At 73.9% G+C, this 55,223-nt stretch carries 55 protein-coding genes (1 of these 55 running past the window's edge); 22 read left to right on the plus strand and 33 right to left on the minus strand.

The genetic code is table 11. The features are described from left to right. Positions 1 to 961, plus strand: the 3' portion of a protein-coding gene (aspS, locus tag AB0F18_RS02775; protein ID WP_362054130.1) for an aspartate--tRNA ligase. 857 nt of this gene lie to the left of the window's left edge; 961 of the gene's 1,818 nt are visible here — the last part of the coding sequence; the start codon falls outside the window, past its left edge; its stop codon occupies positions 959 to 961. A 71-nt stretch (positions 962 to 1,032) separates the two neighbouring features. On the opposite strand, the gene AB0F18_RS02780 is transcribed toward aspS, so the two are convergent. Further along, on the minus strand, positions 1,033 to 2,640 hold the full coding sequence (locus AB0F18_RS02780; RefSeq protein ID WP_362054133.1) for a VWA domain-containing protein: 1,608 nt from the start codon (positions 2,638 to 2,640) through the stop codon (positions 1,033 to 1,035). A 277-nt stretch (positions 2,641 to 2,917) separates the two neighbouring features. On the opposite strand from AB0F18_RS02780, the gene AB0F18_RS02785 reads away from it, so the two are divergent. Beyond that, positions 2,918 to 5,005, plus strand: coding sequence for a PhoX family phosphatase (locus AB0F18_RS02785; RefSeq protein WP_362054136.1), 2,088 nt, complete (start codon positions 2,918 to 2,920; stop codon positions 5,003 to 5,005). A 4-nt stretch (positions 5,006 to 5,009) separates the two neighbouring features. Here AB0F18_RS02785 and AB0F18_RS02790 read toward each other — a convergent pair whose 3' ends face one another. The 4 genes from AB0F18_RS02790 to AB0F18_RS02805 form a co-directional block, all read right to left on the minus strand. Beyond that, positions 5,010 to 6,269, minus strand: coding sequence for a HAMP domain-containing sensor histidine kinase (locus AB0F18_RS02790; RefSeq protein WP_362054139.1), 1,260 nt, complete (start codon positions 6,267 to 6,269; stop codon positions 5,010 to 5,012). After that, positions 6,257 to 6,985: a hypothetical protein gene (locus AB0F18_RS02795; protein ID WP_362054142.1), complete on the minus strand. Its 729-nt coding sequence runs from the start codon at positions 6,983 to 6,985 to the stop codon at positions 6,257 to 6,259. Before AB0F18_RS02795 ends, AB0F18_RS02790 begins: the two co-directional genes overlap by 13 nt. A 37-nt stretch (positions 6,986 to 7,022) precedes the next feature. Continuing rightward, positions 7,023 to 9,020, minus strand: coding sequence for an FUSC family protein (locus AB0F18_RS02800; RefSeq protein ID WP_362054145.1), 1,998 nt, complete (start codon positions 9,018 to 9,020; stop codon positions 7,023 to 7,025). 71 nt (positions 9,021 to 9,091) lie between these two features. Continuing rightward, positions 9,092 to 9,919: a hypothetical protein gene (locus AB0F18_RS02805; RefSeq protein WP_362054148.1), complete on the minus strand. Its 828-nt coding sequence runs from the start codon at positions 9,917 to 9,919 to the stop codon at positions 9,092 to 9,094. Between the two features lie 151 nt (positions 9,920 to 10,070). On the opposite strand from AB0F18_RS02805, the gene AB0F18_RS02810 reads away from it, so the two are divergent. After that, the gene (locus AB0F18_RS02810; RefSeq protein WP_362054151.1) at positions 10,071 to 10,481 is read left to right on the plus strand and encodes a hypothetical protein; all 411 of its coding nucleotides are present in this window, start codon (positions 10,071 to 10,073) and stop codon (positions 10,479 to 10,481) included. Positions 10,482 to 10,579: 98 nt separating this feature from the next. On the opposite strand, the gene AB0F18_RS02815 is transcribed toward AB0F18_RS02810, so the two are convergent. The 7 genes from AB0F18_RS02815 to AB0F18_RS02845 form a co-directional block, all read right to left on the minus strand. Next, complete coding sequence (locus AB0F18_RS02815; RefSeq protein WP_362054154.1) at positions 10,580 to 10,762, minus strand: hypothetical protein; 183 nt, start codon at positions 10,760 to 10,762, stop codon at positions 10,580 to 10,582. A 56-nt stretch (positions 10,763 to 10,818) separates the two neighbouring features. Further along, positions 10,819 to 11,175, minus strand: coding sequence for a hypothetical protein (locus AB0F18_RS02820; RefSeq protein ID WP_362054157.1), 357 nt, complete (start codon positions 11,173 to 11,175; stop codon positions 10,819 to 10,821). Positions 11,176 to 11,296: 121 nt separating this feature from the next. Beyond that, the gene (locus AB0F18_RS02825; RefSeq protein WP_362054160.1) at positions 11,297 to 11,884 is read right to left on the minus strand and encodes a class F sortase; all 588 of its coding nucleotides are present in this window, start codon (positions 11,882 to 11,884) and stop codon (positions 11,297 to 11,299) included. A 222-nt stretch (positions 11,885 to 12,106) separates the two neighbouring features. Next, positions 12,107 to 13,111, minus strand: coding sequence for a helix-turn-helix domain-containing protein (locus tag AB0F18_RS02830; RefSeq protein ID WP_362054388.1), 1,005 nt, complete (start codon positions 13,109 to 13,111; stop codon positions 12,107 to 12,109). A 104-nt stretch (positions 13,112 to 13,215) separates the two neighbouring features. Continuing rightward, positions 13,216 to 13,461, minus strand: a complete 246-nt coding sequence (locus AB0F18_RS02835) for a hypothetical protein (protein WP_362054163.1) — start codon at positions 13,459 to 13,461, stop codon at positions 13,216 to 13,218. Positions 13,462 to 13,514: 53 nt separating this feature from the next. Beyond that, positions 13,515 to 14,267 (minus strand): CbtA family protein, encoded by a 753-nt coding sequence (locus AB0F18_RS02840; protein ID WP_362054166.1) that lies wholly within the window; start codon positions 14,265 to 14,267, stop codon positions 13,515 to 13,517. A 41-nt stretch (positions 14,268 to 14,308) separates the two neighbouring features. Further along, positions 14,309 to 14,524: a CbtB-domain containing protein gene (locus AB0F18_RS02845; protein WP_045945631.1), complete on the minus strand. Its 216-nt coding sequence runs from the start codon at positions 14,522 to 14,524 to the stop codon at positions 14,309 to 14,311. 241 nt (positions 14,525 to 14,765) lie between these two features. Here AB0F18_RS02845 and AB0F18_RS02850 point away from each other — a divergent pair, with 241 nt between their 5' ends. Continuing rightward, positions 14,766 to 15,221: a histidine phosphatase family protein gene (locus AB0F18_RS02850; protein ID WP_362054170.1), complete on the plus strand. Its 456-nt coding sequence runs from the start codon at positions 14,766 to 14,768 to the stop codon at positions 15,219 to 15,221. 58 nt (positions 15,222 to 15,279) lie between these two features. Here AB0F18_RS02850 and pucL read toward each other — a convergent pair whose 3' ends face one another. Together pucL and AB0F18_RS02860 are read right to left on the minus strand one after the other, a co-directional pair. Next, positions 15,280 to 16,197: a factor-independent urate hydroxylase gene (gene pucL / locus AB0F18_RS02855; RefSeq protein WP_362054173.1), complete on the minus strand. Its 918-nt coding sequence runs from the start codon at positions 16,195 to 16,197 to the stop codon at positions 15,280 to 15,282. Positions 16,198 to 16,467: 270 nt separating this feature from the next. Then, positions 16,468 to 17,817: an aspartate aminotransferase family protein gene (locus tag AB0F18_RS02860; RefSeq protein WP_362054175.1), complete on the minus strand. Its 1,350-nt coding sequence runs from the start codon at positions 17,815 to 17,817 to the stop codon at positions 16,468 to 16,470. Positions 17,818 to 18,214: 397 nt separating this feature from the next. Between AB0F18_RS02860 and AB0F18_RS02865 the strand changes: the two genes are divergently transcribed. Continuing rightward, positions 18,215 to 18,631: an ATP-binding protein gene (locus AB0F18_RS02865; RefSeq protein ID WP_362054178.1), complete on the plus strand. Its 417-nt coding sequence runs from the start codon at positions 18,215 to 18,217 to the stop codon at positions 18,629 to 18,631. Here AB0F18_RS02865 and AB0F18_RS02870 read toward each other — a convergent pair. The 7 genes from AB0F18_RS02870 to sbnA all read right to left on the minus strand — a co-directional run bounded on the left by AB0F18_RS02870 (position 18,628) and on the right by sbnA (position 26,196). Beyond that, positions 18,628 to 19,545: a sigma-70 family RNA polymerase sigma factor gene (locus AB0F18_RS02870; RefSeq protein WP_362054181.1), complete on the minus strand. Its 918-nt coding sequence runs from the start codon at positions 19,543 to 19,545 to the stop codon at positions 18,628 to 18,630. The genes AB0F18_RS02865 and AB0F18_RS02870 overlap by 4 nt on opposite strands. A gap of 105 nt (positions 19,546 to 19,650) precedes the next feature. Next, on the minus strand, positions 19,651 to 19,836 hold the full coding sequence (locus AB0F18_RS02875) for a hypothetical protein (protein ID WP_362054184.1): 186 nt from the start codon (positions 19,834 to 19,836) through the stop codon (positions 19,651 to 19,653). A 19-nt stretch (positions 19,837 to 19,855) separates the two neighbouring features. After that, positions 19,856 to 21,181 carry a benzoate/H(+) symporter BenE family transporter gene (locus tag AB0F18_RS02880; protein WP_362054187.1) on the minus strand — a complete coding sequence of 442 codons (1,326 nt, stop codon included), beginning with the start codon at positions 21,179 to 21,181 and terminating at the stop codon, positions 19,856 to 19,858. A 4-nt stretch (positions 21,182 to 21,185) separates the two neighbouring features. Then, positions 21,186 to 22,406: a PLP-dependent aspartate aminotransferase family protein gene (locus AB0F18_RS02885; RefSeq protein WP_362054190.1), complete on the minus strand. Its 1,221-nt coding sequence runs from the start codon at positions 22,404 to 22,406 to the stop codon at positions 21,186 to 21,188. After that, positions 22,403 to 24,193 (minus strand): FAD/NAD(P)-binding protein, encoded by a 1,791-nt coding sequence (locus AB0F18_RS02890; protein WP_362054193.1) that lies wholly within the window; start codon positions 24,191 to 24,193, stop codon positions 22,403 to 22,405. The genes AB0F18_RS02885 and AB0F18_RS02890 overlap by 4 nt, the downstream gene beginning before the upstream one ends. Continuing rightward, positions 24,187 to 25,194: a 2,3-diaminopropionate biosynthesis protein SbnB gene (sbnB, locus tag AB0F18_RS02895; protein ID WP_362054196.1), complete on the minus strand. Its 1,008-nt coding sequence runs from the start codon at positions 25,192 to 25,194 to the stop codon at positions 24,187 to 24,189. Before sbnB ends, AB0F18_RS02890 begins: the two co-directional genes overlap by 7 nt. Before the next feature lie 24 nt (positions 25,195 to 25,218). After that, the gene (gene sbnA, locus AB0F18_RS02900) at positions 25,219 to 26,196 is read right to left on the minus strand and encodes a 2,3-diaminopropionate biosynthesis protein SbnA (protein WP_362054199.1); all 978 of its coding nucleotides are present in this window, start codon (positions 26,194 to 26,196) and stop codon (positions 25,219 to 25,221) included. 514 nt (positions 26,197 to 26,710) lie between these two features. Here sbnA and AB0F18_RS02905 point away from each other — a divergent pair. Continuing rightward, complete coding sequence (locus AB0F18_RS02905; RefSeq protein WP_362054202.1) at positions 26,711 to 27,700, plus strand: LuxR C-terminal-related transcriptional regulator; 990 nt, start codon at positions 26,711 to 26,713, stop codon at positions 27,698 to 27,700. A gap of 83 nt (positions 27,701 to 27,783) precedes the next feature. On the opposite strand, the gene AB0F18_RS02910 is transcribed toward AB0F18_RS02905, so the two are convergent. Then, on the minus strand, positions 27,784 to 28,764 hold the full coding sequence (locus AB0F18_RS02910; protein WP_362054205.1) for a LuxR C-terminal-related transcriptional regulator: 981 nt from the start codon (positions 28,762 to 28,764) through the stop codon (positions 27,784 to 27,786). A gap of 266 nt (positions 28,765 to 29,030) precedes the next feature. On the opposite strand from AB0F18_RS02910, the gene AB0F18_RS02915 reads away from it, so the two are divergent. Next, on the plus strand, positions 29,031 to 29,237 hold the full coding sequence (locus AB0F18_RS02915) for a hypothetical protein (protein ID WP_362054208.1): 207 nt from the start codon (positions 29,031 to 29,033) through the stop codon (positions 29,235 to 29,237). A gap of 493 nt (positions 29,238 to 29,730) precedes the next feature. Next, positions 29,731 to 30,183, plus strand: a complete 453-nt coding sequence (locus AB0F18_RS02920; RefSeq protein WP_362054211.1) for a response regulator transcription factor — start codon at positions 29,731 to 29,733, stop codon at positions 30,181 to 30,183. A gap of 73 nt (positions 30,184 to 30,256) precedes the next feature. Here the strand turns inward: AB0F18_RS02920 and AB0F18_RS02925 are convergent, their stop codons facing one another. From AB0F18_RS02925 to AB0F18_RS02940, 4 genes are all read right to left on the minus strand, one after another. Further along, positions 30,257 to 30,859: a hypothetical protein gene (locus AB0F18_RS02925; RefSeq protein WP_362054214.1), complete on the minus strand. Its 603-nt coding sequence runs from the start codon at positions 30,857 to 30,859 to the stop codon at positions 30,257 to 30,259. Between the two features lie 83 nt (positions 30,860 to 30,942). After that, complete coding sequence (locus tag AB0F18_RS02930; protein WP_362054217.1) at positions 30,943 to 32,520, minus strand: AMP-binding protein; 1,578 nt, start codon at positions 32,518 to 32,520, stop codon at positions 30,943 to 30,945. Next, positions 32,517 to 33,725: a 5-aminolevulinate synthase gene (gene hemA / locus AB0F18_RS02935; protein ID WP_362054390.1), complete on the minus strand. Its 1,209-nt coding sequence runs from the start codon at positions 33,723 to 33,725 to the stop codon at positions 32,517 to 32,519. The genes AB0F18_RS02930 and hemA overlap by 4 nt, the downstream gene beginning before the upstream one ends. A 69-nt stretch (positions 33,726 to 33,794) precedes the next feature. Further along, entirely contained in the window at positions 33,795 to 35,351 is a 1,557-nt protein-coding gene (locus AB0F18_RS02940) for a fatty acid--CoA ligase family protein (protein WP_362054220.1), read from the minus strand. Between the two features lie 313 nt (positions 35,352 to 35,664). Here AB0F18_RS02940 and AB0F18_RS02945 point away from each other — a divergent pair, with 313 nt between their 5' ends. The 12 genes from AB0F18_RS02945 to AB0F18_RS03000 all read left to right on the plus strand — a co-directional run bounded on the left by AB0F18_RS02945 (position 35,665) and on the right by AB0F18_RS03000 (position 49,420). Further along, positions 35,665 to 35,820, plus strand: coding sequence for a thiazolylpeptide-type bacteriocin (locus AB0F18_RS02945; RefSeq protein ID WP_362054223.1), 156 nt, complete (start codon positions 35,665 to 35,667; stop codon positions 35,818 to 35,820). Between the two features lie 117 nt (positions 35,821 to 35,937). Beyond that, positions 35,938 to 36,090: a thiazolylpeptide-type bacteriocin gene (locus AB0F18_RS02950; RefSeq protein ID WP_362054226.1), complete on the plus strand. Its 153-nt coding sequence runs from the start codon at positions 35,938 to 35,940 to the stop codon at positions 36,088 to 36,090. A gap of 153 nt (positions 36,091 to 36,243) precedes the next feature. Further along, positions 36,244 to 37,251: a hypothetical protein gene (locus AB0F18_RS02955; RefSeq protein ID WP_362054229.1), complete on the plus strand. Its 1,008-nt coding sequence runs from the start codon at positions 36,244 to 36,246 to the stop codon at positions 37,249 to 37,251. After that, positions 37,248 to 38,207 (plus strand): ABC transporter ATP-binding protein, encoded by a 960-nt coding sequence (locus AB0F18_RS02960; RefSeq protein ID WP_362054231.1) that lies wholly within the window; start codon positions 37,248 to 37,250, stop codon positions 38,205 to 38,207. Before AB0F18_RS02955 ends, AB0F18_RS02960 begins: the two co-directional genes overlap by 4 nt. Further along, positions 38,204 to 39,124: an ABC transporter permease gene (locus tag AB0F18_RS02965; RefSeq protein WP_362054234.1), complete on the plus strand. Its 921-nt coding sequence runs from the start codon at positions 38,204 to 38,206 to the stop codon at positions 39,122 to 39,124. Before AB0F18_RS02960 ends, AB0F18_RS02965 begins: the two co-directional genes overlap by 4 nt. Beyond that, complete coding sequence (locus AB0F18_RS02970; RefSeq protein WP_362054237.1) at positions 39,121 to 41,850, plus strand: hypothetical protein; 2,730 nt, start codon at positions 39,121 to 39,123, stop codon at positions 41,848 to 41,850. The genes AB0F18_RS02965 and AB0F18_RS02970 overlap by 4 nt, the downstream gene beginning before the upstream one ends. Beyond that, complete coding sequence (locus AB0F18_RS02975) at positions 41,841 to 43,601, plus strand: hypothetical protein (RefSeq protein ID WP_362054240.1); 1,761 nt, start codon at positions 41,841 to 41,843, stop codon at positions 43,599 to 43,601. The genes AB0F18_RS02970 and AB0F18_RS02975 overlap by 10 nt, the downstream gene beginning before the upstream one ends. After that, a complete protein-coding gene (locus tag AB0F18_RS02980; RefSeq protein ID WP_362054243.1) occupies positions 43,598 to 45,553 on the plus strand; it encodes a TOMM precursor leader peptide-binding protein in 1,956 nt (651 codons plus the stop codon). Before AB0F18_RS02975 ends, AB0F18_RS02980 begins: the two co-directional genes overlap by 4 nt. A 13-nt stretch (positions 45,554 to 45,566) precedes the next feature. Continuing rightward, positions 45,567 to 47,012 (plus strand): hypothetical protein, encoded by a 1,446-nt coding sequence (locus tag AB0F18_RS02985; protein ID WP_362054246.1) that lies wholly within the window; start codon positions 45,567 to 45,569, stop codon positions 47,010 to 47,012. Between the two features lies 1 nt (position 47,013). Then, positions 47,014 to 47,949: a thiopeptide-type bacteriocin biosynthesis protein gene (locus AB0F18_RS02990; RefSeq protein WP_362054249.1), complete on the plus strand. Its 936-nt coding sequence runs from the start codon at positions 47,014 to 47,016 to the stop codon at positions 47,947 to 47,949. Next, on the plus strand, positions 47,946 to 49,160 hold the full coding sequence (locus tag AB0F18_RS02995) for a cupin domain-containing protein (protein WP_362054252.1): 1,215 nt from the start codon (positions 47,946 to 47,948) through the stop codon (positions 49,158 to 49,160). Before AB0F18_RS02990 ends, AB0F18_RS02995 begins: the two co-directional genes overlap by 4 nt. Positions 49,161 to 49,240: 80 nt before the next feature. Further along, the gene (locus AB0F18_RS03000) at positions 49,241 to 49,420 is read left to right on the plus strand and encodes a hypothetical protein (RefSeq protein ID WP_362054255.1); all 180 of its coding nucleotides are present in this window, start codon (positions 49,241 to 49,243) and stop codon (positions 49,418 to 49,420) included. On the opposite strand, the gene AB0F18_RS03005 is transcribed toward AB0F18_RS03000, so the two are convergent. Continuing rightward, positions 49,417 to 50,034, minus strand: a complete 618-nt coding sequence (locus AB0F18_RS03005) for a TetR family transcriptional regulator (RefSeq protein WP_362054258.1) — start codon at positions 50,032 to 50,034, stop codon at positions 49,417 to 49,419. The genes AB0F18_RS03000 and AB0F18_RS03005 overlap by 4 nt on opposite strands. A gap of 134 nt (positions 50,035 to 50,168) precedes the next feature. Here AB0F18_RS03005 and AB0F18_RS03010 point away from each other — a divergent pair, with 134 nt between their 5' ends. After that, complete coding sequence (locus AB0F18_RS03010) at positions 50,169 to 51,110, plus strand: alpha/beta hydrolase (protein WP_362054261.1); 942 nt, start codon at positions 50,169 to 50,171, stop codon at positions 51,108 to 51,110. Between the two features lie 26 nt (positions 51,111 to 51,136). Beyond that, a complete protein-coding gene (locus AB0F18_RS03015) occupies positions 51,137 to 51,385 on the plus strand; it encodes a hypothetical protein (RefSeq protein ID WP_362054264.1) in 249 nt (82 codons plus the stop codon). A 42-nt stretch (positions 51,386 to 51,427) separates the two neighbouring features. On the opposite strand, the gene AB0F18_RS03020 is transcribed toward AB0F18_RS03015, so the two are convergent. The 6 genes from AB0F18_RS03020 to AB0F18_RS03045 all read right to left on the minus strand — a co-directional run bounded on the left by AB0F18_RS03020 (position 51,428) and on the right by AB0F18_RS03045 (position 55,181). After that, positions 51,428 to 51,766: a MerR family transcriptional regulator gene (locus tag AB0F18_RS03020; protein ID WP_362054267.1), complete on the minus strand. Its 339-nt coding sequence runs from the start codon at positions 51,764 to 51,766 to the stop codon at positions 51,428 to 51,430. Between the two features lie 586 nt (positions 51,767 to 52,352). Then, on the minus strand, positions 52,353 to 52,658 hold the full coding sequence (locus AB0F18_RS03025; RefSeq protein ID WP_362054270.1) for an SCO5918 family protein: 306 nt from the start codon (positions 52,656 to 52,658) through the stop codon (positions 52,353 to 52,355). A 59-nt stretch (positions 52,659 to 52,717) separates the two neighbouring features. Continuing rightward, positions 52,718 to 53,122 (minus strand): CBS domain-containing protein, encoded by a 405-nt coding sequence (locus AB0F18_RS03030; protein ID WP_362054273.1) that lies wholly within the window; start codon positions 53,120 to 53,122, stop codon positions 52,718 to 52,720. A 46-nt stretch (positions 53,123 to 53,168) separates the two neighbouring features. Continuing rightward, complete coding sequence (locus AB0F18_RS03035) at positions 53,169 to 54,674, minus strand: DEAD/DEAH box helicase (protein WP_362054276.1); 1,506 nt, start codon at positions 54,672 to 54,674, stop codon at positions 53,169 to 53,171. Beyond that, complete coding sequence (locus AB0F18_RS03040) at positions 54,671 to 54,826, minus strand: hypothetical protein (protein WP_362054279.1); 156 nt, start codon at positions 54,824 to 54,826, stop codon at positions 54,671 to 54,673. Before AB0F18_RS03040 ends, AB0F18_RS03035 begins: the two co-directional genes overlap by 4 nt. Positions 54,827 to 54,977: 151 nt before the next feature. Next, positions 54,978 to 55,181 carry a cold-shock protein gene (locus AB0F18_RS03045; RefSeq protein ID WP_362054282.1) on the minus strand — a complete coding sequence of 68 codons (204 nt, stop codon included), beginning with the start codon at positions 55,179 to 55,181 and terminating at the stop codon, positions 54,978 to 54,980. Between the last annotated feature and the right edge of the window lie 42 nt (positions 55,182 to 55,223).

The raw sequence follows: 55,223 nt of genomic DNA on the forward strand, positions 1-55,223 counted from the left end.
CGGCAACGACAAGCCCGACCTGCGCGCCAAGCTGGAGCTCGTCGACATCACCGACGTCTTCGAGGGCTCGGAGTTCAAGGCGTTCGCCGGCAAGCACGTGCGTGCGCTGGCCGTGCCGGACACCGCCGACCAGCCGCGCAAGTTCTTCGACGGCCTCGGCGACTACGCGGTCTCGCTGGGCGCGAAGGGCCTGGCCTGGGTGCGCGTGGGCGAGGACGGCTCGCTGACCGGCCCGATCGCCAAGTTCCTCACCGAGGAGAACGTCAAGGTCCTCGGCGAGCGCCTGGGCCTGGCCGCCGGGCACGCCGTGTTCTTCGGCGCGGGCGAGTTCGACGAGGTCTCGAAGATCATGGGCCCGGTCCGGGTCGAGGCCGCCAAGCGCGCCGGCCACTTCGAGGAGAACGTCTTCCGCTTCTGCTGGATCGTCGACTTCCCGATGTACGAGAAGGACGAGGAGACCGGCAAGATCGACTTCTCCCACAACCCGTTCTCCATGCCGCAGGGCGGCATGAAGGACCTGGAGGAGAAGGACCCGCTCGACATCCTGGCCTGGCAGTACGACATCGTCTGCAACGGCATCGAGCTGTCCTCCGGCGCCATCCGCAACCACGAGCCCGAGGTCATGCTGAAGGCCTTCGAGATCGCCGGTTACGAGGCCGAGACCGTCGAGCGCGAGTTCGCGGGCATGCTGCGCGCGTTCCGCCTGGGCGCCCCGCCGCACGGTGGCATCGCCCCGGGCGTGGACCGCATCGTGATGCTGCTGGCCGACGAGCCGAACATCCGCGAGACCATCGCCTTCCCGCTGAACGGCAACGCCCAGGACCTGATGATGGGCGCGCCGACGGTGCTGGAGGAGAGCCGCCTGCGCGAGCTGAACATCGCCCTGCGCAAGCCGGTCGAGACGAAGGCGGCGGACGCGAAGCCGGTCGCGGAGGCCGTCCACCCGGACGCCGCGCGCTGAGCGGCGTAGTTCTGGCCGTGTGAAAGGGCCCGGGATCTTCGGATCCCGGGCCCTTTGCCGTGCTGCGGGGGTCAGAACCGGTCGAGGATCCCCTTCAGGAGGGCGGCCGAGGTCAGCTCCGTGGGGGCGGGGCCGGCGTGGAAGAAGCCGGCGTTCTCGGCGTCCAGCTTGCGCAGGAAGTCGAAGGCCTTGGCGTCGTGGTCGCCGAAGGCGACGAACTGCCAGTGGATGCCGGGGGCGGTGGCGGCGGCGTCCGTGATCGCCTGGCGGGCGGGGCGGACGTTGTCGGGCGCGCCGTCCGTCTGGAACACGACCAGGGCCGGGCCCTCGCCGCCGTCCTTCTGGTACCGCTCGACGACGGCCTCGACGGCCACGTGGTAGCTGGTGCGGCCCATCCGGCCGAGCTCGCCGTGCCGGTCCTCGACCCAGGTGGCGTCGTGGGCGTCGAGGGTCAGCTCGGCGGTGCCGTCGAGCTCGGTGGAGAAGAACACCGTGTGGACGGTGGCGTCCTCGTCGAGGTGGGCGGCGAGGGCGAGGGCGTGGTCGGCGAGGTACTGGGCGCTGCCGTCCTTGTAGAACCCGCGCATGGACCCGGACCGGTCCAGCACGAGGTACACCTTGGCCCGCGCCCCGGCCTTCCCGTTGGCCCGCAGCACCTGCCCGGCGGCCTTGTAGGCCGCCCCGACGGCCCCGTCCTTCCGCCGCACCGCTGCCGCGGGGAGCGCGGGGCCGGCCTCTGCCTCTGCCTCCGGCTGGGGGGCGGCGGCCACGTCCTCGGCCTCCGGCGCGGGGGCCTCGGCGGCGGCGGCCAGGGGCTGAGCCTCTGCCTCCGGCTGGGGGGCGGCGGCAATGTGCTCGGCCTCGGGCGCGGGGGTCCCGGCGGCGGCCAGGGGCTGAGCCTCCGGCTCGGGGGTGTCCCGCGCCTCCGGCGCGGTCTCCTCGGCGGGGGCCGGCTCGGCCGCGGCCTGCGGTTCGGCGTCCGCCGTGCCGGCGACGGGCTCCGCCTCGGCGACGGGCTCGGCCTGGTCGGCGGCCAGGGGCTGGGCCTCCGGCCGGGGGGTGTCCGTGGCGTCGGCCGGTTCGGCCTGCGCCTGCGGCTCGGCGTCTACGGCGGCCTCGGCGGGGGCCGGCTCGGCCTCTGCCACCGGCTGGGTGGCGACGCTGTCACCGGCCGGCGCGGCCTCGGCCTGCGGCTCGGCCGCCGGGGCCGGCTCAGCCTCGGGCGCGGCAGCCGTGACGGCCTCCGGCTCGGGGTCGGCCTGCGGTGCGGGCTCCTCGGCGGGGGCCGGCTCGGCCTCGGCGGAGGGCTCGGCCTGGGGCTCGGCGTCTACGACGGCCTCGGCGGAGGGCTCGGCCGCGGGAGCAAGGGACGGTTCCGGGGAAACCGGGCCCGTCGGGGGGTCCTGGGGGGCCGGAGGTGAGGGACGGCGGGCCTCCGGGACGGTGGGGTCCGTCGTGGGGGCGGGGGCGGTGAGGAGGGTGCCCGGTTCGCGGTCGCGCGGCGCGGACTGCGGCGGGACCGTCGGGTTGTCGAAGGAGGCCGCCACCAGGTCGGCCGCCACATCCAGGGGTGTGCGTTCGGCCTGGCTGGGGAGGGCCGCCGTCGGGGCGTCCGAGGTCTCGGGGACCGCCTCCGAAGTCCTTCCGAACACCTTGCGCAACAAGCTCCGAATACCCATGGGCCAGGCCTTTCGCATGAGTGCGTGCGTCATTTGTCCGTGCTGCGCGGTTGATCCCTGCCCAGAGTGGACACGTAAGGTTATCGGCCCCTTGGCTGGAACGACGGCAGGGGCGCCCTTCGTGGTGCCCGTCCTACCACCCAACCCGGCCGCCCGCACGAACTGGCCCTCCGCCGTGCCGGGTTCATCCACCGTTCATCCCCGTGCCCCCGCACCGGCGCACCCTCCGCCTACCGTCGCGGCTGAATTCATTCGTACGTATCCACCGGAGGACCTCGTGCGCAAGCTGCTGCCACTCATCGGAAACCCGCACGGGAGCGGCCGTTCCGCTCTCACCTGCCGCTACCGCTGCGGTGACGCCTGTTTCCACGAGGTGCCCAACACCAGCGACAACGAGTACGTCGGTGACGTCATCGCCCGCGCCTACTCCCGCCGCTCGATGCTGCGCTCCGCCGCGATCGTCACCGTCGCGACCGCTGCCGGCACCGCCGTGACCCTGGGGGCGGGCGGCGGCCGGAGCGCCGCCGCCGCCGGCACCGCCGACGCGCAGCGCACCGGTGAGGCCGCCCGCGGCCTGCGCTTCAAGGCCGTCGCGCCGAACACCGACGACCGGGTCACCGTCGCCGAGGGCCACGACCAGAACGTGGTCGTCCGCTGGGGCGACCCGATCGTCAAGGGCGCCCCCGCGTTCAACCCCGACCGGCAGACCGCCGCCGCCCAGGCGGGCCAGTTCGGGTACAACAACGACTTCCTGGCCCTCCTCCCGCTCGGCGACGGATACGAGCGCCGGCAGCTGCTCGTGGCCAACCACGAGTACACGAACGAAAACCTGATGTTCCGCGGCTACGACCCGGCGAACCCCACCCGCGAGCAGGTCGAGATCGCCTGGGCCGCGCACGGCCTCGGCGTGGTGGCCGTCCAGGAGGACCACCGCTCCGGCAAGCTCACCGCCGTCAGCCGCCACGAGCTCAACCGCCGCCTCACCGCCACCAGCGAGTTCCGCCTGACCGGCCCGGCCGCCGGCGGCGACCTGCTGAAGACCTCCGCCGACACCACGGGCACCAAGGTCCTCGGCACGCTCAACAACTGCTCCGGCGGCACCACCCCGTGGGGCACCACCCTCCACGGCGAGGAGAACTTCAACCAGTACTTCGCCCACGCCGGCAAGGTCACCGACGCCGCCCAGGCCGCCCGCCTGAAGCGCTACGGCGTCACCGCCGGCGAGACCGAGCGCAAGTGGGAGCGGTTCGACAAGCGCTTCGACGTCACGCAGGAGCCCAACGAGCCCCACCGCTTCGGCTGGGTCGTCGAGCTCGACCCGTACGACCCGCACTCCGTCCCGCGCAAGCGCACCGCGCTCGGCCGCTTCAAGCACGAGGGCGCCCAGCCCCGCCTGACCGAGGACGGCCGCCCCGTCGTCTACATGGGAGACGACGAGCGCTTCGACTACTTCTACAAGTTCGTCTCCTCGAAGCGGATGATGAAGGGCGACTCGCGCGCCGCGAAGGAGCACAACCTCACGCTGCTCGACGAGGGCACCCTCTACGTCGCCAAGCTCACCGGCGACTCCCCGGCCGCCGAGATCGACGGCTCCGGCAAGCCGCCCGCCGACGGTCAGTTCGACGGCTCCGGCATCTGGATCAAGCTCGCCACGGCCTCGCCCTCCGGCAACGTCTCGCACGTCGAGGGCATGACCGCCGAGGAGGTGTTCGTCTTCACCCGCCAGGCCGGTGACAAGGCCGGCGCCACCAAGATGGACCGCCCCGAGGACATCGAGCCCTCCCCGCGCACCGGCCGCGTCTACGTCGTGCTGACCAACAACAAGGACCGCGGCGCCGCCGGCAAGGCCGCCGCGGACGAGGCCAACCCGCGCAACGGCAACAAGCACGGCCAGATACTGGAGCTCGCCGAGAACTTCGACGACCCGGCCGGCGACGGCTTCGCCTGGCGCCTGTTCCTGGTCGCCGGTGACCCGAACGACCCGGCCACCTACTTCGCGGGCTTCCCGAAGGACAAGGTCAGCCCGGTCTCCTGCCCGGACAACGTGACCTTCGACCCGCACGGCAACCTGTGGATCTCCACCGACGGCAACCAGCTCGGCTCGCACGACGGCCTGTTCGGCGTCGCGACCGCCGGTGAGCGCCGCGGCGAGCTCAAGCAGTTCCTGACGGTGCCGCGCGGCGCCGAGACCTGCGGTCCGCTGGTCCAGGACAAGCGGGTGCTGGTCGCGGTCCAGCACCCGGGCGAGATCGACGGCGCGTCCGTGGAGAAGCCGCAGTCGGTGTGGCCCGACGGGCCGGGCCGGATCACCCGCCCCGCCGTCGTCTGCGTGTGGCGCAAGGACGGCGGGAACATCGGCGTCTGATCCCTCAACTCCCCTCCGGCAGCCGCCCCACCGGGAGCCGGAGGGTGGTCAGGGCGCCGCCGCCGGGGGCGTTGGCGAAGCCGATGACGATGTCCAGGACGGCCGCCTGGCCCGCCGCGATCGTCAGGCCCAGACCGTGGCCCCGGCCGCGGCCGGGGTCTCCCGTGCGGAAGCGCTGCGGGCCCTGTTCGATCAGCTCGGCCGGGTAGCCGGAACCGTGGTCGTGGATCGTCACCACCGGGCCGTCCACCGTCACCTCCACCGGTGGCCTGCCGTGCTTGTGCGCGTTGACCAGCAGGTTGGCCAGGATCCGGTCCAGGCGCCGGCGGTCGGTGAGCACCACCGCGTCCCGCACCACCCGGACCTCGGCGGCCAGCCGGGACCCGGCGACGGCCCGCTGTACGGCCCGGCCCAGTTCCACCCGGGCCAGGTCGGCCCGCTCCACCCCGGAGTCCAGCCGGGAGATCTCCAGCAGGTCCTCGGTGAGCCGGTGCAGGGCCCCCAGCCGGTCCTGGATCATCTCCTTGGGCCGCCCCTCCGGCAGCAGCGCGGCGGCCGCCAGCGAGCCCGTGAGCGGGGTGCGCAGCTCGTGCGCGACGTCCGCCGTGAACCGCTTCTCCGCCTCCAGCCGTTCCTGGAGGGAGGCGGCCATCGAGTCCAGCGCCCGGGCGACGTCCCGTACCTCGTCGCGGGAGCGGCGGTGGTCCCCGGCGTTCCCGCCGGCCGGGAAGCCGACGCGGGCGTCCAGGTCCCCGGCGCTGATCCGGCGGGCGACGGCGGCCGTGGTCGTGAGGCGGCGGCTGATCCGGTTGGCGAGGAACAGGCCGGCCAGGGCCACCACCCCGGCCGCGAGCGCCGCCGAGGCGAGGATCGCGGTGTCCAGGTCCCGGAGCCGGGCGCGGGTGTTCTCGTACGGGATCCAGACCGCGAGGGCCTGCCGGTCGGCGGGCCCGGCGGCCCACATGACGGGCTTGCCCTGGTAGGTGCCGACCATGCTGCCGGTCCGGCCGCGCGCGACCAGGTCGCGCAGGGGGCCGGGGAGGCCGGGCGGGTCGAGGGCGGCCTGCACGTCGCCGTGCGCGGTGCCGTACTCGTAGTGGCTGAGGGCGTGGTCCAGCTCCCGGTCCACCTCCTTGCGGACCTCCCCGACGACCTGCCGGGCGACGACGTTGTGCACGGCGATCCCCAGCGCGGCGGCCACCGTGCAGCACACCAGGGTGGTGGTGAGGGCGATCTTCCAGCGCAGGCTGCTCAGCGCGCGCATCGCCGGCGGTCCGCGCTCAGGGGGACGTCGGTCAGGGTGGGGCAGTCGTCGAGGGTCAGCTGGGACAGGCTCATGCTCTTGGTGTTCGGGTCCCACACGTAGTCGGAGACGGAGATGTAGACCGAGTTGGAGGTCGGTTCGCGGACCGCCAGGTGCTCGGCGGCCACTTCCACTCCCTCCAGGACCCCGCGCCTGGACAGGATGCGGGCGATCCTGCCGTCGTCCTGGACGGTGTAGACGCGCAGTTCGCTGAGGCGGCCGTCCACGTCCACGGCGGTGATCAGCTCCTCGCGGCCGTTGCCGGTCAGGTCGTGCAGGACGCCGGGGCGCACCGGGCAGTAGGGGCCGCCGTCCACAGCCTGTGTGCAGAGCGCGAGCCGCTGGACGGCCCGGGGGTCGACGAGCCGGCCGGTGCCGCCGTCCTCGGCGGTGGCGGAGGTGATGTCGGCCCGCACGACGGCCAGGGCGTTCACCCCGCGCATGCTCAGGCCCGGCACCTTGGGCAGCCCGGGGACGACCGCGGCGGCGCCGGGCTGCTGGCCGGGTCCCGGCGGGTCGGGGAGGTAGCCCTTCCACAGGGTCTTGGGGGCGTGGACCGTGCCGAGGTCGCCCTGGTTCTTGAGGCCCTCCACGTCGGCGCACCCGCCGGTCGCGGCCGCCGTGAGGGCCAGGGCGGCGGCCAGGGCCGGGGTGGCCAGGGGGCGACGGGGGCGCATGCTTCGATGCTGCCGTGTGCCGGGGCTCCGGGCCCGGTCAGTGCTCCGGTTGGGCGATGGCCCGGGCCGCCGCCACCTCCTGGTGGAGGGGGGACAGGACGCTGGGCCCGCCGGGCTCCGCGGGGACGTCGACCCGGTACAGGGTCTGGCTGCTGCGGACGCCCTCGGCCAGTTCGCGGAGGTGTCCGGCGATACGGGCCACCTCGGAGGGGGGCGGTTCGGGGGCTCCGTGGTTGACGCGGACGCGGGCCGCCGTGGTGGCGTCCACGATCCGTTCCACGGCCACCACCAGCGGCCACCACGCGGCGGCACGGCTGCCGGTCGGCGGGGGCTCGGTCAGGGCCCGCTGGAACTCGCTGCGGACGCCCGAGAGGTCGCGGTAGATGCGCCGCCGGGCCTGCAGGCGGGACTGGCGTGCCGCCCGCAGCGCGGCCTCGCCGGCGACCGGGGCGAAGGCGCACTCCACGTAGCGCGCGGCGTCGTCGACGGCGTCGGCCAGCCGGTCGCCGATCCGGGTGTGCCAGCTCTCGGGCCACAGCAGGTAGCCGGCGACCAGGGTGATGGCGCAGCCGATCAGGCTGTCCAGCAGCCGGGGCCGGATGAGGTCGAAGCCCTGGTGGTTGAGGAGGTCCGACAGGAGCAGGATCACCGGGGTGATGGCCGCGGTCTGGAAGACGTACCCCTTCGCGGAGAACGCCGGGATCAGCGCGGCGAGCAGCACCGTCACCGGTACGTCCCACCAGCCGCGCGGCACCTCCGCCAGCACGGCGGCGGCGAGGACCAGCCCGGCCGCCGTCCCCAGGGCGCGCAGCACCGCGCGGGAGAAGACGGAGCCGAAGTCCGGCTTGAGGACGAAGGTGACGGTCAGCGCCACCCAGTACGAGCGCTCCACCTCGATCAGGGAGACCAGCGACTGGGCCAGGCCGATGCACAGGGCCAGCCGGAGCCCGTAGCGCCACGAGGCCCCGGACAGCATCATGTCGCGCACCACCCGGCCCGCCCGGACGCGCAGGGCGGCGGGCCGGCCGAGGCGGTCGTCGACGTTGTACGGGTCCGGCTCCTTGAGGGGGACGATCTTCGCCGCGTGCCGCAGGGCGGCGTCCACGGCCCGTTCCGACGGGCTGTGCGGGGCCGGCAGGTCGAGGACCGGGGCCTCGGTGCGGCCCTCCTCGACGGCGGCGGCCAGGTCGCGCGCCGCCGCCGGGAACTCCGGCGGCAGCGGGCGCCCCCGCAGGTGGGCCGCGGGGGCGGCCTCGACCAGCGGGATCAGCACGTTCAGCTGGGCGAGCACCCGCACCAGCGAGGGGCTGCGCCCGTGCACCCGGGCGCGGCGGCCCAGGACGAGGTCGTAGGCCTGGTTGAGGGTCTGGGTGACGTGCTGCCGCCGTTCGTCGTACTCGGCCGCCGGTCCGCCCGCGGCTTCCAGCGCGTCGGCGACGGCCCGGTAGGCGGCCGCGACGGCGGCCCGTTCGGGCCGGCGGCCGCGCAGAGGCCAGCCCAGGAGGGTGAGCAGGAGGACGAACAGGCCGCCCGCGGCGAGCAGCAGCGGGGCCGTCCACCAGGGCTCCGGCATCGGCAGACCGGCCCCGACCACCGCGTTGAGCAGGAAGACCAGCCCCGACGCGGAGGCGACCGTGCCGATGGAGGAGATCATCCCGGAGAGCAGGGCGATCAGGGTGAGGACGGCGACCGCGACCCAGCCGTGGCCGTAGACGAGGGTGCCCAGGGCCACCCCGATCGCGCCGAGGAGCTGCGGGAGCGCGATGTTCAGGATCCGCATCCGGTAGGCGTCGGCGGTGTCCCCGATCACCCCGGACAGGGCGCCCATGGAGGCGAGCGCCCCGTACTCGGGCTCGTCCAGGGCGAAGCCGACCGCGAGCGGGACGGACAGCGCGATCCCGGCGCGGACCACCGCGGCCCAGGGGACGGGGGCGCCGCTCGGCCGCAGTCCCGCGACGAGCCAGGCGGGGGGAGCCAGGGTGCGGGGCCGGGGCGGCTCGGCCGGTATGTGCTCGGTGCGTCGTTCGGTGGTCATTCCGCTTCCGTGTCACCGCTCGCGAATCGGTTCTTCTGGGGCGTTCTGCGGAGGATGGGTATGTTCCGAGCTTATGGGGTGCGGCGTAGTCGGCCCGTCAGCCATGCGGCGAGCGCGGTGACCAGCCCGAGGGCGAGGACCACCCAGGCGGTGGTCCGCAGGAACGCGGTGAGCGCGTCGTACACGGCCCCGGCGGCCGCCCGGTCGATGTCGGCCGGAAGGTCGTCGAGGGTCAGACTCCGGCACACGCCGACCGCGATCCCCAGCAGGACGGCCCCGGCCGCGATCCCGAGACCGGTGGCCAGCAGGGCGCGGCGGCGCCGTACGGCGACGGCCACGGCCGCCGCCGCGAGCAGCAGGGTCAGTACGGGAAGCCAGACTCCGGCGATCTGGAGCATGCGGAACCCCTTCCGGAGCGCGCCCAGGTTGTCGTACTCCATGACCTTCACGGACAGGTGCGTCTCGGGGATGCGGTCGGCGAAGGGCACCCCGTCCTCCACCAGTTCCCCCTTGACCTGGGCGATCACCGGGGCGAGGTCGATGGTGACGGCGTCCCCGTGGCCGGTGGTGAGCGCGTCGAGGAACGCGGTGTGCGCGGCCCGGTTGGCCGCGTCCCAGGCCGTCCGGTAGGCGGGGGTCCCGGCGAAGGAGTGCAGGGCCTCGCCGATCAGGGCGTCCACCCCGCCCTGGAAGGGGCCCGCGTCGATCTGCCCGGAGAGGGCGCGGGTGACCTGGGTGACGACCACCCCCTGGACGGCGGGGTTCGTGGCGAGGGGGGACATGGCGGCGGTGTAGTGGTCGGCGTCACCCAGTTGGCGGTCGGCCCAGTACGCGACCGCGCTAGCGGGCACGAGGAGGGCCACGAGCACGATGAGGGCCGCCGACAGATAGGTGCGCACGTCACCAGGGAAGGCGGCCGCGGGGCGCGGCGCCAGCCCGGTTGCTGCGTCCGGGGAGCCGTGGACGTCCGCGGACCACCCGGACGGGTGATCCACTTGCCGCCCCGGGGCGGCGGGTGTGCCCTGGAGGCTGGAAGAGAGGAGCCCCGCCATGGCACACGCGGCCCCCACCGCCCCTCGGCGGCACCGCCCGATGGCGTCGGCGCACGCGCACGACATCAGCAAGAGCGCCCTCGCCCGCCCGCTGCTGCTCGGCCTCGTCTACGGGGTCTGGGCGGCCTTCATCAAGCGTCAGATGGGCCCGGTCGACGCGGGCAACGTCTTCTACGGAATCCTGTGCGGCGTCATCTTCGCCGGGATCATGTTCGCCCTCGCGCGGGTCGGCCCGAGGCTCAAGCGGGAGCTGCACGCGGCGGCCTACGGGGTCTTCATCGGGGTCGCCGTCGGCTATCTGCACAGCCTGACCAACCAGTCCGTGCTCCGCGCCACCGTCGTCGGCCTGTTCTCGGGCCTCGGCGTGGGGATCGTCGCCTTCTACCGGTACTACACGCGGGAGACCTGACCCCGCGCGCAGGACCGGGCGGGCCGTGGCGCCGGTTCCCGTGCCCCGTTGCCGGGGGCACGGGAACCGGCGCCGCCTGATGGGGTGCCCGAAGGGGGCTACGCGGCCGGGCCGGCGGTGCCCCGCTGCGGCTCGGCGCGGGGCCCGGTTTCGGGGGCCTCGGGGGCGGTCTCGGAGGACAGGGCCCGGGATGCGGGCCGGTCCTCGCGGGCGGCCGGGGAGAAGCGGACGGCTTCGGCGCGGATGAGGGCGTTCAGCGCGGCGTACGGGTCGATGGGCATGACGGAACCTCACGGTGGTCCTGGGTGTGTGGGGGGAGTTCTTCCGCTCGGCCCGCTCAGCAGCGCAGGACCACACTCCGGACCGTCCGCAGGGACAGGGCCGCCCCGGCCGGCCCGTACGGGGCCACACGGGTGGACTCGTCCGCGTGTTTCACGTGAAACGTCCCCGACGGCAGCCCCCGCGGGCCGGGCACCGCGCGTACGACCGTGCGTACGTCCGCCCGGGCATCGGGATCCGCGGCCGGATCCGACTGCCCTTCGGCGGGGTCGGCCGGGGCGGAGGAGGCGGCACGGGGATCGGCGCCGGCGGTGGCCACCGCCGCCGGACCGGCGCCGAACAGGCACAGCAGGGCGACGCAGGCCACCGTCAGGGCCCGCGCCAGTACCGTCCGCGCGTACCGCGCACCGCTCATGGGGCTTGCATGCCCCACCGCCGCGGGCGACTCCCCGGCCGTCCCCGAGAAGCGCCCGACCGGGTGATGAAGACGCCCCCCTCGGCTGACGGGGCGCCGGGTCCGGACGGGTGCGTCATGGTCAGCCGGTGCGGAGGGGGCCGGTCAGCCGGGCGAGGACGGACGTCTCCCCGCTGACCAGCCGCAGGCGCGCCCGCCCCCGGTCGGGCCCGGTGACCCCGTACGGGGAGACCCGCTCGACGGTGAACACGGCCGTACGGTGGTCCGCGCGCGGGATCTCGATCGTGCGGCCGCGCCGGAGTTCGGCGAGGGGGAACCCGCTCGCGGTGACCACGGCGGTGCCGGCCGAGCCGGGGGCCGGGGCGGTGGTGTCCCAGCCGGCGGTGTCCTCGCCGTCCTGGGCGCCTTCGGCCAGGGGGAGGTCCACCCCCAGGCTGGGGATCCGCAGCCGGAGCGGCCGTGACGGGTGCATCGGGGCGGCGGAGACCGCGCGGCTGCGCCGGGGCGGGGCGTGGCTGCCGGAGTGTTCCAGCTCGCGCACCAGGCGGCGGTGGCCGGAGAGGCCGAGGGCACGGGAGGGGAGGGCGTCGGTGATGCCGGGGGTGCCGGACCCCGCCCGTTCTCCGCCTTCTGCGCCGTGCAACAGGGCGATGCCGGTGCAGAGCAGAGTGACCGTCAGCGTGGCGACCGCCCACGGGGCGCGGGGCATGGCATTCCTCCTGGGCCGGCTCGGGCGGCCGGTCCCTGGGAGCGTGGCCCACCGCAGGTGGGTCGGCACGTCGGTGGGGTGCGTGAGTTGACGGGGCGTCATCGGTGTGTCGGGGGGCGTGGGGGGAGTCTTCGCAGATGGCGGTGGGCGGTGGGGGGCGTTGCGAAAGCGGGGGGCGGTGCCGCCGAACGGGTGAGGGGTTTGCTCCCCAGCCCCCGCGCCTCACACGCTGGACAGGGGTTCGGTGGGCCAGTTCAGGAGGCGGGCGGCCAGGGTGGCCGTCTGGAGGGTGTAGCGGTGGGCGGGGTCGGCGGGGTCGTGGGTCGTCAGACGGTGGATGCGTTCCAGGCGGTACGTCAGCGCGCGCACGCTCAGGTTCAGCCGGCGGGCCGCCTCCGCCGCCACGCAGCCCGCGTCGAAGTACGCGGTCAGGGTGTCGAGCAGCGGTGTCGCTCCGCCGCGTCCGGCCCGCAGGGGGCCGAGCACCGTCAGGACCAGGTCGGCCAGGGCGGCCCGGTCCCGGGTGAGCACCGGGAAGACCAGCAGGTCGGCGGCGCGCAGCAGCGGGCCCTCGAAGCCGAGGCGGTCCGCGACGTCGAGGGTGCCCAGGGCCTCCGCGTACGAGGCGGCGATCCCGTCGACCCCGGGGTGCGGGCGGCCGATCGCGACCAGGGCGCCCGTGGACGCCCGCCGGGCGAAGTCGGCCAGTGTCCCGTCCTGCTCGCCGGAGGTCACGCAGACCAGGTGGCCGTCCTTGACGGTGAGGAGTACCGGCTGTCCGGCGAGGGCCGCTTCCAGGCGCCGCAGCGGCGGGCCGCCGTCGGCATAGGGGGTGGGGGCGCGGGCCACGGCCACGGTGTGGGCGTCGGCCGGGCGCAGTCCGAAGCGGGCGGCCCGCTCGGCGAGGCGGTCCGGGGCGTCCCGGCCCGGGAGGAGGTCGTCGATGAACTCGCGGCGGGCCGACCGGCCCCCCTCGTAGCCCTCGGCGAAGGCGTCCAGGGCCTGTTCCGCGGCCGCCATCAGCAGGTCCGGAGCGCCCGGGCCGCCGAGCGCGGTGCGGGTGGCGGCCAGATGGGCGGCGAGCAGGACGCGCGGCCCGTACCCGGCCTCGGCGGCCCGTTCGCCCAGGGCGCGGCGGGCGTCGAGTTCCCCGGGCGTGGGGCGGCGGCCGGTGGCCGAGACCTCCCCCAGCATGCGTACGTACCCGGCCAGGTACTCCTCGGGCATGTCCCGCCGCGCCGCCGCCGTCACACCGGCCCCCGTTCCCGCTCGGAAGATCGAAAAGCCCCATTCTTCCTGGCGGGGACGGCTGTTCGGCGGTGGGGGCGGGATCACAGCACCACGAAAACGACCGCCGCCGCCCCCATGAGGGCGGCGGCGAGGTGCATCGCGGGGTGGCCGTAGTCCCCGTACCAGAGCTGGCGGGCCAGTCCGCCGAGGGCGGCCAGGGCGGTGATGACGCCGATCTGGGCGAAGAGCGGGACGGCGGTGAAGGGGGCCAGACTCAGCAGTACCGAGTTCAGCCAGAACGGTGCGGCGCCGGTCCAGCCCCGCCATTCCCGGATCGCGGACGGCATGTCCCGGCTCCACCCTCTTCACACCCGGCACGTCCGTAACCGGAGTGCCATGCTCAACTCGTCGGCTGTACAGCCTCCTTGGGTGCGACGGCCGGGGCAATAGCGCGTTCGGCTAGAAATCCGAAGACCAGGCCGAAAGTAGTCCACACCGCTGCCTGGATGGCCAGCGAAGCGAGCCGGAACTGCCAGATCAGCGCCGCCGGGAAGTCCTCCGGCACCTCGTTGACCGCCGGAAGCAGCGCGAAGGCGATGCCGATGGCCGCCACGAAGGCGAGCGAGGCGACGACCGAGGCGTTCCAGTTCCCCAGGCGCGGCGCCAGCCGCCGGCCCAGGATCAGGGCGCCCGACGCCAGGAGCACGCTCAGGGCGATCATCAGCACGTAGAGGGTGGTCCGCCGGACGACCGTGTCGGGGTCGCCCACGGCGGGGGGATTGGCCGGGTACTTGAGGAACGGCACCAGGGCGACGGTGACGAACAGCCCGCCGCTGACCAGGGCCGCCGTGGCCCGGGGGCCGAAGCGGCCGATGCGGCCGAGCGCGAAGCAGAAGACGAGCGCGGCGATGCCGCCGAGCGCGACCCCGTAGAGCAGGGTGCCGGTGCCGAGGCCGGCCGTCGCCTGGAGGACGCGGCTGACCGGGGCGGCTTCGGCGTGGTCGTGCGCGGCCTCGCCGGCCTCCTCGATGGCGATCGCCGCGTCCACCTTGGACTCGCCGAGCAGGTACGCGACGAGGAAGGCGGCGACGCCCGCGAGCAGCCCGGCCAGCATGCCCCGGACCAGCAGGGCACGGGGGGAAACGGTGTTCACGTGGGAGCTCCTTGCGTGATCAGCGGAGGATCAGCAGGAGATCAGTGGCACGGGAAACCGAGCAGGTGGCGGCCGTCGTGCATCCACTCGTGGACGGTGTCGCCCTGGAAGAGCGCGGCGGCACCCTGCTCGACGCCGACGAGGTACAGCAGGAACAGGGTCACGACGGCGGCGAAGGCGGCCCAGGGGGCCAGCGCGGAGAGGGAGATGGGGGCTACGGCGACGGGGGCCGAAGCGGGCACGGCGGAGTGGGCCATGGTGGAACCTCCAGGGGAACACGCGTCCCGGTCAGTGGTGCTCTCGTCGAAGGCGGACGGGTCTGACTTCCCTCCCCCGTTGCCGCGGGAGGACTTACAGTGGCGCGACCGTGCCGGATTCTCACCGGTACTTCCGTCATACCTTCTTCATGTCGTCCGTGACGGTATCGCGCTCCTGGCTTGAACACCACGGCGTGTGTCCCCCATCTCACGCCCTGGGCGTGCGCTTTACGCTCTTTTTATGCCCTTGACTCCCCCGGTGCGCCTTTACCTGACCACGCCTCCGCTCGATGACGCCGCCCGCCAGGGCCGGTTCGGGTACGCGGACCCCTGCCCCGGCCACGAGGGCCTGGCCGGGCCCGACATGGGGGAGTGGGCGGGCCGCACCCTGGACGAGGTCGCCGCCGAGGACCCCGAGGCGATCCGGCTCTGGCTCACCGATCCGGAGTTCGCCCCGCCCGGCGGCGGGGAGTCGGTGGCCGCGCTGATCACCCGTACGGGGGAACACCTGGCGGGCCTGGAGCCCGGCCGGCACCACGCGGTGGCCGCGCAGGCCGTCGTGCGGGCCGCCGTGGTGTCCGCCCTGGAGCTGCCGCCCGCGGCCTTCTGGCGGCTCGACGTCCGCCCGGACACCGTGACCGCCCTCAGCGGCCGGGCGGGCCGCTGGAACCTGCTGCTTGGGCAGCCCCGGACATGACGGACGGCCCGGACCCCGCGACGCGGTCCGGGCCGAACGGACGGGGAGGAACGGGGTGTTACGCCACGATCCAGTCGGAGGTGGCGATCACCGGCTGGACGCCGTCACGGTGGACGGTGCCCTCGATCAGGCCGTACATCCGGTCCGCCGCGAAGTACACCTCGTTGTCGTTCTTGAGGCCGAAGGGCTCCAGGTCGACGAGGAAGTGGTGCTTGTTCGGCAGGTTGAGGCGCACCTCGTTGACCTTGGGGCAGTTGTCGAGCACCCGCTCGGCCATCTGGTTCAGGGTCTGCTGGAGCGAGTAGGAGTACGTCTCCGCGAAGGCCTCCAGCATGTGCTTGCGGACCTTCTTGTACGACCGGTCCCAGTCGTACCCGGCGTCGTCGGCGGCCAGCGCCGAGTGCGCCCAGCGGGAGGTGACCTTGGTGGCCAGGATGCGGTCGTACGCCTCCTGGAGGGTCGTGTACTTGTCCTTGATGTAGCCGTGGAACTCGGAGTTGGTCGAGTTCATCACGGTCAGGTCCTTCAGACCCGAGATCACCTGGAGACCGGTGGTCTCGCTGTAGGTGACCTGCGCGGTGCGCACCTCCTGGCCCTTGCGGACGAAGGAGTGCTGCTCCTTGCGGGTCGGGACGGGGATCCGCTCCCAGGCGTACTCCTCGATCCGGATCTGCGCCTCGCGGATCGGGGCCTGGGAGGAGACGAAGTGCTTGGCGAGCAGGATGCCGAAGGCCTCGGGGGAGGCGATGCCGTGCTCCTTGCCGAAGGCGTACACCGTGTTCTTGGTGGTGTCGGTCGGCAGGCAGTTGGCGTTGTCACCGGTGAGGTGGACGTCTCGGAACTCGCCGCGCAGGGCGACCGAGACGTTCAGGTCGCGGATCTCGTGCCAGGAGCCGTCGTTGCCCTTGCGGGTCACCACGACGATGCGGTTCTCGGCCTTGCCGTACTGGTTCTGGCCCAGGACGTGCTTGCTCATGCTGTCTTCCTTCGGGTACTCGGGAACACGGAGTCCGTTGGTCTGGATCCCGTACGCCCGGCGTCCAGCGCCCGCCCTCGTGGAGGACGTCCCGCTCCCCGCCGTTCGGCCCCGCAGGACCGCCCCGGGACTGACGTGCATCCCGGTCCGTAGGTGCTGAGTCGTACTGAAGTACTGACGGGATTGCACCATGTGTACGGCGGATGAACCACCGCACGGAACATCCGAACACCAGCACCCACGGATTGGGCGACCCCACAAGAGACCAGGTCAGACCATGTGCGCGTCCGTGACGGCGAGGGCCTCGTCGAGGATCGCCAGCCCCTTGGCCACGTCCTCGGCCGTGATGTTGCAGGGCGGGGCGACGTGCATCCGGTTCCCGGCGAGCAGCGGCCACAGGCCGCCCTTCTTCAGGGCCGCCCCGAAGGCCGCCATGGGCGCGTTGGCGGCGCCGGAGGCGTTGTACGGGACGAGGGGCTCGCGGGTGTCCGCGTCGCGTACGAGTTCCAGGGCCCAGAAGGTGCCCAGACCCCGGACCTCGCCGACGGAGGGGTGCCGTGCGGCGAGCTCGCGCAGGCCGGGGCCCAGCAGCTCGGCGCCGGTGCGGGCGGACTGCTCGACGACGCCCTCCTCCTCCATCACGTTGATGGTGGCGACGGCGGCCGCGCAGGCCAGGACGTGCCCGGAGTACGTCAGCCCGCCCGGGTAGGGGCGGCGGGCGAAGGTCTCCGCGATGGCACCGGAGATGGCGACCCCGCCGAGCGGCACGTACCCGCTGGTCACGCCCTTGGCGAAGCAGAGGAGGTCGGGGGTGACGTCCCAGTTGTCGGCGGCGAACCAGGTGCCGGTGCGGCCGAAGCCGACCATGACCTCGTCCAGGATGAACACGATGCCGTGGCGGTCGCAGATCTCGCGGACGCCCGCCAGGTAGCCGGCCGGGGGCACGAGCACGCCGGGGGCGCCGCCGACGGTCTCCAGGATGACCGCCGCGATGGACTGCGGGCCCTCGAAGACGATCGTGTCCTCCAGGTGGCGCAGGGCGCGCTCGCACTCCTCGGCCTCGCTGCCGGCGTAGAAGGGGGAGCGGTAGGGGAAGGGGCCCCAGAAGTGCACGACGCCGGCGGTCGCGCTGTCGTTGCCGAAGCGGCGGGCGTCGCCGGTGAGGTTGATCGCGGTGGTCGTGGCGCCGTGGTACGAGCGGTACGCGGACATCACCTTGGGCCGGCCGGTGTGCAGCCGGGCCATGCGGACGGCGTTCTCCACGGCCTCGGCGCCCGCGTTCGTGAAGAAGATCTTGTCGAGGTCGCCGGGGGTGCGCTCGGCGATGAGGCGTGCCGCCTCGGAGCGGACGTCCACGGCGAAGCCGGGCGCGACCGTACAGAGCTTGCCGGCCTGCTCGGCGATGGCGGCGGCGACCTTGGGGTGCTGGTAGCCGATGTTAGTGTAGACGAGCGCGCTGGAGAAGTCGAGATAGCGGTTGCCCTCGTAGTCCCAGAAGTACGAGCCCTCGGCTCCCGCGACGGCGAGCGGGTCGATGAGCTCCTGGGCCGACCAGGAATGGAAGACGTGCTTCCGGTCGGCGTCTTTCACGGTGCGGAGGGCGTCGGCATCTGCGTTCATATACCGAGGGTAGTTGTCCAGGATGTGGACACGGGGGTGCCTCGGCCGCGGGTGGCCGCCGGCCGGGGTCCCGGGGGACTTGACGGATCGGGGAGCCGATCCTCGACGGTGTCGAACGGCCGGATTACCGTCGCCCGCACACGCCGCTCCACGGGGGAGAACGGCGGAAAACCCCTGGTGGGGGCCGGTCGCGCGCCTTCGGGACCCCGCTTGGAAGGCGGCGGGAGGCCCCCGCCGGGACCCCTCGCGGCCCCGCGTGCGGCGCTCCGGCGAGGCTCTGGCGGCGTTGTGGGGCGGCTGTGGCGGCCTTGTGGCCGAAACCATGGGATTTGTCCCTCCTGGTCGAGGGTAGGTGCGGCGCCGAGGGGAGCGGTGAGGCCGAGACGGGAGTGCGCCGGTGGCGGAACAGACGCGGAGGCTGGTCCTGGGCGGTGCCACGGCGGGTGTGGTCACCCGGTGCCGGGACTTCACCCGGCGCGCCCTCTCCGACTGGGCGTGGGCCCCGGGCAGCGACGCCGAGGAGGACGCGCTCCTGCTGGTCTCGGAGCTGGTGACCAATGCCTGCCTGCACGCGGGCGGCCCGCGGGAGCTGGTGCTGCGCTACGGGCCCGGGGGCCTGCTGCGGGTCGAGGTCACGGACGACAACCCCGAGCCGCCGAGGCCCCGGGCGGCGCAGGACCGCACCCGTCCCGGGGGGCACGGGCTGGTCCTGCTGAACCACCTCGCGCAGACCTGGGGCTCCGCCCCGCTGGGCGGCGTACGCCCGGGCAAGACGGTCTGGCTGGAACTCCCGGCCCCCCTGCCGGAGCCCTAGGGGGTGTCCGAGTCCCGGTCGCCCAGGATCCCGCTCAGGTCGAGGCGGGCGAGGCGTTCGGGGTCGGTGAGGATGTCCAGGGCGGTGATCAGGCCGTCCCGGACGGTGAAGGCCATCACCGAGAGCAGGCGCCCGTCGGGGTCGAGGGCGATCACCCCCGGCGCGCCGTTGACCAGCACCGGACGGGCGTCCTTCGCGAAGCGGGCGAAGGTGATCGCCTGGGAGGCGGTCTCCCGGGCCCCGCGCCGCAGCGAGCTGGGCAGCAGCGTCCCGCCGTCGGAGCGTGCGGTGATCTCGGGGTGCAGGACGGAGACGAGGGCCTCGAAGTCCCCGCCCCGGGCGGCCGACAGGAAGGCGTCGACGACCTGCCGCAGCCGGGTCACGTCCGTGTCGGTGGCCGGTGCGGCGTGCTGGACGCGGCGCCGGGCGCGGCTGGCGAGCTGACGGGTCGCCGCCGGGGTCTTCTCGACCAGCGGGGCGATCTCCTCGAAGGGCACGGCGAACGTGTCGTGCAGGACGAAGGCCAGCCGCTCGGCCGGGCCGAGGGTCTCCAGGACGACCATCAGGGCGATGCCGACCGAGTCGGCCAGCAGGACCTCCTGCTCCGGGTCGATCCCCTCGGGGCCGCTGAGCACCGGATCGGGCAGCCGGACCGGGCCGTCCCCGGCGTCGAGGGGCTCCTCGCGGCGGGTGGTGCGCGAGCGCAGCATGTCCAGGCAGACCCGGCCCACGACGGTGGTCAGCCAGCCGCCCAGGTTCTCCACCCCGCCGACGTCGGAGCGGTTCAGCTTGAACCAGGCCTCCTGCACCGCGTCCTCGGCGTCGCTGAGCGAACCCAGCATCCGGTAGGCGACCGCCCGCAGGTGGGGGCGGTGCTCGTCGAACCGCCGCGCCAGATCGTCCTTGTCGTTCACCCGTCACGTCCCCCGCTCGTGGGCCTCGGATTTCGATGATGTTCGGGTCCCGTGGGGGACGCCACCGGGAACCGGCGGAATGTCACGTCGGCGGGGCCGAATCGGTCAGGTCGGTGTACCTGCGGCGATGTCCTCCGCGCCGCCGGCGCCGTCCGCCGTGTCGATCCAGCGCCACAGCACCGGCTCCCGGGTGTCCCCCGGGAGCCGGTGCAGGGCGTCGAGCAGCTCCCGGTAGAGCCGGTACCCCTGGTGGGCCAGGGGGCCGGTGAAGGGAGCGGCGACCGTGACCACGACGGCCGCCCGCGTCCGCTCAGGCGTTCCGGGCGCCACGGGAGAGCCCGGCGTTCAGCAGGGCGTGCGTGAGCAGGCCCAGCACCAGGCCCCAGAAGGCGGAGCCGATGCCGAACAGGCTCATGCCCGACGCGGTGCACAGGAAGGTGACCACCGCGGCGTCCCGGGTGCCGGCCTCGCCGAGGGCGGTGGTCAGGCTGCCCTGGAGGGCGCCCAGCAGCGCCACCCCGGCGACGACCGCGATCAGCGCCGTCGGCAGGCCCGCGAACAGGATGACCAGCACCCCGCCGCAGGAGCCGATCAGCAGGTACCAGAACCCGCAGGACATGCCCGCGATGTAGCGGCGGCGCGGGTCCGGGTGGGCCTCCGGCCCGGTGCAGATGGCGGCGGTGATGGCGGCGAGGTTGACCGCGTGCGAGCCGAACGGGGCCAGCAGGACGGACATCGCACCGGTGGAGCCGATCAGCAGCCGGTCGTCCGGCCGGTACCCGGCGCCCTCCAGGACGGCGGCGCCCGGGGCGTTCTGCGAGGCGAGGGTGACGACGGCGAGCGGCACCGCGATGCCGATCAGCGCCGCCACCGAGAACTCCGGCGTGGTGAGGACGGGGTGCACCAGGACGCTGCCCTCGCCCAGCCCGAAGTCCAGCCCGGTGGTCGCCAGGGCGGCGCCGACGCCCACCAGCAGGGCGACCGGGACGGCCCAGCGGACGCTGATCCGCTTCATCGCGAAGAAGGCGGTGAAGGCGCCGAGGACGATCGCCGGGGAGGCCTTCAGCTCGGTGAAGATGTTGACGCCGAAGGAGAAGAGGATGCCCGCGAGCATCGCGTTGACCACCCCGGTCGGCACGGCCCGCATCAGCCGGCCGAACAGGCCGCTGTAGCCGATCACCGCGATGGCCACGGCGCTGATCAGGAAGGCGCCGACGGCCTGGGCGTACGGGTAGTCGCCGAGGTTGGTCATCAGCAGGGCCACGCCGGGCGTGGACCAGGCGGTGATGATCGGCATCCGGGTGCGCCAGCTGAGGAACAGGCAGGTCAGGCCGGAGCCGATGGAGACCGCCCAGACCCAGGAGGCGGTGTGCGCCTGGTCCAGGTGCCCGGCGCGGGCGGCGGCCAGGACGACGACCAGCGGGCCGGAGTAGGAGACGATCACCGCGATCAGGCCGGCGAGGAGCGCGGAGAAGGAGACGTCCCGGCGCAGCGAGGGACGCGGGCCGGGGGCGGCCTCGGAGGCCCCGGCCGGCTTAGCGGTACCGGCGGCCGGACGGGCGGCCTGATCGGCGGCCTGATCAGCGGCCGGCTCGGCGGCCGGTTCGGCCGCGGCGGGTTCGGTGGCGGTGGACACGGTGTCAGATCTCCTTAGCGGCACGTTCCAGTGCCTGTTCCAGGTCGGCGATCAGGTCGGCCGGGTGCTCCAGGCCGATGGAGAGGCGGACCATCTCGCGCGGCGAGCGGCTGCCCGCGCCCTCGAAGGTGAACCGGTGCTCGATCAGGCTCTCGGTACCGCCCAGCGAGGTGGCGCGGATGAACAGCCCGCAGTTCTTCGCCGTCTGCAGCGACCGCTCCCAGGGCCCGTCCACGTACAGGGAGAGCATCCCGCTGAAGCCGCCGGTCATCTGACGGGCCGCCACCGTGTGGCCGGGGTCGGAGGCGAGGCCCGGGTAGGCGACCCGGCTCACCAGCGGGTGGCCGTCGAAGTGCTCGGCGATCTCCAGGGCGGTCGCGGAGATCTGCCGCATCCGGGGGTGCAGCGTGCGCATGCCGCGGACCAGCAGGTACGTCTCCAGCGTGCCCAGGATCGGACCGGTGAGCTTGCGGTGCAGGTCGATCCGCTCCCACAGCTCGTCCAGGAGCGCGCCGCGGCCCTCGCCGCCGCGCTCCCCGACGACCAGGAACCCGGCCATGATGTCGGAGTGCCCGTTGAGGTACTTGGTGGCGGAGTGCATGACGATGTCCGCGCCCAGCTCCAGCGGCCGGGTGTGGACGGGGGTGGCGACGGTGTTGTCCACGGCCAGCAGGGCGCCCGCCTCGCGGGCCAGCGCCGCGCAGCCGGCGATGTCGGTGACCAGCCAGGTCGGGTTGGCCGGGGTCTCGATCCACAGCAGGGTGGTGGGCGCGGCGGCCAGGGCCCCGCGAACCGCCTCCAGGTCGGTGGTGTCCACCCGGACCACGTCGAGGCCGCGCTGCGGGGCGAACTCCAGCAGCCACTTGGTCAGGCCGAAGTAGAGGGTCTCGGAGACCACCACCCGGGCCCGGTCGGGCAGGCACTGGAAGACGGCGGTGGCCGCCGCCATGCCGGAGGAGAACAGGGTGGCGTCGGAGCCGCCCTCCAGCCCGGCGACGACCAGCTCGGCCTGCTCGTAGGCGGGGGTGCCCTGGTCGCGGAGGTAGGCGCGGCCGCCAGGGGTCTCGTAGCCGCCGTCCCGGCCGAAGGTCACGCCGAGCGCGATGGGCGGCGGCACGGCGCCGGTGGTGGGACAGCGCCAGCCGTCGGCCTGGGCGGCGAGGGTCTCGCGCCGCACCGATCCGGGCACCCACGGGGTGTAGTGCTCACGGTTCCTGATCTTCATGACGCCGCTTCCTGATCCTGTTCCGGGGCCTGGGCCCGGGTCTGGTCGAGCCGGAGGAGTCGCGCCGCCAGCAGGTCGGCCTCGCGCAGGGCGCGGGAGGGCGAACCGGGCGACGGGACGTAGTGGTTGTAGAAGGTGGACCCCTCGGTGAGGGGGCCGAAGGCCGAGAGGGTGGGCGAGACGAGGCCGGCCGCGTCCCGGACGCGCAGGGCGGCGTCGACCTCGATGCCGAGCGGGGCGCCGGCCGCCGTGAGCCGGCGCAGCCGGCCCCGTCCGAGCAGCCGCCCGAGCAGGTCCCGCTCCCGGCCGCCCTCCTCGGCGGCCGGGAGCTCCGCGCCGGCGAGGGCGGGCAGATGGGCGCCGACCAGCCAGTCGACCCGTACGCTCGCCTCCTCGGCGAGCCCGGTGGACACCACGTCCCAGCCCAGGTCCCGCTGTACGAGCGCGGGCGCGGGTCCCGGCCCGGGGGTGAGGACGCCCGCCTCGGCGATGGCCAGGACCTCGGCGGTGCGCTCCGCGTGCGGGCCGGTCACCAGCCGGTTGAGCTCGCCCGTGAACCGGGTGAAGAACCAGCGGGTGGACTCCGGGGTCAGGCCCGGCGCGTCCACGGCCAGCCGGATCGTCTCGCGGTGGTCGCGCAGGACTTCGAGGGCGGCCTTCAGCGGGCTGTCCTCGACGCCGATCAGCGCCTGTTCGAGGTCCTCCTGCACGCTGTGGAGGAACCACTTGGCGTACTGGACGGCGTCGGTCAGCGCCTCCTCGGGCACCCGCTCGGCGAGCAGGCCGGCGCCGGTGTGCGCGGAGCCGGGGCCGAGCCGGTCGTCCAGCTCGGCCCGCAGCAGGGGCAGCAGCTCGCGCTCGAAGTCGATCCGGCCGTCCCCGGCGGCGGTGCGCAGGGCGCGGACCGCCGCGGGGGTGAAGTGCCGGGCGGGCGGGGCCACCCGGTCGGGGTGGAACTCCGGCCGCGAGCGGTACGGGAGGCCGGAGCGGCTCACCCAGGTGATGCGGGGTTCGCGTCCGCTGGGCAGGTAGCGGGGCCGGCCGTCGGGGCCGCCGGTCAGGCGGCCGCCGCGGCCGACCGTCAGGGCGGCGATGACGTCCATCGCGGCGAGGCCGGTGCCGAGTACGGCCACCCGCGCCCCGTCGGGGACGGGGGCCACCGCGTCGGGCAGCGGGTAGGGGACGCGGATCCGGCGGTCGGCGGGCTCCGGGCGGGCGTCGCCGGGCAGGCCGTGGCCGAGGGCGAGCACCACGGAGTCGGCCTCGACGCTCCGGCCGTCGGAGAGCAGCAGCCGCTCCCCGCCGCCGGTCCGGACCACGTCGGTGACCTCGGCCCGGTGATGGGTGATCCGCACGCCGGGTCCGGCCCGGTCGGCGATCTCCCGCCAGCACCAGGCGAGGTACTCGCCGAGCACCCGCCGGGGCAGGTAGTCGGCGGGCCGCACCGGGCGGCCCCGGCCCCCGTACGACCAGCCCGAGCCGGTCCGGCCGAGGCCGCGTTCGCGGGCCCACGAGAAGAGCGTCGGCCCGCCCGGTCCGGCGTCGGGGCGGCCGAGCATGGCCGGGTCCGCGAAGCCGGTGACCTGGGCGGCGATGGTGTTCAGCAGGAGGTGGTCGGGCTGCGGGCGGTGGAGGCCGGTACCGGGGGTGCCCGGGTCGACGACCTCCACGTCCGCCCGGACGCCGTGCTCGGCGCAGAGCGCGCAGATCCGCTCCAGGACGGACAGGGCGCGCGGTCCGGCGCCGACCAGGGCGATCCGCACGGCGGCCGTGCCGGGGGCTACCACCTGCGTTCCTGACCGAAGAAGCCGGGCACCGGGACGGTCTCGCCGAGTTCGCGGGCCTGCTGGAGGACGTGCGCGCCGACCGCGAGGTCGAGGACGCCCAGGCCGAACGGGGAGAAGACGACGGCGCGGCCCGGATCGGGCTTCACCTCGCCGGTCAGCACCTGGGCCAGCGTCCCGGTGACGAACTCCCGCCCGCCGGTGAGCTGTTCGGCCAGGTGCGGGGAGGTCTGCGCCTTCATGCAGTGCTCGACGTCGTCGAGGACGTTCTCCGTGCGCAGCAGCAGCTCGGGCGGCAGGTCGCGCAGCGAGACGTTCAGCACCAGCTGCCCGGGGCGCAGCTCCGTCGTGGCCGGTACGTAGGGCCGCGCGGCGGTGGTGGCGAGGACGACCAGGTCGCAGTCGAGGGCCTCGTCGAGGGAGCCCGTCGTACGGGCGTCGAAGCCGAGGGAGCCGATGTGTCCGGCGAGCCGGGCGGCGGAGGTCTCGTCCAGGTCGTGGCAGAGCACCTCGGACGGCTGCCAGCCGGCGGCGGCGAGGTAGTCGGTGATGGTGCGGGCGATGACCCCGGCGCCGACGACGGCGGTCCGCCCGGTCAGCGCGGCCCCGCCGCCCAGGGTGCGGGCCGCGAGGGCCGCGGACGCGGCGGTGCGGGCGGCGCTGATGCCGGCCGCCTCCAGCAGGGCGACGGGGTAGCCGGTGCGGTAGTCGTTGAGGACGAGCACGGCGGAGGCGCGCGGGTTCCCCTCGGCGACGTTGGACGGGAAGCTGGCTATCCACTTGATCCCGGCCAGGTCGGTGGAGCCGCCGAGGTAGGCGGGCAGCGCGATGATCCGGGCGTCGGGCTTCTCGGGGAAGCGTAGGAAGTAGCTGTCGGGGTTGACGCTGCGCCCCTCCTCGTGGGTCAGGTACGCGGAGCGCACCAGGTCGATGACGGCGGCGCGGTCCCCGTCGAGGACGCGGGAGGCGACGCTGCCGGGGACGACGTCGAAGGTGGTGGTCATGGTGTGGTGGATCCCTCGGGTTGCTCAGGTGTGGGCGGGGGCCTGCCGCGCGGGCTCGCCGCGCCAGTCGGGCAGCCGCAGGTCGGCCCAGTCGTCGTCGTAGACGGTGTCGAGGTAGCGGTCGCCGAAGTCGGGGGAGACGACCACGATCGTGCTGTGGTCCTCCAGTTCGCCCGCGAGGCGCTCGACCCCGGCCAGGACCGTGCCGGTGGATCCGCCGACGAGCAGCCCGTAGTCGGCGGCGAGCCGGCGGCACATGCGTACGGCGTCCTCCTCGGGCACCGCGACCGTCCGGTGGACCTGGTGCGCGTCGAAGAGGCGGGGCTCGCGGCTGGAGCCGAGGCCCGGGATGTGCCGGGGGCCGGCCGGCCCGCCGAAGGTGACCGAGCCGACGGAGTCGACGGCGACGACCCGGGTCCGCGAGGGCGGCCTGAAGTAGCTGGCGCAGCCCATCAGCGTGCCGGCGGTGCCGGTGCCGACGAACAGGTAGTCGGGGTCGCCGACCGAGGTGCGGATGGAGTGGGCGGTGCGGGCGGCGTGGGTGGCCACCGACGCGGGGTTGGCGTACTGGTCGAGCCAGATCAGTTCGGGGTCCTCCGCGAGCCGCTGCTCGATGAGGCGGATCCGGGTCTGCAGGAACCCGCCGTTCGCGTCGCGCTCCCGCACGATCACCAGCTCCGCCCCGAGCACCTGCATCAGCCGCAGGCTCTGGGCGTTGGCGTTGGGGTCGGAGACCACGGTCAGCCGGTAGCGCTTGGCGGCGCAGACCATCGCGAGGGCCACCCCGAGGTTCCCCGAGGTCGACTCGATGACGCGGGAGCCCTCCCGCAGCAGCCCGCGGGACTCCAGGTCCTCCACCAGGGCGACGGCGGTCTTGAGCTTGACGGATCCGGCCGGGTTGAGCCCCTCCAGCTTCAGCAGGACGCGCAGGCGGCCGTGGAAGCCGTGGAGGTTGAGGAACAGGTCGTCGGTGACGATGTCGTGCACGCTTCCGAAGATCACGATCGCTTCCTGGACGGTTGGACGTGGACGGCGCGCGGACCGGCGGGCTGCCGGCCCGTCACTGGACGGACGCCAGGGCGACGGCGGCCGGGGCGTCGTTCGAGGAGGCGGGGACCGCGCCCCAGATGAGGGAGGCGGCGAGTCCGGTGAGCAGGACGCGGGAGAGAGAGCGCATGGCGGAGTACCCCGTTGTTCGTCGGTGGAGACGGGTCGGTTCACGGCAGGAGAGAGCAGCGCGGGAGGGGCCTGCGCCGTGGTCGGGAGGCGCGGCCCGGCTCTCGCGGACTTCTCGATCCTGGCTCGAATCCGGCCCCGTGCCCAGGTCTTCGGGGCTGCCGGATCAGGCCGTGGCCGTTCCCGGACACGCCCTTTGGTCCAGCGTTCACGCATCTCACGAACTGGTTGGTCCGGACGGCCCTGTTGTCCTTGAAGTACATTGCGCAGCCGATTGGGCACTGGTAATGCGCAACGGGGGGAAGCGATGGGGGACAACGGGATTCAGGATCGGATGCGGGTGCTGTACGCCCACGCGCTACGGCATCCCGACTGGGAGCCGCACGCGTTCGCGGACGCGCAGGGCTGGTCGAACGAGCAGGTCACGGGGGCGATCCTGCGGCTGGCGGACCTGCGGCTGCTGGGTACGAACCCGCACGCGCCCAGCGGCTGGGCGGCGGCCGCGCCGAGCGGGGCGCTGGGGCATCTGCTGGGCCACGGCCGGCAGGCGCTCGACGGTCTGACGAGGGAACTGCACCAGGTGTGGGACGCGGTCAGCCGGATCGTCGCCGACTACCACCCCGTGCACGCCGGGCAGCTGGCCGACGCCGGCACCGAACTGCTGACGGGGGCGGCCCGGGTGACCGCCGCGCTGGAGGACATCACCCGTTCCGCGAAGCAGGAGATCGTCTCCCTGCACCCGGGGAAGGCCGTGCCGCCGGAGATGGCCGAGGAGGGCCTGGCCCGCGACCGGCAGGCCCTCGCCCAGGGCATCCGGATCCGTACCGTGCACCTGCACTCCACCGCCGCCGTCCCGCACATGGCCGCCTACCTCGACGGGCTGCAGGCGCTCGGCGGCAAGGTGAAGACGGCGCAGCTGCTGCCGCTGCGGATGATCGTGGTGGACGGTTCGGCGGCGATGATCCCGGCGCCCGCCCCCGAGGGCCAGCTGGCGGCCCTGCTGGTGCACGGCGGTCCGCTGGCCCTGGTCTTCCACCAGATCTTCGAGCACTGCTGGGTGACCTCGGCCCCGCTGCCGCTGCCGGGTGCGGAGGCCGACGGCGGGGTGAGGACGCGGACGGGGCTGGACGACCGGGAGTCCACGGTGCTCTCGCTGCTCGCGGCCGGGGCGACGGACGAGGCCATCGCCCGCCGCCTGGGTGCCTCCGAGCGGACCGTACGCCGCATCGTGGCCGAACTGATGGAGCAACTCGGGGCGGGCAGCCGCTTCGAGGCGGGCGTCCTGGCCACCCGCAGCGGCTGGCTCGACCCGCAGCCCCCGCCGGCCTGAGCGGGGGCCGGGCCGGCCGGGCCTGAGCCGGACCCGCCGGCCGGAGCCCGAGACGAGCCTGGCCGGCCGCCGCCCGGTCCGGGTCAGATCCAGTCGCGCTGGGCCGCCCGCAGGCCCGCCTCGAAGCGGCTTCCGGCGCCGAGACGTTTCATCAGCTCGGCCATCATCCGCCGGACCGTCCGCAGGGACAGGCCCAGCTGGCGTCCGGCGGCCTCGTCGGTGAGCCCGCTGCCCAGCAGCCGCAGCAGTTCCTTCTCCTGGCGGGTCAGGCCCTGGTCGTCACGGTCCTGGCGGGTGCCCAGCGGTACGGCCGTCTCCCAGATCTGGTCGAAGAGCCCGGACAGTCCGACGACCACGCCCGGCTCCGTCAACTGCACCGCGCCCTTGCGGGTGTTCTCCGGATCGGCCGGAACGATGACCGTCTTCCGGTCGAAGATGAGCATGCGCACCGGCAGCGAGGGCACGGTGCGCACCTCGCCTCCCAGGTCGGTCAGCCACTCCGCGTACTCGGTGGTCGCCGAGTCGTTGCGGACGCTGTCCAGGTAGACCGTGCGCATCCGCACTCCCCGGTCGAGGGAGTCGCGGTCGAGCGGCTTACTGGCCTCAAGGCTGGCTTGAGACTGGGCGCCCCCGGGATTGAAGGTCAGGCACTCCGAGGTAGCCTCGGAGGCGAGCTCCCTGATCCGGTTCTGCACCGACTCGATGCCGAGGAACTGCTGGGCGACGCGTTGGGTCTGACCGGTGTAGAGCTCGCTGTACGTGCTCACCAGCTTGGCCATGTCGGCCTCGCAGCGGGCCACTGCCTCCTGTCTGCTCTCCAGTTCGCGCTTGCGTTCGTTGAGCAGCTCGCGCAGTCCCAACGCGGGATCGGCGGGCTGCAGTTCGTCCCCGATGGCCGATCGGTGCAGAAGGCGCAGATCGGTCAGTTTTTCCAATGACTCGCGCACATCGGCGGTGGTGATCCGGAGTCGTCGGGCGATCTCCGTGACCCCCCATGCGTGGTTCGCCAGCATGAGTCCGTATACGTCCGCGGTTTGTGCGTCCAGTCCCAGTAGTTCCAGCATGGTGTCGTTCCTTCGGTCCCCCGCCGCTCACTCTTCCTTGAGCCGCGCCGATGCGGTCAACATATGAGACGCCGCAGGTGGATGGCTACTTCCGTGCACCCTCGTTGCGAGGTTGGCACCGAGCTGCCACGAGGTTCTTCCTGCCAGCGGATCCGCTTCCACTCGGGGTCTTCCGTAAAGCAAGCTGGATGCAGAAGGAAGGAGCGGCCCGGCGGCGAACGCCGGGTTGACTCCCGCTTTACGGACGCTTTTCCAGGGGGAAAATCATGCTGCAGTTCCGTCGTCTCGCCGGTGTCGCTTCCATCGCCGCCCTCGCCGCCGCCGGTCTCTTCCTCTTCGGCCCCGCCCAGGAATCCCGGCCGGGTCAGGAAACCAGGGTTACCGCGGAGAACCAGAACTGGGACGTCATCGCCCCGGACGACGTACTGCCGGAGATCTCCATCGTCACCGAGTACCACCTGAACCAGGATTAGTCGACTCGCATGCTCATGACCGCGGTTTCCCTTCGCGCCCCGGCCGCAGGAACGGCCGGGCCGCCGGATCCGCTCCTCCTCGCCTCGTTGTTGAGGTCCGTGGCCACTCCCGCGGACGGCCTGGAACACGTGGCGGTCCGCCCCTCCGACGGGTGCGTCCAGCTCGTCCTGTTCCAGACGGTCTCCGATGTACTGGAACCACCGGCGTCAGGCGACAGTATTTGCCGCCGGGCACTGGAGATAACCCAACAGCTCAGTGGCTGGACCGTGGAAACCCAAAGGTAGAACACGGCCCCACGGTTCATTCAGGGGATTCACCATGGCTATCAGCGTCATTGTCGGCGGCAGCCGGGTTCTCTTTCTTGAGGCGCTCGTCGAAGCCCTCCGATCGTCGGGCGGCATAGAGGTAATCGCCGCGGAAACCGACCCTCAGCACGTCCTGTCACTTGTTCACCGTCATTCGCCCGATGTCGTCCTGCTGGAAGACACCCCGGTGGGCGATGACGTACTGCGTCTCGCGTCGGCGGTACGGGCCAGGGTGCCCGCCTGCGGAATCGTGCTGATGATGGCCGGAAATCGCCCTGCGGTGGTGGGCCGCGCGATGGCGGCCGGAGTGCACGGCATCGTCCCGACCGACACGGGGCTGCCCCGGCTGATCGCCACCCTCAAGGGCGTGGCGGCGGGCTGCGTCACGATGGCTCCGTCGCTGGCCAGCAGTGCGATGGGGCTGGGCAACCCGGGTACCGGGCCGACGACGAAGCTGAGCACCCGGGAGTCCCAGGTGCTGCGGCTCACGGCCGGGGGGGCCACCGTCAAGGAGATCGCGGCGGAGCTCTACCTGGCGGCCGGAACCGTACGCAACGTCACCTCGGCCTCCATCAAGAAGCTCGGCGGCCGCAACCGCTTCGACGCGGCCCGGATCGCCGTGGAGCAGGGCTGGATCTGAACCGGGCACTTCCCTGCCGTACGGCGAAGGGCGCGCCCGGTGTTCCCGGGCGCGCCCTTCGCCGTACTCGGGGCTACGCCTTGCGGCCGGCCCGCCAGCCGGTGAAGGCCGAGCCCGCCCAGAGGACGGCCGCGCAGCCCAGGCCCGGGACGTACCGCCAGGCCTCCTTCTCCGCCCCCAGCCCCAGGACGGCGACGGCGGCGAGGGCGACGGTGGCCAGCATCGCGGCGCCGACCCAGCGCAGCATCGGGGCGCGCAGGGTCTTGGCCATCGGGAAGAAGTGCGCGCCGACCACCAGGGCCGACCAGCTCAGCATCATCTCGGGGCGGTCCAGGCCGGTGCGTATGTAGTTGTTGCCCGCACCGAGGACGGCGACCTCGATCAGCAGCACGGTGAGGAACTTCGGGCCGCCGCCGCCCGGTGCCGGCGGAGTGCCCTTCTCGCCGGCGGGGGTGCGCCGGGCCAGGAGGAAGAGACGGGCGACCGCCGAGGCGCTCGCGGCGAACAGCAGCGCGCCGGCCGCGAGGACGAACGGGCGGGCCGCCCCGTGCACCACGGCCTGCCCCAGGGCGAACCACATCACGCCGAAGCCGGTGCCGATGAGCGTGGCCCGGCCACCGTTGCGGAGCTGGTCCCGTCGGGTCCTGGCGACGGGTCGGGCGGCGGTCTTTTCCACGGGTGTTGCCTCCTGAGTGCGTGGGTTTTACATCTTCTCGCAGCGGGTGAACCGGCCCTCCCACGGCGACCGGTTGCGGCGGTCTACCGGAAGAATCCGGCCAGTTCGGCCTTGAGGATCTTCCCCGTGGGCCCGACGGGATAGGCCTCGGTGAACACGATCCGGCGAGGGTACTTGTACCGCGCCAGCCGCTCCCCGCTCCAGGCGGTGATCTCCTCGGCCAGCCGCGGGTCCGGCCGGACGCCCGGCACGGTCCGCAGCACCGCGCCGACCTCCTCGCCGAGCCGTTCGTGGGGCAGGCCGACGACCGCGGCCTGGGCCACCGCCGGGTGGGCCAGGAGGACTTCCTCCACCTCGCGCGGGTAGACGTTGTAACCGCCGCGGATCACCACGTCCTTCTTGCGGTCCAGGACGCGCAGGTAGCCGTCCGCCTCCCGCGTCCCGATGTCCCCGGTGCGCAGCCAGCCGTCCACCAGCACCTCGGCGGTGGCCTCGGGCCGGTTCAGATAGCCGGCCATCAGCCCGTGGCCGCGGACCACGATCTCCCCGCGCTCGCCCGCCGGCAGCAGCCGGATCCGCCGCGCCTCGTCGGCGGCCGCGATGGCGACCTCGACGCCGGGGATCGGCAGGCCGACCGTCCCGGGCCTGCGCTCCAGCCCCGGCTGGTTGTAACTCACGCTGGGGGAGGTCTCGGTGAGCCCGTAGCCCTCGTAGACGGGGGCGCCCAGCGCCTCCTCGACGCGCCGCAGCACCGCCGGGGGCAGCGAGGAGCCGCCCGAGTAGGCGCGCCTCAGCGGGGGGCGGCGCGGATCGCGTCCGGCCGCGTCCAGCAGGGCCAGGTACATGGTCGGCACGCCCATGACGACCGTGCACCCGTGGGCGGCCATCAGGTCCAGTGCGCGCGCGCCGCAGAAGCGGGACATCAGCACCAGGGTGGCGCCGGCGTGGAAGCACACGCCCATCCCGCAGATCTGGCCGAAGGTGTGCGACAGCGGCAGCGTGCCGAGGAGCACGTCGTCCGCCTCGAAGGCGAAGGGGGTGCGGGCGGTGGTCGTGATGTTCATGAGCACGCTGTGGTGCGTGAGCATCACGCCCTTGGGCGCTCCGGTGGTGCCGGAGGTGTAGAGGACGACCGCGACGTCCCGGGGGGCGCGCGGGACCAGCCCCGCGAGGGGCTCGGACCGCTCCGCCTCCCGGTCCAGCCGGGGGAGTTCCCCGGTTCCGTCCGGCCCGTCGCCGTCGCCGTCCCCGTCCCCGTCGCGCAGGCCGAGCAGCGTCACCCCCGCCGCCCGGGCGACGGCGGCCGCCTCGGGCAGCAGGGAGTCCGCGCAGACCAGGGCCACGGCCCCCGAGTCCCGCAGGACGTGGGCGATCTCCGGGGCCCGGGAGTGCTCGTGGACCGGTACGGCGGTGCAGCCCAGGGCGAGGGTCCCGTAGTAGGCCATCGGGAACGCCGGGGTGTTGGGCAGCAGCAGCGCGACCCGGTCCCCGGCGCCCAGACCCCGGGCGCGCAGCGCGGCCGCGTACCGCAGGGCGCCGTCCCAGAGCTCCGCGTAGGAGTACGAGCGGTCCCCGAAGACCAGCGCGGGGTGCGCGGGCCGCCGGGCGGCCGACTCCGCCAGGACGGACGCCACCGACGAGGACGAGGACGCCTCGCTCATGCGCCGGTCCGCGGCAGGCCCAGTTCGAGCCAGACCGTGTCGAGCGCCTCGACGAACTTCTCCACCTCGGCCGGCTCGGGCAGCGCGCCCGGCGCGATGCGCAGGATCTCCTCGCCGGTCTTCACGCTCGGCGCGTTGATGGACTGGACGTAGATCCGGTACCGCTCCAGCAGCAGCGCCGAGGCCTTCTTGCAGGCCGCGTCCTCGCCGATCAGCACCGACACGATGTGCGACTCGTCCGACAGGAACGGGATGCCCCGCTCCCGCAGCAGCCCGTGCAGCAGCCGCGCGTTGCGGTGCAGCGCGGTCCGCTCGGTGTCCGAGCCCGCCAGGTGGCGTACGGCGGCCAGCGCGCCCGCCGCGACCGCCGGCGGGAGGGAGGTGGTGAAGACGAACGGCCGCGACAGGGTCCGTACGGCGTCGATCAGCGCGGCGGGGCCCGCGATGTAGCCGCCGGCGGTGCCGAAGCCCTTGCCGAGGGTGCCCATAACCACGTCGATCTCGTCGGCCAGGCCCTCGCGGGCCGCTATGCCGGCGCCGCGCGGCCCGTACATGCCCACCGCGTGGACCTCGTCGAGGAAGATCGTCGCCCCGTACCTGCGGGCGATCTCGGTGACCTCGCGGATCGGCGCGACGTCGCCGGACATCGAGTACACCGACTCCAGCACGATCAGCTTCGGCCGCTCCGGCGCCTCGGCCGCGATCAGCTCCTCCAGGTGCGCGGCGTCGTTGTGGCGGAAGATGCGCTTGGCCGCGCCGCTGTGCCGCAGCCCGTCGATGATGGAGGCGTGGTTCAGCTCGTCCGAGAAGACCACGCAGTCCGGGACCGCGCCCGCGATCACCGTCAGGGCGCCGTCGTTCGCGGTGTAGCCGGAGGTGAACAGCAGCGCCGCCTCCTTGCCGTGCAGCGCGGCGAGTTCCGCCTCCAGCTGGACGTGGACGTGGTTGGTGCCGCCGATGTTGCGGGAGCCGCCGGAGCCGGCGCCGTAGCGCTCCACGGCGTCCCGCATCGCCGCCATGACCTGCGGCTGCTGGCCCATGCCGAGGTAGTCGTTGCTGCACCAGACGCTGATCTCGGCGGTGGCGTCGGCCGGGTCGGCGGAGGTGGAGGCGCTGGGGAAGCGGCCGGCCCGGCGGCCGAGCTCCAGGAACTCGCGCTTGCCGTCCGCGATCGCGGCGGCGGCGCGGTCCGTGAAGAACGCCAGGTGGGCCTGGGGGGACGCCTGGGGGGCCGGGGTGGTGGAAGTCGTCACGATGTCAGCTCGCTTTCTTCGTCAGTTCGAGGCCGCGCCGGAGACCGCCGCGCCCCGCAGGCGCCCGTGGTCGGGTTTTCCGGATTCGGTCAGGGGGAGTTCGGGCCACCGCACGATCCGCGCGGGTGCGTGGGCGGCGGAGAGTTCTTCGGCGACGTGCCGGCGCAGCTCGTCCGGCTCGCAGGGGACGCGCAGCACCACGGCGGCGTGCACGGCCTCACCGGTGACCGGGTCGGGCATCCCGAACACCGCGCAGTCGGCGACGGAGGAGTGGGTCAGCAGGGCGCGTTCCACCTCGGCGGGACGGACCTTGACCCCGCCCGCCTTGACGACGCGCCCGATGCGGTCGACGAGGTGCAGGCAGCCGTACGCGTCCCAGTGCCCGAGGTCGCCGGTCCGCAGCCAGCCGTCCGGCAGCAGGACGGCGGCGCTCTCGGCGGGCAGGCCCTGGTAGCCGGTCATCGCGTACGGGGAGCGCACCTGGACCTCGCCGGCGGCGCCGGGCGGGACCTCGCGGCCCGTGTCGGGGTCGCAGACGCGGACCTCGACCCCCGGGAACGGCCGGCCCACGCTGGGCAGGAGCTCCGTTTCGAAGTGGTCGAGCTGGTCCAGCAGGGTGATCCGGCCCGCCTCGGTGGAGCCGTAGCACTGCACGAGGCGCGGGCCGAAGAGCCGTACGGCGGAGGCCAGTCGGGCCGGGGAGGCCACGCAGCCGCTGTAGATGAGCTGGCGCAGCGCGGACAGGTCGGTGCCGGGCGTGTCCGGGTGGTCCAGCAGCCGGTACAGCTGCGGGACGGTCAGGTAGACGCGGGTGATCCGCTCGACGGCCAGGGCGGTGAGCACCTCGGCGGCGTCGAAGCGGTCGTGGACGACGAGGGAGCCGCCGGAGGCGAGGACCACGTCGGCCATGACGGCGACGGTGTGGCTGGTCGGGGTGACGATCAGCATCCGCTCCTGGGGCCGCCCCGCGAGGGTGGCGGCGTCGAGGAGCACGAGCCGGTTCCAGGCGGCGAAGGACTGCCGCACGCCCTTGGGGCGGCCGCTGCTGCCGCTGGTGTAGGTGATCACCGCGCAGTCGGGGACCTGCGGCGCCGGCGGGGCCGGCAGTTCCTGGTCGTCCTCGGTGCCGGTGCCGGTGGCGGTGTCGAGCACCGCGACGGACGGCGACTGCGGGAGCAGACGGGCGAGTTCGGCCCCGCGCTCGGCGTGGGCCGCATCCGTCACCAGGACGGAGACCCCGCATTCCGCGAGGAGCGCGGCCTGTTCGGCGGCCGGCAGCGGCAGGTCCGAGCCGGGGTTCACCGACCGTACGTACATCACGCCCGCGCCCAGGAGATGGGCCGCGTACCGCGCGGTGAAGGTCAGCGGGTGGTTGGCCCCGGTGAGGATCCCCACCGTGGTGCCCGGCCCGGCACCGGCCGCGCGGAGCGCGTCGTGGGCCCGGTGCACGGAGCGGACGAGCGCGGCCCCGTCGAGGGAGCCGGCCCGTCCTCGGATGCGGGTCTGCCGTGGGGCCCGGGCGAGTACGTCGAGCATCCGGGAGACGTAGTGCCCCTGCGTAGTGGATCGTCCGGTCACGCCATTCTCGTTCCCTGCGAAGACGGGTCCCTCGCATGCTCGACCGGCGGAGGGGGCCCGGACAAGGTTTTCCGGAGTGGCGCTGACACCGGTCACGCGAGGTCGTGACATTTGTCATCCCGGCCGCCCGCACCACCATGAGGGGAATCGTGCGCGCGTACACGTAAAGGGCCCGCATGACGAATGTAACGGGGGGTCATTACCTGTGTCAGGGGAAGTCCTCAAGGTCTTCCGGAAGCCGATTCGAGCGAGCAATGATTCTTCTCGTCAGGCCAACCGGCCAGGCAAACGGAAAACCTGAAAGGGAATTCACATGGACAAGAACCTGGGCACCGAGGACTTCGCTTCCTTCGAGCTGGACGAGATCGAGGTCCTGGACGTCGCCGAGGGTGCGGCCCTCCCCGAGGTCGGCGCCTCCAGCGGTGACTGGCTGTGCTGCTCCTCGTCGTCCTCCTCGTCCTGCTGCTGAGCTGACGACGGCAGAACGCCGAAGGCACGTCTGAGCAAGGCGCCCCGCCCTCCGTCGCAAGACGGTGGGCGGGCGCCTGCCCCGCCCCCCCGTGAAATCAGAGAAAGGGAAATTCGCATGGACAAGCTGAGCGCCGAGGACTTCGCTTCCTTCGAGCTGGAGGACCTTGAGGTACTCGACGTGGTCGACGGTGTCGCCCTCCCCGAAATGGGCGGCTCCCGGGGCGACTGGCTCTGCTGCTCGTCGTCGTCCGCCTCGTCCTGCTGCTGAAGCGGATCCAGCACCCCGGAGCCCCTCGCGAGGCGCTCCGCTGAACGAGAGGTGACCCTCATGGAAGGCGCCCCGAACGAGCGCACGATCGGTATGCGCTTTCATGCGCAATCACCGATCGGACCCGCATGGATTTCGCAGGTGATGGCACCCGTGGTGCGATCCCTGCGCATCGAGCACAACGCCACCGTGGCCTATCTGGCCCGTGGCTGGAAGCACGGCCCGCACGTCGAGCTCATCGCCCGCGGCCCGGACGGAATCCCGTGGCAGGACATCGCCGGCTCCATCGACTGGCGGCTGGAGGAACTCCCCGAACTCATGACGGGGGAGCAGTACCTCGCCCAGGCCCGTGAACTGGGCCGCCTGGAGCGGGTGGAGCCCCCGTACCTGCCGCTGCACCCGCGCGGCACCGTCGAGTTCTTCGACCGGCCCGCCGGCATCACCTGGCCCGAAGCCCTCGAAGCCCCCCGCGACCTGGCACTGACCCGCATGTTCACCCCCCTGGCCCGGCTGATGGACCTCGCCGCCGGCCGGGACGCAGGCGTTCCCGTGACGGCCCTCGCCGAGGCGTTCACCGCCCTGTGCACGGCCCACCCGGGCGGCCCCGCCTACGGGGTGTTCTCGCTGCGCTCGCACGCCGAGGCCTTCCTGCACTGGGCGAGCTCCGTCAAGGACCCGCGCCCGTCCTTCGCCCGCAGGCGCGAAGCCGACGCGCCCATGCTGCGCGCGGTGGTCGAGCGGGCCCGGGACGGTGCCGAAAGCTCCGAAGCCGCCGAGTTCCGGGCGGCGTTCGCGTACGGCATGGGCGTCTTCGACACCGCGGCGGCCCGCGGCGACCTCAGCGCCGAGCTGCTCGACGGGCTGGCCCCCGTCACGGACCGCGCGGCCACGGCCCCGCCCGGACACCGCGGACCCGTGAGCGAGGGCCGCAGCGAGTTCCACGCGACCTTCGCCGAGAGCCGGGTCTCGGACCGGACCCCGTCCTGGTTCGCCTCGTACCGGCTCCTCATCAACCTGTTCTACAGCCGGCTCCCCCTGCTCGGCGTGACACCCGTCCAGCGCTACTACCTGTGCTTCGCCATCGCCGAGACGGTCGACGAGGTGTACGGGGAGGGCTGGCGCGAGCGGCTGCGGCGTGCAGCGGAGAGGAAGGCGGCGTGAGCGCGCTCAGCTGGCCCGGCACCGAGACCGAGACCGACACCGACACCCGGACGGGGAGGACCGCGGACGACGCGGACTTCGCCATCCGCACCTCCGGCCTGCACAAGGCGTACGGCGCCCACGTCGCCGTGGAGTCCGTGGACCTGGAGGTGCGCCGCGGCGAGGTGTTCGGCGTGCTCGGCCCCAACGGCGCCGGCAAGACGACCACCATCGAGATCCTGGAGGGCTTCCGGCACCGCTCCGGCGGCTCCGTCACCGTCCTCGGCGAGGACCCCGGCCAGGCCGGACGCGCCTGGCGCAACCGCATCGGCATCGTCCAGCAGAGCGGCACCGACCACGAGGGCTGGCGGGTCGGCGAACTCGTCGAGCAGATCGGCCTGTGCTACTCCGACCCGCTCCCCGTCCGGGACGCGCTGGAGCTCGTGGACCTCGCCGACCGGCCCCAGGCCGTCCTGGGCTCCCTCTCCGGCGGCCAGCGCCGCCGCCTGGACCTGGCCCTCGCGGTCGTGGGCCGCCCCGAACTGCTCTTCCTCGACGAGCCGACCACCGGGCTGGACCCGCAGGCCCGCCGCGACTGCTGGAGCATGATCGAGCGGCTCCGCGACGAGGGCACCACCGTGCTGCTCACCACCCACTACCTCGACGAGGCCGAACGGCTCGCGGACCGCGTGGCGGTCCTCGCCGGCGGCCGCGTACGGGAGGTCGCGCCGCCCGCCGAACTGGGCGGCGGCGACGCCGGGACCGAGGTGTCCTGGCGCGAGGACGGCCGCACCCGCACCGTCACCACCGCCGAGGTCGGACCCGTCCTGGAGGACCTGCGCGCCCGGCTGGGCACGGACGTCCCCGGACTGGAGATCCGCCGCCCCTCCCTGGAGAGCCGCTACCTGCGGCTGATCGAGGACGCCGGCCGCCACCGCGCCGACGACGACACGCACGGAAGGAGCAGGACCCGATGACGCCCACCACGACCCTCCGGGCCGCCGCCCCGGCCGCGGCCCCCGCCGCCGCCGGCACGGCCCCGGCCCAGGGCTCCGCGAAGGCCCCGATCGGTGCCGTCGCCGCCCGCGGCCCGCTGCCGGGCGTCTTCCGCACCGGCGTCCTGCGCGCCCGCGCCGAACTGCGGGTCTTCTTCCGCAACCGCACCGCCGTGGCCATGAACATGGCGCTGCCCGTGGTCCTGATGCTGCTCTTCGGCTCGATCTTCACGATGAAGGCCGGCGACCACACCGTCTCCATGCACGACGTGGTCGTGGCCGGCGTCCTCGCCTCGGGCGTCATGTCCGCCGCGTTCGGCGTCCTGGCCACAGGTATCGCCCTGGAGAGCGGCGACGGCTCGCTGAAGCGGCTGCGCGGCACCCCGTTCGCGACGGGCGGCTACTTCCTCGCCAAGACCGTCCTGGTGCTCGTCCTGGCCCTGCTCCAGTCCGTCGCCGTCCTGGCCCTGGCCGTGGCCGTGTTCGACTTCCAGCTGCCCACCACCGCCGGCCGCTGGGCCACCCTGGCCTGGGTGTTCCTCCTCGGTTCCGCCGCCACGGCCCTGCTGGGCATCGCCGTGGGCTCCCTGATCACCGACCGGCGGACGATCACCGCGGCCGTCCAGTTCCCGTTCGTGCTGCTCCAGTTCGTCTCCGGGGTCTACTACTCCTTCGCCGGCCTGCCCGACACCGTGCAGCGCATCGGAGCCCTCTTCCCGCTGAAGTGGATGGCCCAGGGCATGCGGGCGGCGCTGCTGCCCGACGACATGGCCGCGCTGGAGCCCGCGCACAGCTGGGAACTCGGCCGGGTCGCCCTGGTGCTCGGCGCCTGGGTCGTCGGCGGCCTGCTGCTGTGCGTCGCCGCGCGCACGCACCGGATCCGGAAGGACTTCCGGTGACCCTCACGGACGACCGCCCGCCCATCCTCGGGGCCACCGCCGGGGAGAACACCCCGGTGAGCGCCCCCGGGACCGCCGAGGGGCACGCCGCTGCCGGGGCCACCGCCGGGGAGATCCCCCCGGTGAGCGCCCCCGCGGCCGCCGGCGGGCACACCGCAGCGGAGGCCACCGCCGGGGCGGACACCCCGGTGAGCGCCTCCGCACACGCCCCGGGGCAGCCCCCGGTGGAGCGGACCGAGCCCGTCTGGATGCTGCGCGTCAACCCCCTGCGCCGCACCCGCCTCGCCGACCCGGCCCTCGCCGGCGTCCTCGGCGAACTGGCCCGCGTCGAGGCCGAGCTGGCCGTGCGGGCCACCGCCTGCACCGACGCCCTGTACGAGCGGATCGGCGCGGCCCCCGCCGACGAGCGGGCCGCACTGGTCGCCGTACGCCGGGCCGTGCACAACGACCGGGTCCCGGCCACCCCGCCGGACCCGGCCCCGGCCGAGTTCCTCGCCTGGCTGGAGCTGCGCGTCCTGCGCGACGGCCTCCTCGCCGAGGCGGCCGAGGAACACCCCCGGGCGCTGGCCCGCGAGCGCGGCACCCTCTCCGGACTCCTCGGGGACGAGGACCTGCTGCGCTCGCTGGCGCTGCTGGCCCCCGAGGTCCACCGGGCGGCCGTCCGCTACCGCGAGGGCACCCTGTCCCGGGCCGCCAAGTCCGAGCGCGGGCTGCTCCAGTACGTGACCCGGGCCATGATGCGCACCAGCCCGCTCGCCCGCTTCACGGCGGTCGGGCTGGCCGTCCCCTCACCGGACGGCGCCCGCCCCGACGAGGTGTCCTTCACCGGCGCCCGGTCCTTCCCGCACCTCGACCAGGCGATGCTCGGCTACGCCGCCCGCAGCGGCGACCCGGCGGCCCCGCCGGGCCCCGGCACCTGGGTACGGCAGTCGCCCAGCCTCTCCCCGGGCCCCGGACCGGACCGGATCTCCTTCGTGAAGCTCGGCGACGACAGCAGCCGGCTGCTGTCGACCGCCCTCACCGACCCCCTGCGCCGGCTCCTCGACGCCACGGACATGGGCCCCCGAACCGTCGGCGCGATCGCCGGCGACGTCGCCCGTGCCCTCGGCACCACCCCGGAGCAGGCCACCGGCATCGTCCTGGGCTCCCTGAACGCCGGACTGCTGTGCACGACGGACGGACCGGAGGACTGCGCCGACGACCCGCTGGCCGCAGCCCCCCACACCGCCCTGCGGGACGCCGTGGCCGGACTCGCCGGCACCGGGCACGCCGAACGCGGCGAGGCCCTGCGCGGCATCGGCGCCCTCACCTCGGCGCTGACCGAGCAGGCCCGCCGCCCGGCCGTGCTCACCGTCTCCGAGAACTACCTCCTCGCCCCCGCCGAGGTCGACACCCGAGGCCTCGACCGGCAGCTGCGCGACCTCGCGCACGCCATGGAGTTCCTGTCCGCCTTCGACCGGCTCCACGACATCCGCGCCGTGCTCACCGACGTGTTCGTCGAGCGTCACGGCCGCGGTGCCTCCGTACGCCTCACCGACCACGCCCGCCACCTGGTGCGCGCGGTCAACGAGCGGGTGGTGTCGGGCAGCGACGGTCTCGCCGCGCTGCGCGTGCTGCGCACCCGGCTGCTCGGCGAACTCCGCGCAGACCTCGCCGGCCGGCGCGGTGACACCGAAGTGGTGTGGGACCCCGCATGGCTGGCGGAGCTCGCCGCGCCGCTGCCCGAGCGGTTCCGCCGGGACGCCATCGCCTACAGCGTCCTGGTCCAGCCCGCCGGCGACCGGCTGGTGGTCAACGACTCGTACCCCGGCCACGGCATGCTCTACGGCCGCTTCCTCGGCCACGACGCCGAGCTCGGCGGTCAGGCCCTGTCCCGGCTGCGCCGCCGCCTCCAGGAGCGGCACGGCGCCCACGGCACCGTCCTCGTCGAGGACCGCGGACTGCACGGGGTCAGCGTCAACGCCCACGCGCCCGTCCTCGACCGGGGGCTCGGCGCCGACGACTGGTACGGGCTGCGGCTCGTCCACGACCCGGACCTCGACGAGCTGTACGTGGCCGACGAGGACGGCCGCAGGCTGCACGTCCTCACCCTCGGCACCGGACACCCCGAGATCCTGCCGCCCCCGCTGCGCCTGGCCAACTGGCTGGTCATGGGCGGACGGCTGCTGCCCGACCTGGGCATGCCCGGCGGCCTCGGCGGCCCCGGCCCCGGCGGGGTGCCCACCGAGCCGAGCACGCCCCGGCTGCTCGCCGGCTCCGTCGTCCTCCAGCGCCGCCGTTGGTACCCGGGCGAGGACTTCGAGCAGGCCGTCAAGCAGGGGCCCGGCGAGGCCGACCGGCTGCTGGCGCTGGCCCGCTGGCGCGCCCGCCACGGGGTACCGGCCGAGGTCGTCCTCAAGCCCACCCCCGCCATGGGCGCCCCCTCCGGCGGCGACACCGGCGCCCGTTCCACCGCCAAGCAGCGCAAACCGCAGTACGTCGACCTCGACAGCGCCCTGCTCGGCCGCGTGCTGCCGCGCTTCCTCGACCGCGACGGCAGCGGCTTCGTGGAGGAGGCCCTGCCCGCCGCGGGCGCGTCACCGCACGCCTACGAGTGGGCGGTCGAGATCAGCAGGCCGTCCGGCGGACGGTTCACCTACACCCGGCCCGGCGACGGGCCCACCGACGACCCGGCACCCGAACGGCACCGGCACTTCAAGGACCAGGGAGAGCGATCATGCGGATGAGACTGCGCCCGGCCCTGCACTACGCACCGGTGCGGGACGGCGTCTACTTCGGAGCCGAGGGGACCTCGTTCGTGGTGCGGGGCCCGGCGGCACTGTTCAAGGTCGCCGACGTGTGCGTCCCGCTGCTGGAGGACGGCGCGACCGAGGACTCCCTCGTCGCCGCCCTCGGCAACGAGGCCGCCCGGCCCGTGGTGACCACGCTGCTGAACACCTTCAGCCGGCAGGGCCTGCTCCTGGACCCGGACGCGCTCAGCGTCCCGGAGCCGGACGCCGGCACCCGCGAGCGCTACCGCGACGTCCTCGCGGACCTGGAGACCCTGCACGAGGACCCGTACGCGGCGTTCGAGCGGCTGCGCGCCGCCACCGTGCTGGTCTCCGGCCCCGCCGGGTTCGTGCTGCCCGCCGCCCGCGGGCTCGCCCGGACCGGCGTCGGCCGCCTGGTGCTGGCCGTGCCGGGCCCGGACGCGCCCGCCGTCGCCGACACCGCCGGGCGGCTGGGCGCCGAGCTGCTGCCGCTGACGCCGGAGGGCGTGGGCGTGGCGGACGCCGACGCGGCGATCGTCTTCGCCCCGGGCGAGCTGCTCGACGCGGCCGTGGCCCGGCAGGCCGCGCTGCTGCCGGAGGGCTGCGCGATCGTCCCCGTACGGCAGGACGAGCGCTTCCACCTGGTCGGCCCGCAGGCCGGCGGCGCCCCCGGGCACCGCGCGGCGGTGGCCGCCCGGGTCGCCCACTGGGCCGACGCCGCCCCCCTGGGCGCGGCGGCCGGCGCGCTGGCCGGCGCCCTCGCCGGACAGCTGGCGTACCGGGTACTGACCGGCACCGCCGGCACCCCGGGCGGGACGGCGTACGTGGTCCACGGCGCCGAACTCAACGCCACCCGCATCGACCTCCCGTCCCCGGACGCCGCCGACGCCTCCGCGGCCGACGCCGGCGCCGCGGCTGAACCCGGCCTCGACCGGGGTGGCGACCTCGACGAGGCCGTGGCCCACGTCCAGGCCGTCGCCGCGCCGTGGACCGGCCCGTTCGCGCTGGTCACCCCCGAGAACCTGCCGCAGCTGCCGCTGGGCGTCGCCGAGGCCGAGCACCGGGACGGCACCGCCGGCTCCGTCGCCGCGTGGGGCGGCAACCAGCGCTCCTCCTCGGTGGCCGTCGCCCTCGCCGCCCTGCGGGCCCAGCAGCACCCCGGCCCGGACGCCGTGGCCGCCGCCGGCACCACCGAGGAGCGCTGGCTGCTCGACGGCACCCTGCGGCTGCTCGCCGAGCGGGCCGAACCCGCCGGGGACGCCCCGGACTTCGCCGACCTGGACAAGGCCGCCCAGGTGCTCTGGCGCACCCTGGAGGACCACGAGTTCGTCACGGTCGGGCTGAGCCTGCTCCGGGTGCCGGGTGTGGACTGGCCGCTGGCCGTGGTCCACGACCGCGCCACCGGCCGGGACGTCGCCTCCGCCTGGGGCCCCGACCGCGCCAGCGCGGCCGTCGCCGCCCTCAGCACCGCCCTGACCCGCGTCCAGACCCGGCGCATCCGCGGCCGCGAGCTCGTGACCGCCGGCCCCGACACCACCGCCCTGCTGCACGCCGGGTCCGCCGAACTGGCCGCCCTGGCCGAGCAGACCCGGCTGTGGACCACCCCGTCCGGGCAGCGCGCCGCCGACCCGGTCCTGGGCGAGACCCCGCTGTGGTTCGGCACCGTGACGGCCCGCCCGGCCACCGACTCCGTAGCCGAGGCCCTCCCGAAGGAGGCCCTGGCATGACGACGACCCTCACCTCGACGGCCCCGGCCGACCTCGCAGACCTCGCCGACCTGGCCGGGCTCCCCGGCCCGGCCGGGCTCGCCGGGCTGGACGGGATCCTGCGCCGGTACGCCCGTGCGGTCGGGCTGCCCGAAGGGGCCGTCGGGCTGTACACCGAGTGGGACCTCGAACGCGAGCGGGCCCTGTACCGCGCCGCCCGCGAGGAGGGCCGGGCCTACCTGTCGGTGCGGTTCGTCGGGAGCGAGGCCCAGGTCGGCCCCCTCTGGGCGCCCGGCACCGACTCCGGCTGCCCCGGCTGCGCCGAGACGCGGGCCCGCATCGCCGTCGACCACCCGCTGGCGGACCGCCTCGACCACCCCGTCCGCGCCGCCCGGCCGGCGCAGCCCTTCCTCGCCGAAGCGCTCATCGCCGCCCTGGACACCCTCACCGAGCACCCCCTCGCCCCCGGCGAGCTGCTCGCGGTGAGCGGCTCCGGCGTCTCCCGCCACCGGATCGTGCGCACCTTCAACTGCGCCGTCTGCGCGGAGCCCGCCACCGCCCCCGACCCGGCGGCCCGGCCGCCCCGGCTGGTCCTCGACGACCCCGCCGCCTCCCCCGACGACCCGGTGCGCGGCACCGGCGGCGACGCCCTGCTCGCGCCGGGCGCGCTGCGCCGGCGCCTGGTCGACGCGCGCTTCGGCCCGGTCCTCCAGGTCATGCGCGACCTCGACGCCCCGTACGCGATGAGCAACGCGGTGCTGCCCGAGTCACCCGCCCACGGCTACGGCCGGGCCCTCACCTTCGACCGCGCCGAGTCCGTCGCGGTCCTGGAGGCGTACGAGCGCATGGGCAGCTTCCCGCACCACGGGCAGGTCCTCACCGGCCTCTCCTACCGGGACGTCGCCGACCGCGCCCTCGACCCGGTCACCCTCGGCACCTACACCGAGGAGCAGCTCGCCCACCCCCTCTCCCGCGTCATCCCGAGCACGCCCGACACCCCCATGGACTGGGTGTGGGGCCACGACCTCGACACGGGCGAACCGCTCCTCGTCCCCGCCGAGATCGGCTTCTACCGCTACGAGTACCTGCACCGCCACGACCGTCACGGCGCCCGCCGCGACCAGCACGCCGACCGCCGCCGCAGCCACTTCCCGGACTCCTCCAGCGGCTGCGCCCTCGGCTCCGGGCTCACCGAGGCGGCCCTGCACTCCCTCCTCGAACTCGCCGAGCGGGACGCGTTCCTGCTGTCCTGGCACCGCGCACAGCCGCTGCCCGCCATCGACCCGGCGAGCCTGGACGACCCGGTCTCGCGCCGGCTCCTCGACACCATCGACATCCACGGCTACGACGCCCACCTGCTCGTCGCCACCCAGGACATCGACATCCCCCTGGTGTGGGCGATGGCCGTCAACCGGACCGGCGGCCACCCCGCCAGCTGGTCCGCCGCCGGCTCGGGCGCCGACCCGGAGTCCGCCGTGCGCGCCGCGCTCTGGGAGCTCACCCAGATGTGCACCCGGCCCCCGGCCGACCCCGAGGCGGGCGCGGCGATGGTCGCCGACCCCTGGCAGGTCGACCTGCTGGAGGACCACGTCGACCTGTACAACCGGCCCGAGACCCTGCCCCGGGTCACCGCCGTCCTCGGCGGCCCCCGGGTCACGCTCCAGGAGGCCTTCCCCGACTGGCCGGACCGCCTGCTGCGGGCCGCCGGCGGCACCGTACGGGGCGCGCTGGACTTCGTACGGGCCCGGTTCGCGGACGCGGGCCTGGACCGGATCGTGCTGGTCGACCAGTCCACCCGCGACCACACCGACCTCGGCCTGGCCGTGGCCAAGGCGGTCGTGCCCGGGATCCTCCCGATGTGCTTCGGCCACAGCCAGCAGCGCCTCGCCGGCCTGCCCCGGCTCACGGCCGCGCTGCGCGGCACCCCGCAGGAGCACCGCAACGCCCCGTACGACCCCCACCCCTTCCCCTGAGAGGCCGCACCCCATGACGACGGACACCCTGTCCCGCCGCGTGCTGCGCTACGCCCACGCGCAGGGCACCGGCCGCTCACAGTTCCCCACCCCGGCCCAGGTCGCCGAGGCCTCCGGGCCGCTCCCCGACGGGGCGGCCGGGGCGGCCGCCGCCACGCTGCCGTACGGCACCACCGAGCTCCTGGAGCGCGCCGCGTTCCCGGCGGGGCGGATCGCGGGGGCGGACCGGCCGGCCGAGCGGGCGCTGCTCACGGCGTTCGGGCTGCAGCGGGGCGAGCTGACCAATCCGTACTTCGAGCACCGTTCCCTGCCCTCCGTACGCAGCCTCTTCCCGGTGCACGCCTTCCTCACCGGCGAGGGCCCCGCCCGGGTCCTCGACGTGCACCGGCACGCACTGGCGGAACTCCCGGGCGCCGCCCGGGACGAGGCCCGGCGCATCCTCCTGGCCGGCCGCTACACCCGCCTCCCGGCCTTCTACGGCCCCCTGCGCGGCACCCTCACCGAGCTGGAACTGGGCATCTCGCTGCGCTCGCTGGCGGTGGGCCTGGACCTCTTCGGCCTGGAGGGCCGGCTCACCCTTCCCACGTCGGGCGAGGCCCTGACGTCCCTGGGCCTCGCCGACGGCGAATGGAGCTGGCCGCTGACGATCGACTTGGCCGAGCAAAACCCAGCCCCGCCGGCGTTTGAGGCGCGGGGGCACGGGGGCGGGGCCCCCGAAACGGCGGCGGCCCCCGCCGACCCCTCCCTCGACGAGATCCTGGCCGTCAACCGCACCCAGGCCACCCTGGGTGACACCGGCCCGGCCCCCCTCGGCCCGGCGATCCCGCGCGACGCCCCCGCCCGCGACCTGACCTGGGCAGAGGTCCTCTGGGAGCGCGGCTCCGGCCGTATGCCCCGCGGCCTCACCGGCATGGCGGGCCGCCTCCGCCGCGTCCCGGAGGCCTCCCTGGCCGGGGCGGCCGCCTGGGCCGCCGTCCCCCCGCCGGGCGACCTGCTGCGCCGGGTCGCGGAGCACGTCGAGGTCACCGTGGCCGTCCAGGCCACCGACGGCTTCGAGGACGGCGTCCACCGCCTCACCGGCGACGGCCTCCGCCCGCACCGCCCCGGCCCCGGGGTCCTGGCGGCCCTGGAGCGGGACTACGGCTACAACCTGGCCCCCGGCAACGGCTGCGACGTCCGGCACGCCGCCGCCGTCTGGTTCTGCTCGGTGCGCCAGCACGCGCTGGTCGCCGAACTCGGGCCGGGCGCCTGGACCCTGGCCCAGTACGTGGCCGGCTGGATCACCCAGGGCCTGTGCCTGAACGCTGCCGCCCACGGGCTCTACGCCCGCCCGGCGCGCGCCTTCGACGGGCTCGCCGTTCAGCGTCCGCTGGGGCTCGCGCCCGACGAGACCGTCCTGCTGTCCGTCATCAGCGGCACACCCCGCTTCAACGGACTCCCCCTGGATCTGAGGATGTGACATGACGAGGACCTGGACCTCCTGGCACCTGCACCTGGCGGCCTCCGAGCGGTCCCTGGGCGACCGGGTCGTCACCGACGTGGTCGGCCCGGCGATGGCCGAACTCCCACCCGGCAGCTGGTTCTTCATGCGCTACTGGCAGGGCGGCCCGCACGTCCGCCTGCGCGCACGCGACCTTTCCGCGCCGGCCGCCGGCGCGCTGGCCCGCGTACTGGAGGAGCGGCTCGCCGTCGCGAACGTCCTGCAGCCCGGTGAGAAGGCGCTGGACCCGGCCCGGTTCGCCGTGCAGTCCCGGCGGCTGTCCGAGGCGGGGGAGGGCGGGGTCCCCGTCGAGGAGCGGGACCTGCTGGCGCCGGGGGTCTACGAGACCCCGTACGTCCCCGAGTACGACCGGTACGGCGGCCCCGGCCTCATCTCCGTCTCCGAGGACCTCTTCGGCACCTCCAGCGAGCTGTGCCTGGCCTTCCTGCGCACCCGTCCCTCCGACCGGGCGCGTACGGCACTGGCGCTGCGGGCCACCGCCGTCGCGGCCTCCGTGCTGGAAGCGGGCGCCTTCAGCACCTTCGGGGCCGGCTCGTGGAGCGAGTGGGCGCTGCGGGCCGGATACCCGCAGGACGTGCTGAGCGGGCTGGAGGCGGAGTGCGTCCTCGCGGCCGACCGGCTCACCGCCGACGGCCACGACCTGATCGGCCGGGCCTCCACCGCCCCCGGTCCGCTGCGCGCCTGGCAGACGGCGCTCTCGGACGCCGTCGGCGGCGAGCTCGGCGCGGAGGGCACGTATCCGGCGCGGATCGTGTTCTCCCACGTCCACATGCTCCACAACCGGCTCGGCCTGGGCACGCTCGACGAACTGCGCAGCTACCTGCTCCTGGCCCGCCAGGCCGGCGCCACCACCGGGATCCCGGCCACCCTGACGACCGCAGCGAGGACGGCATGACGACGACCACCACCACCACCCCCTTCGCCCTCTCCCGGCCCGCCTTCGCGGCGCTCGGCCGGCTCACCGCCGACCCGGAGGCCTTCCGCGCGGACACCCCGGCCGAGCCGGTGGTGTTCCGCGCCGAGGGTGACTTCTCGGACCTCTTCGGCTGGGAGGCCCTCGACGCCTCCCTGGCGGCGTCCGGCCGGCGCCTGCCCGACTTCCGGGTGATCAGCGGCGGTTCCCAGATCGCCGACCAGCGCTACACCCGCGCCACGCTGATGTACGCGGACGCCCCCGACGTGCGCAGGACGGCCGGCGAGCTCGCCGAGGGCGCCTCCCTGGTGATGCAGGGCCTCCAGGAGTACAGCGAGCCCCTCGCCCGCTTCACCCGCGCGCTGGCCCACGACACCTCGCGTCCGGTGCACGTCAACGCGTACATCACCCCGCCCAAGTCCCAGGGTTTCGCCGCCCACTTCGACCCGCGCGACTCCTTCATCGTGCAGGTCGAGGGCACCAAGGTGTGGACCCTGCGCGAGCCGGTCCTCCCGGCCCCCCTGGCCCACGAGTCCTGGGACCGGCTGCGCGAGCGCCCGGAGTGGACGACGGAGCGCCTGGAGGCGATGGAGCCGTGGAAGGTCCTGACCCTGGAGCCCGGTGACGTGCTGTGGCTGCCGCGCGGGTGGGTGCACTCGGCGCGCAGCGAGGGCGTCTCCTCCCTGCACCTCACCCTGAGCCTCACGGCGTGGACGGAGCACTGGGCGGTGGGCGAGCTGCTGTCGCGCATCGTGGAGGTGCCCGGCCGTACGACGTTCCCCGCGGACTTCGTGCGCGACCCGGCCACGGCCGCCGAGGCGGCGGCCGCTCTGCGCCGGGGCCTGGCCGACTGGTTCGCGGCGACCTCCGACGAGGAGCTCGGCGCGCTCCTGGCCAAGGCGGCCGTCCGCGAGTTCCCGGCCCCGCTGCGCCAGGTCTCGGCGGTCCTCGCCGACGAGGCGATCACCCCGGAGACCGTGTTCGAGGTCCACCGGGAGACGGTCGTCCGGGCCGTCGCGGAGGGCGGGCACCTGCACCTCCACCTGGCGGACCGGGTGCTGACCTTCCCCGAGGCGGCCGCCCCGGTGCTGGCCGAGCTGCTGTCGCGCCCCCGTTTCACCCCGGCCGAACTCCCCCTCGCCGAGGACGTCGTCCGCCGGCTGTGGCACGAGGGCCTCCTCAGCCGCGCCTGATCCCCCCCCCGTGCGGGCCGTGCGCCTTCCCCCGGCGCGCGGCCCGCGACCCCTCTTCCGATCCCCCAAGGAGCCCCGTCATGAAGCCCCGTGCGCTCGTCACCGCCGCCCTGATCGTGATCCTCACCCTGGCCGTCGTCATCGCCATCGGAGCGCTCCCGCACGACATGCAGCCGATGCCCCGGATCCTGGCCCTGGCGGCCGGCATCTCCACCGTGATCCTGACCCTGCGCAAGCCGCGGGGCAGCGTGTCCCGCTAGCGGGTGTCCGCCGGGACCGTGAAGATCCGGTCCAGGTGGTGGCGCAGGATCGCGGTGGCCGACTCGGGGCCGCGCTGGCCCACCAGGATGCTCGTGCCCAGGGTCGCCGCCATGGCGAGGAGGCTGACGGCCTCCGTCCGCGCGTCCGCCCCGGGATCGGCCAGGCCCGCCTCCTGGGCCCCCGCGATCAGCCCGGCCAGGGCGTCCTCGGCGGCGTCCGGGTTGGCGATGAACGGCTGGGCGGCCAGCGCCTCGTCGGTCACGGAGAGGATCGCGTACGAGGAGTAGAGGAGGTGGAAGGTGCGGCTCTCCTCGTCGGTGGGCAGCGAGGCCAGGAGCAGCGCCTCGGCGGTCGCGCGCGGGCCCGGGGCCGGGCCGGCGGCGGCGAGGCGGGCGCCGACGCGGGCGGTGAACCGGTCGGTGAGGTGCTGCAGCCCGTAGAGGAGCAGCTTCTCCTTGGTCTCGAAGTAGTACTGCACCAGCCGCAGCGACACCCCGGCCTCGGCGGCCACGTCCCGCATGCCGACGGCGTGCAGTCCGCGCCGTCCGGCGACCCGGACGAGGGCCTCGGCGATCTGGCTGCGCCGCTCCTCGTGGTCCACGCGCTTCGGCATGGTGCTGGCTCCTCCGCCCCGGTCGATCCGTTCGACGTCATCTTCATGGTACCGGTGTACCACCAACGTGGTACGGTCGTATCACGAAGAACGGATCAAGGACCGGCGACGGTCCTCACCGGGGAGGTGCCGCCGTGCCCGAGAATGCCGAGAAGAAGACCCGTACGCGCCGCGACATCGGGCGCTACGTCAGCGACGAGCTCCGCGACCGCTATTTCGCCGCCTGTGACGCCGTCTACGCGATGGGCGCCCCCATCCGCTCCGAGACGGACGTCGAGACCAGCTTCGGCACCACGCACGTCTACCGGTACGGGCCCGCCGACCCGGCCGCCGAGTCCCGTACGCCGGTCGTCCTCATCCACGGCTCCGGCGGCTGCTCCGCCATGTGGTACCCCAACACCCACGCCCTCAGCGCCGAACGTCCCGTCTACGCCCTCGACACCCCCGGCGACCCCGGACGCAGCGTGCAGCGCGAGCCCATGTGGCAGCCCGAGCGCGCCGCCCAGTGGATGGACGAGGCCCTCGACGCCCTCGGCCTGGACCGGGTGCACCTCGTCGGCTCCTCGTACGGGGGCTGGCTGGTCATCAACCAGGCGCACCTGCGGCCCGGCCGCCTCGCCTCGGTCACCGCCCTGGACCCGGGAGGCCTGGAGAAGGTGGGCCTGCGCTTCTTCGTCTGGATCTTCGCCAGCCTCTTCGCCACCTTCGCCCCGAAGCCGCTGCGCCCGGCCCTGGCCAAGTGGCTGGAGCAGCCGGTGATCGTCGTCCCGGAGCTGCGCACGTGGATCCAGGCCGGGGTGAAGGCCTTCCGGATCCGCCGCCCCGCACCGCTGCCGCTGTCCGACGCGGAACTGGGCTCCATCCGTACGCCCTTCTACCTGATCATGGGCAAGCGCAGCCTCCTGGTGCACCCGAAGCGCCAGCTGGAACGCGTACCGCGCCTCGTCCCCGGGGGCCGCGCCGAGATCGTCGCGGCCACGGGCCACGGCCCCCAGATCGACCACCCCGACGTCGTCAACGCCCGCATGCTGAGCTTCATGGACGACGCCGACACCCTCTCCCCGCGGGTCGGCTGAAGGCGACCGAGCGCAGCTCGTTCCAGATGGTGTGGATCGCCGGATCGTACGCGGCCTGCGCGCTGCCCGCGACCGCCGGCGTCCCGGCGAGCGCCACCACGCCCGCCGCCAGGGCGCCGGCCGTCCGCCGTACCGCCCTCTCCTTCGCCCCTGCCTTCGCCGTCGCCTGCGACACCGACGCTGCTGTGGTCATCCCCGTGAGCCTTCTCGCGCTTGGGCCGGCGCTCGCGCACGTGCGCGGCGCCCTGCGGGGCGAGCTTCGCGGGGATCGGTAGACGAACGCTGAACGCGCGGGGATGCCGTCAGGCGCAGCGGTTTCAGGTCGAGGCCGGAGGAGTCGGTGTTCCGGCGGCGCGGCGGTACTCCTCGTTGATGCGCTGGGCTTCCTCCAGCTGGTCTTCGAGGATGATGATGCGGCAGGCGGCCTCGATGGGAGTGCCCTGGTCGACGAGCTCCCGGGCACGGGCTGCGAGGCGCAGCTGATAACGGGAGTAGCGGCGGTGGCCGCCCTCGGAGCGCAGCGGCGTGATGAGGCGTGCCTCGCCGATCGCGCGGAGGAAACCCTGGCTGGTGCCGAGCATCTCTGCGGCCCGGCCCATCGTGTAGGCGGGGTAATCGTCGTCGTCGAGGCGGCCGAACGAGTCGTCTGCTGTCATTGAACCTCTCTCATGGAACGCATGGAGGGGCCCTGGTGCCGTACGGCACCAGGGCCCCGAAGGAACTACTACACCATCCGCCGACCCTGGTAGGGCGTCGGCTTCCTGTTTCCGCGGGCCTGACCTGGTTGCTGTCGGGGGCGCGGGGATCGCGGTTGTCTGACCGGGGACCACCTCACTGTCGATGTCCTGCGGTACCCGGGCTCGACTGCCGCCCGGGCGATCCCGATGGCGCTGGGCTCCTCCGTTCTTCCCTCGATGATCACTTGCCTGACACCCGGTGCGCGCGCCCGCAGTCGACGCCTTCACCGAGTCACTGCTCACTGCTTCACTGCTGGGTCTTGCCTACTACACCTACTGCTGCCGGCAGTTCGTCCTCTGCCAGGCCTTACTGTCTCTCTGAGCTACGAGAGAAACCATATCCGCATCAACGGTCAATGTCTACCTTGGCCGCGATAGGTTTTCTCGTGTGCCGCCATGAGTCAGGCGCAACGAAGCCCCTGAGTACGCGAAAGGGCCCGACCAGTGGGTACTGGTCGGGCCCTTTCACCTGCTCAGGATGCCGGTGTGCGCCGGTGCTGCACCGTCAGGCGAGCCTCGGGGTGCCGAGCGCCGCGGCCGCCTGCTGGAGCGCGCCGTCGGACGGTGCGGGTGCGCCGGCCGCGGGCAGACAGGTGAAGCCGAGCCGGGTCATGGCCCGGACCACTTCACCCGCGCTGAAGTCGCGGCGGTCCTGGCGGGTGATGACCTGTCCGACTTGCTTGACGGGATAGGTGCGGCGGCCGATGATCACGGACTCGCCCGCCACGGGCTCCGGGGTGACTCCCTTCATCGACTCCAGAACACCGTTCTTGGTCAGGTCGAAGGGGAAACGGGCGATGACACAGCGCATGGTTCCTCACAGAACGAGGGGGGAAGGGGACGGGGCCGGTCGTGTCGGACGGGGGCGGTTCAGCGGGACAGGGCGAGGACGCCCAGCGCGCTTCCCTGGTCGTCGACGACGGGCAGGGCGTCGAGCCGGAGCTCGCGCATCGCGTGTTCGGCCTCGGCCATCGCGGTCGAGGGCGAGGTGAACGGGCCGCGTTCGGTGCGCAGGTCGCGGAGCCGGACCTGGTCCGTGTACGCCGCGCCCTCACGGACGGCGGCGAGTCGGGGTTGTGTGACCAGCCCGGTGCAGAGGCCGTCCTCGTCGCAGACGAGCAGATGGCCCGCGCGGGCGCCGGCCATGACGGCCAGGGCCACCTCGACCGTCATGTCGTCGCACACCTGGGGGCCGGCGGCATCCATCGCGTCTTCCACCGTCCGGTGGACCGGGCCGGTGTCCGTGGGGCGGGGCTGCAGCTGGACCAGTGTCACGACGTGCCTCCTGCAGAGATGGGTCAGCTTTCTGATCACGCGCTTCTCAGGCCGCGTCGGGGGTGGAACGCCGTACGCTTCCGCGCCGGACCGCCGAGGCGGAGCGCCGGGCGCCACGGGAGGCCGTGCCGCGGGCCTCGACCGGTGCGGGGACGGGGATGGTGACGGGGATCCCCGAGGGGGCCTGGGCGCCGGTGATCCGGTTCAGGACCGCGTCACCGGAGCGGACCGGGGTGGTCCGGGGGGCGATGCCGGCGGCGGCCATGAGGCGGGTCATGTCGCGGCGCTGGTCCGGTGTGACGAGCGTGACGACCCTTCCGGACTCACCCGCACGGGCCGTGCGGCCTCCGCGGTGGAGGTAGTCCTTGGGGTCGGTCGGCGGGTCGACGTTCACGACGAGGTCGAGGTTGTCGACGTGGATGCCGCGCGCCGCCACGTTCGTGGCGACCAGGACGGTCACCCGCCCCGCCTTGAACTGCGCCAGGGTCCGGGTGCGCTGCGGCTGCGACTTTCCGCCGTGCAGGGCGGCGGCCCGGACCCCGCTGTTCAGCAGGTCCTGGGTCAGCCGGTCGACCGCGTGCTTGGTGTCGAGGAACATGATCACCCTGCCGTCGCGGGCCGCGATCTCCGTCGTCGTGCGGTGCTTGTCGGCGCTGTGGACGTGCAGCACGTGGTGCTCCATCGTCACGACCGATCCGGCCGAGGGCTCCACCGAGTGCACGACCGGGTCGGTCAGGTAGCGGCGGACCAGCAGGTCGACATTGCGGTCCAGGGTGGCGGAGAAGAGCATCCGCTGTCCCTCGGGGCGGACGAGGTCCAGGAGCGCGGTGACCTGGGGCATGAAGCCCATGTCGGTCATCTGGTCCGCTTCGTCCAGGACGGTGATCCCCACCTCGTCGAGGCGGCAGTCGCCACGGTCGATGAGGTCCTTCAGCCGGCCGGGCGTGGCGATGACGACCTCCGCGCCCTTGCGCAGCGATCCGGCCTGCCTGCCGATCGGCATGCCGCCGACGACCGTGGTCAGGCGCAGCTCCACCGAACGGGCGTAGGGGGTGAGGGCGTCGGTCACCTGCTGGGCGAGCTCGCGCGTGGGCACGAGGACCAGGGCGAGCGGCAGGCGGGGTTCGGCCCGCCGCCCGGCGGTCCGGGCCAGGAGCGCGAGCCCGAAGGCGAGGGTCTTGCCGGAGCCGGTGCGTCCACGGCCGAGCACATCGCGCCCGGCGAGGGTGTTGGGCAGGGTGGCACCCTGGATCGGGAAGGGCACCGTCACGCCTTCGGCGCGGAGGGTGGTCAGCAGCCCGGCCGGCATGTCGAGGTCGGAGAAGACGTCGACCGCGGGCAGGGCGGGCGTGATCGTCTTCGGCAGGGCGAACTCGCCCGTCACGGCTGCGGGCCGCCGGCCGTAGCCACCCGGGCGGCCCGGACCACCGGAACGGCCCTGGCCGGAGGGGGCGAAGCGGCTGCCCCGTTCGGGACCGGTGGCCGTATCGAAAGCGGAGAAGCCGTTGCGGCCACGAGCACGAGAACGGGTGTTGACACGCGTGCGGTTCATTCAGAACCTTCCTTGATGCGGCACGGATCAAGGAATTCCGCAGCGGATGCACAGCGCAGGGAATTGCGAGAACGGGCCGAATGGAATGCGAAAGCGGATCCGGCCGGCGCGATTTCCTTCAGGCGCGGATGCTGAGCTGCAGTGGCGTCCATCGGACGCTCATCCATGAAAAGCGGCGGGGAGTTAACCGCCGTGGGGGCCGCAACCCTGAATATCTGTGTCCGCCGGGGTTTCGTGCGGGAAGATGCAGCTGAGGCCCGCACCCCGAGGGATGCGGGCCCCAGCTACTACGTGCGCGTGGCGTCAGACGGTGACGATGTTCTCGGCCGTCGGGCCCTTCTGGCCCTGCGCGATGTCGAAGGTGACCTTCTGGCCTTCCTGCAGCTCGCGGAAGCCCTGGGAGGCGATGTTCGAGAAGTGGGCGAACACGTCAGCGCCGCCACCGTCCTGCTCGATGAAGCCGAAGCCCTTTTCGCTGTTGAACCACTTCACGGTGCCAGATGCCATTTTATTTCTCCTTTGGGGCAGTACATCGGCGTCCGCACCTTG

This window comes from Streptomyces sp. NPDC029216, from assembly GCF_040648015.1.
GTDB lineage: Bacteria > Actinomycetota > Actinomycetes > Streptomycetales > Streptomycetaceae > Streptomyces.

What these genes read in the sequence shown, in the direction of transcription:
- AB0F18_RS02780 (WP_362054133.1), bottom strand. Translation starts at nt 2,640, where the DNA reads ATGGGTATTCGGAGCTTGTTGCGCAAGGTGTTCGGAAGGACTTCGGAG.
- AB0F18_RS02885 (WP_362054190.1), bottom strand. Translation starts at nt 22,406, where the DNA reads ATGAAGATCAGGAACCGTGAGCACTACACCCCGTGGGTGCCCGGATCG.
- AB0F18_RS02830 (WP_362054388.1), bottom strand. Translation starts at nt 13,111, where the DNA reads ATGCCCGAGGAGTACCTGGCCGGGTACGTACGCATGCTGGGGGAGGTC.
- AB0F18_RS02945 (WP_362054223.1), top strand. Translation starts at nt 35,665, where the DNA reads ATGGACAAGAACCTGGGCACCGAGGACTTCGCTTCCTTCGAGCTGGAC.
- AB0F18_RS02915 (WP_362054208.1), top strand. Translation starts at nt 29,031, where the DNA reads ATGCTGCAGTTCCGTCGTCTCGCCGGTGTCGCTTCCATCGCCGCCCTC.
- AB0F18_RS02845 (WP_045945631.1), bottom strand. Translation starts at nt 14,524, where the DNA reads ATGGCCCACTCCGCCGTGCCCGCTTCGGCCCCCGTCGCCGTAGCCCCC.
- AB0F18_RS02835 (WP_362054163.1), bottom strand. Translation starts at nt 13,461, where the DNA reads ATGCCGTCCGCGATCCGGGAATGGCGGGGCTGGACCGGCGCCGCACCG.
- AB0F18_RS03005 (WP_362054258.1), bottom strand. Translation starts at nt 50,034, where the DNA reads ATGCCGAAGCGCGTGGACCACGAGGAGCGGCGCAGCCAGATCGCCGAG.
- AB0F18_RS02860 (WP_362054175.1), bottom strand. Translation starts at nt 17,817, where the DNA reads ATGAACGCAGATGCCGACGCCCTCCGCACCGTGAAAGACGCCGACCGG.
- AB0F18_RS02950 (WP_362054226.1), top strand. Translation starts at nt 35,938, where the DNA reads ATGGACAAGCTGAGCGCCGAGGACTTCGCTTCCTTCGAGCTGGAGGAC.
- AB0F18_RS02965 (WP_362054234.1), top strand. Translation starts at nt 38,204, where the DNA reads ATGACGCCCACCACGACCCTCCGGGCCGCCGCCCCGGCCGCGGCCCCC.
- AB0F18_RS03020 (WP_362054267.1), bottom strand. Translation starts at nt 51,766, where the DNA reads ATGACAGCAGACGACTCGTTCGGCCGCCTCGACGACGACGATTACCCC.
- AB0F18_RS02980 (WP_362054243.1), top strand. Translation starts at nt 43,598, where the DNA reads ATGACGACGACCCTCACCTCGACGGCCCCGGCCGACCTCGCAGACCTC.
- AB0F18_RS03015 (WP_362054264.1), top strand. Translation starts at nt 51,137, where the DNA reads ATGGTGTGGATCGCCGGATCGTACGCGGCCTGCGCGCTGCCCGCGACC.
- AB0F18_RS02815 (WP_362054154.1), bottom strand. Translation starts at nt 10,762, where the DNA reads ATGCCCATCGACCCGTACGCCGCGCTGAACGCCCTCATCCGCGCCGAA.
- AB0F18_RS03035 (WP_362054276.1), bottom strand. Translation starts at nt 54,674, where the DNA reads ATGAACCGCACGCGTGTCAACACCCGTTCTCGTGCTCGTGGCCGCAAC.
- pucL (WP_362054173.1), bottom strand. Translation starts at nt 16,197, where the DNA reads ATGAGCAAGCACGTCCTGGGCCAGAACCAGTACGGCAAGGCCGAGAAC.
- AB0F18_RS03045 (WP_362054282.1), bottom strand. Translation starts at nt 55,181, where the DNA reads ATGGCATCTGGCACCGTGAAGTGGTTCAACAGCGAAAAGGGCTTCGGC.
- AB0F18_RS02825 (WP_362054160.1), bottom strand. Translation starts at nt 11,884, where the DNA reads ATGCCCCGCGCCCCGTGGGCGGTCGCCACGCTGACGGTCACTCTGCTC.
- AB0F18_RS02820 (WP_362054157.1), bottom strand. Translation starts at nt 11,175, where the DNA reads ATGAGCGGTGCGCGGTACGCGCGGACGGTACTGGCGCGGGCCCTGACG.
- AB0F18_RS02795 (WP_362054142.1), bottom strand. Translation starts at nt 6,985, where the DNA reads ATGCGCCCCCGTCGCCCCCTGGCCACCCCGGCCCTGGCCGCCGCCCTG.
- AB0F18_RS02930 (WP_362054217.1), bottom strand. Translation starts at nt 32,520, where the DNA reads ATGAGCGAGGCGTCCTCGTCCTCGTCGGTGGCGTCCGTCCTGGCGGAG.
- AB0F18_RS02975 (WP_362054240.1), top strand. Translation starts at nt 41,841, where the DNA reads ATGCGGATGAGACTGCGCCCGGCCCTGCACTACGCACCGGTGCGGGAC.
- AB0F18_RS02850 (WP_362054170.1), top strand. Translation starts at nt 14,766, where the DNA reads ATGCCCTTGACTCCCCCGGTGCGCCTTTACCTGACCACGCCTCCGCTC.
- AB0F18_RS02910 (WP_362054205.1), bottom strand. Translation starts at nt 28,764, where the DNA reads ATGCTGGAACTACTGGGACTGGACGCACAAACCGCGGACGTATACGGA.
- AB0F18_RS02790 (WP_362054139.1), bottom strand. Translation starts at nt 6,269, where the DNA reads ATGCGCGCGCTGAGCAGCCTGCGCTGGAAGATCGCCCTCACCACCACC.
- AB0F18_RS02810 (WP_362054151.1), top strand. Translation starts at nt 10,071, where the DNA reads ATGGCACACGCGGCCCCCACCGCCCCTCGGCGGCACCGCCCGATGGCG.
- sbnB (WP_362054196.1), bottom strand. Translation starts at nt 25,194, where the DNA reads ATGACCACCACCTTCGACGTCGTCCCCGGCAGCGTCGCCTCCCGCGTC.
- AB0F18_RS02995 (WP_362054252.1), top strand. Translation starts at nt 47,946, where the DNA reads ATGACGACGACCACCACCACCACCCCCTTCGCCCTCTCCCGGCCCGCC.
- AB0F18_RS03025 (WP_362054270.1), bottom strand. Translation starts at nt 52,658, where the DNA reads ATGCGCTGTGTCATCGCCCGTTTCCCCTTCGACCTGACCAAGAACGGT.
- AB0F18_RS02990 (WP_362054249.1), top strand. Translation starts at nt 47,014, where the DNA reads ATGACGAGGACCTGGACCTCCTGGCACCTGCACCTGGCGGCCTCCGAG.
- AB0F18_RS03040 (WP_362054279.1), bottom strand. Translation starts at nt 54,826, where the DNA reads ATGGACGCCACTGCAGCTCAGCATCCGCGCCTGAAGGAAATCGCGCCG.
- AB0F18_RS02985 (WP_362054246.1), top strand. Translation starts at nt 45,567, where the DNA reads ATGACGACGGACACCCTGTCCCGCCGCGTGCTGCGCTACGCCCACGCG.
- AB0F18_RS03000 (WP_362054255.1), top strand. Translation starts at nt 49,241, where the DNA reads ATGAAGCCCCGTGCGCTCGTCACCGCCGCCCTGATCGTGATCCTCACC.
- AB0F18_RS02800 (WP_362054145.1), bottom strand. Translation starts at nt 9,020, where the DNA reads ATGACCACCGAACGACGCACCGAGCACATACCGGCCGAGCCGCCCCGG.